General features: G+C 56.1%; 47 protein-coding genes (2 of these 47 cut by a window edge). 22 read left to right on the top strand and 25 right to left on the bottom strand.

Features of this window, described 5'->3' with window-relative positions; genetic code table 11:
• The 5 genes from tgt to FHW74_RS16315 all read left to right on the top strand — a co-directional run.
• A protein-coding gene (gene tgt, locus FHW74_RS16335) for a tRNA guanosine(34) transglycosylase Tgt (protein ID WP_144130074.1) crosses the window boundary here: on the top strand, positions 1-599 show its 3' portion. The gene continues 529 nt to the left of window position 1, outside the view; only the last 599 of its 1128 coding nucleotides appear in the window; its start codon lies beyond the left edge, outside the window; the stop codon is at positions 597-599.
• A gap of 21 nt (positions 600-620) precedes the next feature.
• Positions 621-953, top strand: coding sequence for a preprotein translocase subunit YajC (gene yajC / locus FHW74_RS16330; protein WP_000007630.1), 333 nt, complete (start codon positions 621-623; stop codon positions 951-953).
• Between the two features lie 27 nt (positions 954-980).
• Complete coding sequence (gene secD / locus FHW74_RS16325) at positions 981-2828, top strand: protein translocase subunit SecD (RefSeq protein ID WP_183171430.1); 1848 nt, start codon at positions 981-983, stop codon at positions 2826-2828.
• Between the two features lie 10 nt (positions 2829-2838).
• Positions 2839-3810: a protein translocase subunit SecF gene (gene secF / locus FHW74_RS16320; protein WP_183171429.1), complete on the top strand. Its 972-nt coding sequence runs from the start codon at positions 2839-2841 to the stop codon at positions 3808-3810.
• A 120-nt stretch (positions 3811-3930) separates the two neighbouring features.
• Entirely contained in the window at positions 3931-5328 is a 1398-nt protein-coding gene (locus FHW74_RS16315; RefSeq protein WP_183171428.1) for a Xaa-Pro peptidase family protein, read from the top strand.
• 36 nt (positions 5329-5364) lie between these two features.
• Here the strand turns inward: FHW74_RS16315 and FHW74_RS16310 are convergent, their stop codons facing one another.
• Positions 5365-6249: a nucleoside-specific channel-forming protein Tsx gene (locus FHW74_RS16310; RefSeq protein ID WP_183171427.1), complete on the bottom strand. Its 885-nt coding sequence runs from the start codon at positions 6247-6249 to the stop codon at positions 5365-5367.
• A gap of 277 nt (positions 6250-6526) precedes the next feature.
• Entirely contained in the window at positions 6527-7075 is a 549-nt protein-coding gene (locus tag FHW74_RS16305) for a DUF3251 domain-containing protein (protein WP_183171426.1), read from the bottom strand.
• A 149-nt stretch (positions 7076-7224) separates the two neighbouring features.
• Between FHW74_RS16305 and nrdR the strand changes: the two genes are divergently transcribed.
• The 5 genes from nrdR (at position 7225) to thiL (ending at position 10816) form a co-directional block, all read left to right on the top strand.
• On the top strand, positions 7225-7674 hold the full coding sequence (nrdR, locus tag FHW74_RS16300) for a transcriptional regulator NrdR (protein WP_183171425.1): 450 nt from the start codon (positions 7225-7227) through the stop codon (positions 7672-7674).
• A gap of 5 nt (positions 7675-7679) precedes the next feature.
• A complete protein-coding gene (gene ribD / locus FHW74_RS16295) occupies positions 7680-8783 on the top strand; it encodes a bifunctional diaminohydroxyphosphoribosylaminopyrimidine deaminase/5-amino-6-(5-phosphoribosylamino)uracil reductase RibD (protein ID WP_183171424.1) in 1104 nt (367 codons plus the stop codon).
• A gap of 90 nt (positions 8784-8873) precedes the next feature.
• Positions 8874-9344 carry a 6,7-dimethyl-8-ribityllumazine synthase gene (gene ribE, locus FHW74_RS16290; RefSeq protein ID WP_183171423.1) on the top strand — a complete coding sequence of 157 codons (471 nt, stop codon included), beginning with the start codon at positions 8874-8876 and terminating at the stop codon, positions 9342-9344.
• A gap of 16 nt (positions 9345-9360) precedes the next feature.
• Positions 9361-9780 carry a transcription antitermination factor NusB gene (gene nusB, locus FHW74_RS16285; protein WP_183171422.1) on the top strand — a complete coding sequence of 140 codons (420 nt, stop codon included), beginning with the start codon at positions 9361-9363 and terminating at the stop codon, positions 9778-9780.
• A 58-nt stretch (positions 9781-9838) separates the two neighbouring features.
• Positions 9839-10816, top strand: coding sequence for a thiamine-phosphate kinase (gene thiL, locus FHW74_RS16280; RefSeq protein WP_183171421.1), 978 nt, complete (start codon positions 9839-9841; stop codon positions 10814-10816).
• A gap of 43 nt (positions 10817-10859) precedes the next feature.
• Here the strand turns inward: thiL and FHW74_RS16275 are convergent, their stop codons facing one another.
• From FHW74_RS16275 to xseB, 4 genes are all read right to left on the bottom strand, one after another.
• Positions 10860-11834 (bottom strand): aldo/keto reductase, encoded by a 975-nt coding sequence (locus FHW74_RS16275; RefSeq protein WP_183171420.1) that lies wholly within the window; start codon positions 11832-11834, stop codon positions 10860-10862.
• 75 nt (positions 11835-11909) lie between these two features.
• Complete coding sequence (gene dxs, locus FHW74_RS16270) at positions 11910-13772, bottom strand: 1-deoxy-D-xylulose-5-phosphate synthase (RefSeq protein WP_183171419.1); 1863 nt, start codon at positions 13770-13772, stop codon at positions 11910-11912.
• Between the two features lie 21 nt (positions 13773-13793).
• Positions 13794-14693, bottom strand: a complete 900-nt coding sequence (ispA, locus tag FHW74_RS16265) for a (2E,6E)-farnesyl diphosphate synthase (RefSeq protein ID WP_183171418.1) — start codon at positions 14691-14693, stop codon at positions 13794-13796.
• Positions 14694-14936, bottom strand: coding sequence for an exodeoxyribonuclease VII small subunit (gene xseB, locus FHW74_RS16260; protein WP_125294048.1), 243 nt, complete (start codon positions 14934-14936; stop codon positions 14694-14696).
• Between the two features lie 203 nt (positions 14937-15139).
• On the opposite strand from xseB, the gene thiI reads away from it, so the two are divergent.
• A complete protein-coding gene (gene thiI, locus FHW74_RS16255; protein WP_183171417.1) occupies positions 15140-16588 on the top strand; it encodes a tRNA uracil 4-sulfurtransferase ThiI in 1449 nt (482 codons plus the stop codon).
• Positions 16589-16646: 58 nt separating this feature from the next.
• On the opposite strand, the gene FHW74_RS16250 is transcribed toward thiI, so the two are convergent.
• From FHW74_RS16250 to FHW74_RS16210, 9 genes are all read right to left on the bottom strand, one after another.
• A complete protein-coding gene (locus FHW74_RS16250; RefSeq protein WP_183171416.1) occupies positions 16647-18011 on the bottom strand; it encodes an HlyD family type I secretion periplasmic adaptor subunit in 1365 nt (454 codons plus the stop codon).
• Positions 17998-20181 (bottom strand): type I secretion system permease/ATPase, encoded by a 2184-nt coding sequence (locus FHW74_RS16245; RefSeq protein WP_183171415.1) that lies wholly within the window; start codon positions 20179-20181, stop codon positions 17998-18000. Before FHW74_RS16245 ends, FHW74_RS16250 begins: the two co-directional genes overlap by 14 nt.
• Before the next feature lie 93 nt (positions 20182-20274).
• The gene (locus FHW74_RS16240; protein WP_183171414.1) at positions 20275-21627 is read right to left on the bottom strand and encodes a TolC family outer membrane protein; all 1353 of its coding nucleotides are present in this window, start codon (positions 21625-21627) and stop codon (positions 20275-20277) included.
• A gap of 190 nt (positions 21628-21817) precedes the next feature.
• Entirely contained in the window at positions 21818-27760 is a 5943-nt protein-coding gene (locus FHW74_RS16235) for a hypothetical protein (RefSeq protein ID WP_183171413.1), read from the bottom strand.
• A gap of 320 nt (positions 27761-28080) precedes the next feature.
• Positions 28081-28419 (bottom strand): tryptophan synthase subunit beta, encoded by a 339-nt coding sequence (locus tag FHW74_RS16230; RefSeq protein WP_183171412.1) that lies wholly within the window; start codon positions 28417-28419, stop codon positions 28081-28083.
• A 50-nt stretch (positions 28420-28469) separates the two neighbouring features.
• Positions 28470-30413, bottom strand: coding sequence for a cyclic di-GMP receptor LapD (gene lapD / locus FHW74_RS16225; RefSeq protein WP_183171411.1), 1944 nt, complete (start codon positions 30411-30413; stop codon positions 28470-28472).
• A 9-nt stretch (positions 30414-30422) separates the two neighbouring features.
• Positions 30423-31124, bottom strand: coding sequence for a cysteine protease LapG (gene lapG / locus FHW74_RS16220; protein WP_370528044.1), 702 nt, complete (start codon positions 31122-31124; stop codon positions 30423-30425).
• A gap of 7 nt (positions 31125-31131) precedes the next feature.
• The gene (locus tag FHW74_RS16215) at positions 31132-32793 is read right to left on the bottom strand and encodes a Mur ligase (protein ID WP_183171410.1); all 1662 of its coding nucleotides are present in this window, start codon (positions 32791-32793) and stop codon (positions 31132-31134) included.
• A gap of 114 nt (positions 32794-32907) precedes the next feature.
• Complete coding sequence (locus FHW74_RS16210) at positions 32908-33600, bottom strand: IclR family transcriptional regulator (RefSeq protein WP_183171409.1); 693 nt, start codon at positions 33598-33600, stop codon at positions 32908-32910.
• Positions 33601-33770: 170 nt separating this feature from the next.
• Between FHW74_RS16210 and FHW74_RS16205 the strand changes: the two genes are divergently transcribed.
• From FHW74_RS16205 to FHW74_RS16195, 3 genes are read left to right on the top strand one after another with little or no spacing between them, the layout of a single operon-like run.
• Positions 33771-36104, top strand: a complete 2334-nt coding sequence (locus FHW74_RS16205; RefSeq protein ID WP_183171408.1) for a molybdopterin-dependent oxidoreductase — start codon at positions 33771-33773, stop codon at positions 36102-36104.
• Positions 36105-36106: 2 nt separating this feature from the next.
• A complete protein-coding gene (locus FHW74_RS16200; protein ID WP_183171407.1) occupies positions 36107-36655 on the top strand; it encodes a 4Fe-4S dicluster domain-containing protein in 549 nt (182 codons plus the stop codon).
• 9 nt (positions 36656-36664) lie between these two features.
• Complete coding sequence (locus tag FHW74_RS16195; protein ID WP_183171406.1) at positions 36665-37465, top strand: DmsC/YnfH family molybdoenzyme membrane anchor subunit; 801 nt, start codon at positions 36665-36667, stop codon at positions 37463-37465.
• 12 nt (positions 37466-37477) lie between these two features.
• Here FHW74_RS16195 and yajL read toward each other — a convergent pair whose 3' ends face one another.
• Both yajL and panE read right to left on the bottom strand, forming a co-directional pair.
• Positions 37478-38068 (bottom strand): protein deglycase YajL, encoded by a 591-nt coding sequence (yajL, locus tag FHW74_RS16190; RefSeq protein WP_183171405.1) that lies wholly within the window; start codon positions 38066-38068, stop codon positions 37478-37480.
• Positions 38028-38942 (bottom strand): 2-dehydropantoate 2-reductase, encoded by a 915-nt coding sequence (gene panE / locus FHW74_RS16185; protein ID WP_183171404.1) that lies wholly within the window; start codon positions 38940-38942, stop codon positions 38028-38030. The genes yajL and panE overlap by 41 nt, the downstream gene beginning before the upstream one ends.
• Positions 38943-39057: 115 nt before the next feature.
• Between panE and FHW74_RS16180 the strand changes: the two genes are divergently transcribed.
• Positions 39058-39549 (top strand): YajQ family cyclic di-GMP-binding protein, encoded by a 492-nt coding sequence (locus FHW74_RS16180; RefSeq protein ID WP_183171403.1) that lies wholly within the window; start codon positions 39058-39060, stop codon positions 39547-39549.
• Between the two features lie 25 nt (positions 39550-39574).
• Here the strand turns inward: FHW74_RS16180 and FHW74_RS16175 are convergent, their stop codons facing one another.
• The 8 genes from FHW74_RS16175 to FHW74_RS16140 form a co-directional block, all read right to left on the bottom strand.
• Complete coding sequence (locus tag FHW74_RS16175; protein ID WP_183171402.1) at positions 39575-40942, bottom strand: MFS transporter; 1368 nt, start codon at positions 40940-40942, stop codon at positions 39575-39577.
• A 139-nt stretch (positions 40943-41081) separates the two neighbouring features.
• Complete coding sequence (gene cyoE, locus FHW74_RS16170) at positions 41082-41969, bottom strand: heme o synthase (protein WP_183171401.1); 888 nt, start codon at positions 41967-41969, stop codon at positions 41082-41084.
• Positions 41970-41980: 11 nt separating this feature from the next.
• Complete coding sequence (locus FHW74_RS16165) at positions 41981-42310, bottom strand: cytochrome o ubiquinol oxidase subunit IV (RefSeq protein ID WP_125294066.1); 330 nt, start codon at positions 42308-42310, stop codon at positions 41981-41983.
• Complete coding sequence (locus FHW74_RS16160; protein ID WP_183171400.1) at positions 42310-42930, bottom strand: cytochrome o ubiquinol oxidase subunit III; 621 nt, start codon at positions 42928-42930, stop codon at positions 42310-42312. Before FHW74_RS16160 ends, FHW74_RS16165 begins: the two co-directional genes overlap by 1 nt.
• The gene (gene cyoB, locus FHW74_RS16155; RefSeq protein WP_183171399.1) at positions 42920-44911 is read right to left on the bottom strand and encodes a cytochrome o ubiquinol oxidase subunit I; all 1992 of its coding nucleotides are present in this window, start codon (positions 44909-44911) and stop codon (positions 42920-42922) included. The genes FHW74_RS16160 and cyoB overlap by 11 nt, the downstream gene beginning before the upstream one ends.
• Before the next feature lie 19 nt (positions 44912-44930).
• Positions 44931-45869 (bottom strand): cytochrome o ubiquinol oxidase subunit II, encoded by a 939-nt coding sequence (gene cyoA / locus FHW74_RS16150; RefSeq protein ID WP_183171398.1) that lies wholly within the window; start codon positions 45867-45869, stop codon positions 44931-44933.
• Between the two features lie 491 nt (positions 45870-46360).
• A complete protein-coding gene (ampG, locus tag FHW74_RS16145; protein WP_183171397.1) occupies positions 46361-47836 on the bottom strand; it encodes a muropeptide MFS transporter AmpG in 1476 nt (491 codons plus the stop codon).
• 41 nt (positions 47837-47877) lie between these two features.
• Positions 47878-48456, bottom strand: coding sequence for a lipoprotein (locus FHW74_RS16140; RefSeq protein WP_183171396.1), 579 nt, complete (start codon positions 48454-48456; stop codon positions 47878-47880).
• A gap of 301 nt (positions 48457-48757) precedes the next feature.
• Here FHW74_RS16140 and bolA point away from each other — a divergent pair, with 301 nt between their 5' ends.
• From bolA to ppiD, 7 genes are all read left to right on the top strand, one after another.
• Positions 48758-49075 (top strand): transcriptional regulator BolA, encoded by a 318-nt coding sequence (gene bolA / locus FHW74_RS16135; protein ID WP_183171395.1) that lies wholly within the window; start codon positions 48758-48760, stop codon positions 49073-49075.
• 348 nt (positions 49076-49423) lie between these two features.
• Positions 49424-50722, top strand: coding sequence for a trigger factor (gene tig, locus FHW74_RS16130; RefSeq protein ID WP_183171394.1), 1299 nt, complete (start codon positions 49424-49426; stop codon positions 50720-50722).
• 317 nt (positions 50723-51039) lie between these two features.
• The gene (gene clpP, locus FHW74_RS16125) at positions 51040-51663 is read left to right on the top strand and encodes an ATP-dependent Clp endopeptidase proteolytic subunit ClpP (protein WP_002463767.1); all 624 of its coding nucleotides are present in this window, start codon (positions 51040-51042) and stop codon (positions 51661-51663) included.
• Between the two features lie 132 nt (positions 51664-51795).
• The gene (clpX, locus tag FHW74_RS16120; RefSeq protein ID WP_183171393.1) at positions 51796-53070 is read left to right on the top strand and encodes an ATP-dependent protease ATP-binding subunit ClpX; all 1275 of its coding nucleotides are present in this window, start codon (positions 51796-51798) and stop codon (positions 53068-53070) included.
• A gap of 182 nt (positions 53071-53252) precedes the next feature.
• Entirely contained in the window at positions 53253-55607 is a 2355-nt protein-coding gene (gene lon, locus FHW74_RS16115) for an endopeptidase La (protein WP_183171392.1), read from the top strand.
• Positions 55608-55817: 210 nt separating this feature from the next.
• Complete coding sequence (gene hupB / locus FHW74_RS16110) at positions 55818-56090, top strand: nucleoid-associated protein HU-beta (protein ID WP_125294077.1); 273 nt, start codon at positions 55818-55820, stop codon at positions 56088-56090.
• 200 nt (positions 56091-56290) lie between these two features.
• A protein-coding gene (gene ppiD, locus FHW74_RS16105) for a peptidylprolyl isomerase (protein ID WP_183171391.1) crosses the window boundary here: on the top strand, positions 56291-57671 show its 5' portion. 494 nt of this gene lie beyond the right edge of the window; the window shows 1381 of its 1875 coding nt (coding positions 1-1381); the start codon lies at positions 56291-56293; its stop codon lies beyond the right edge, outside the window.

Genomic DNA, 57671 nt, shown 5'->3' with positions numbered 1-57671 from the left:
GCAATAAAAACGCGCTGTTCGGGATTATCCAGGGCAGTGTTTACGAAGATTTACGTGATATCTCCGTCAAAGGGCTAGTAGAGATTGGCTTTGATGGCTACGCTGTCGGCGGTTTGGCTGTGGGCGAGCCGAAAGAGGACATGCATCGCATCCTCGAGCACGTTTGCCCGCAGATCCCGGCAGATAAACCACGATACCTGATGGGCGTAGGTAAACCGGAAGATCTGGTGGAAGGGGTGCGTCGCGGCATCGATATGTTCGACTGCGTTATGCCTACGCGTAACGCCCGTAACGGTCACCTTTTCGTCACTAATGGCGTCGTGAAGATCCGCAATGCGAAGCACAAAAGCGACACATCGCCGCTGGATGAAGAGTGCGATTGCTACACCTGTCGCAATTATTCACGTGCTTACTTGCATCATCTCGATCGTTGCAACGAAATACTGGGTGCGCGGCTCAATACCATTCATAATCTTCGCTACTATCAGCGCTTAATGGCTGGTTTACGCAAGGCTATCGAAGAGGGTAAATTAGAGCACTTCGTTGCGGATTTTTACCAACGCCAGGATAGACCGGTTCCACCTTTGAATGTTGATTAATTAAATAATGAGGGAATTTTAATGAGCTTTTTCATTTCTGATGCGGTAGCGGCAACAGGTGCTCCGGCGCAGGGTAGCCCGATGTCACTGATTCTGATGCTGGTGGTGTTTGGTCTGATTTTCTATTTCATGATCCTGCGTCCGCAGCAAAAGCGCACCAAAGAGCATAAAAAGCTGATGGACTCCATCGCCAAGGGTGATGAAGTGCTGACTAACGGCGGTCTGGTTGGTCGCGTGACGAAAGTAGCGGAAAGCGGCTACATCGCTATCGCACTGAACGACACCACTGAAGTGGTCATCAAGCGTGACTTCGTCGCAGCCGTCCTGCCGAAAGGCACCATGAAGGCGCTGTAATCTTTCGTTTTCCCAAAGGGAACTGCCGTGTTAAACCGTTATCCTTTGTGGAAGTACATCATGCTGGTCGTCGTTATTGTCGTCGGCCTGCTTTATGCCCTTCCCAACCTGTATGGTGAGGATCCGGCTGTTCAGATCACTGGCGCGCGCGGCGTCGCCGCCAGTGAGCAAACGCTGAATCAGGTCCAGAACACCTTAAATCAACAAAAAATTACCGCGAAGTCTGTAGCGCTGGAGCAAGGCAGTATTCTTGCGCGCTTCGATTCCACGGACACCCAGCTACGCGCGCGTGAAGCGCTGATGGAAGTTCTGGGTGATAACTATGTAGTCGCGCTTAACCTCGCGCCGGCAACCCCGCGCTGGTTAACGTCGATTAATGCTGAGCCGATGAAGCTGGGTCTCGACCTGCGCGGCGGCGTTCACTTCCTGATGGAAGTGGATATGGATACTGCGCTGGGCAAGCTCCAGGAGCAGAACATGGACAGCCTGCGTAGCGACCTGCGTGAAAAAGGCATCGCGTACACCAACGTGCGTAAAGCCGATAATTACGGTTTGAATATCGTCTTTCGCGACAGCAATGCCCGCAATGAAGCGATTTCTTATCTCTCGCCGCGCCATCGCGATCTGGTGATCTCCAGCCAGGGCGATAACGCGCTGCGTGCGGTCATGACCGACGAACGTCTGAAAGAAGCGCGTGAGTACGCGGTACAGCAGAACATCAACATTCTGCGTAACCGTGTAAACCAACTGGGCGTGGCGGAACCGCTGGTTCAACGCCAGGGCGCTGACCGTATCGTGGTCGAGCTGCCGGGTATCCAGGACACGGCGCGCGCTAAAGAGATTCTGGGCGCGACCGCGACGCTGGAATTCCGTCTGGTCAATACCAACGTCGATCCATCCGCTGCGGCGGCTGGCCGCGTTCCGGGCGACTCCGAAGTGAAGCAAACCCGTGAAGGGCAGCCGGTTGTGCTGTTCAAACGCGTGATCTTAACCGGCGACCATATCACCGACTCCACGTCCAGCACCGATGAATACAACCAACCGCAGGTGAACATTTCACTGGATAGCGCGGGCGGTAACATCATGTCGAATTTCACCAAGGACAATATCGGTAAGCCGATGGCGACCCTGTTTGTGGAATATAAAGACAGCGGTAAAAAAGACGCCAACGGTCGTGCGATTCTGGCTAAGCAGGAAGAAGTCATCAACGTGGCGAATATTCAGTCGCGTCTGGGCAACAGCTTCCGCATCACCGGCATCAACAACCCGAACGAAGCGCGCCAGCTGTCGCTGCTGCTGCGTGCCGGTGCGTTGATTGCGCCGATTCAGATTGTTGAAGAACGCACCATCGGCCCAACGCTGGGTATGCAGAATATTACCCAAGGTCTGGAAGCCTGTCTGGCGGGCCTGGCGGTCTCCATTCTGTTTATGATCGTCTTCTATAAGAAGTTTGGTCTGATTGCCACTACGGCGCTGATCGCCAACCTGGTGCTGATTGTCGGGATTATGTCGCTGTTGCCGGGGGCAACGCTCACCATGCCGGGTATTGCGGGGATCGTGTTAACCCTTGCGGTGGCGGTGGACGCCAACGTACTGATCAACGAACGTATCAAAGAAGAGTTGAGCAACGGGCGTTCAGTGCAGCAGGCGATCGACGAAGGCTATAAAGGCGCGTTCAGTTCCATCTTTGATGCCAACGTGACCACGCTGATTAAGGTGCTGATCCTGTACGCAGTGGGTACCGGGGCGATTAAAGGCTTTGCAATTACCACCGGCATTGGCGTGGCGACTTCCATGTTTACCGCGATCGTCGGTACTCGTGCCATCGTGAACCTGCTGTACGGCGGCAAACGCATCAAGAAGCTGTCTATTTGAGGAGTGCGTTGTGGCACAGGATTATACTGTTGAACAATTGAACCATGGCCGTAGAGTCTATGACTTTATGCGCTGGGATTACTGGGCCTTCGGCATCTCAGGTCTGCTGCTTATCGCCTCGATTATTATCATTGGCGTAAAAGGCTTTAACTGGGGTCTCGATTTCACCGGCGGTACGGTCATTGAAATTTCGCTGGAAAAACCAGCGGATATGGATCTGATGCGTGAATCGCTGGTGAAAGCGGGCTTTGAAGATCCGCTGCTGCAAAACTTCGGCAGCAGCCGCGACATTATGGTGCGTATGCCGCCGGCGGAAGGCGCAACCGGTGGCCAGGTTCTGGGTAGCAAAGTGGTGAGCGTGATTAACGACGCCACCAGCCAGAATGCCGTGGTGAAGCGTATTGAGTTCGTCGGCCCGAGCGTGGGCGCGGAACTGGCGCAAACCGGCGCAATGGCGCTGTTGGTGGCGCTGCTCTCCATTCTCGTGTACGTCGGGTTCCGCTTTGAGTGGCGTCTGGCAGCGGGCGTGGTTATCGCGCTGGCGCACGACGTGGTGATCACCATGGGCGTACTGTCGCTGTTCCATATCGAAGTGGACCTGACGATTGTGGCGTCGCTGATGTCGGTTATCGGCTACTCGCTGAACGACAGCATCGTGGTATCTGACCGTATTCGTGAAAACTTCCGCAAGATCCGTCGCGGGACGCCTTACGAAATCTTTAACGTGTCATTGACCCAGACGCTGCACCGTACCTTGATCACCTCCGGTACCACCCTGGTGGTGATCCTGATGCTGTATCTGTTTGGCGGCACCATGCTGCAGGGCTTCTCCCTGACCATGCTGATCGGTGTTTCCATCGGTACCGCGTCGTCGATCTATGTGGCGTCCGCACTGGCGTTGAAACTGGGTATGAAGCGCGAGCATCTTATCCAGCAGAAAGTGGAGAAAGAGGGCGCCGATCAGCCTTCGATTCTGCCTTAATGCGCAAAGCGTAAATACAATCCCGGCCAACTGGCCGGGATTTTTTTTGCCTGTTGGCGGCGCAATGTTTACTGTGGATCGGCCAGGATCATAACACCTGATGACAAGGAGCGATTTGCCATGACTAAACCCCGCCGCATCGTTGTCAAACCTGTTCCCCAGCCGGACTGCTGGCAGGCCGTACCGTCTGTAACCCTGACGGATGCCACGCTGAAAAAACGCAAGGACCGGGTGCTGGAGCGTATGGCGCAACTGTCGCTGGAAACGTTGATTGTCTATGCCGATAAAGAGCACGGAGCGAATTTCGAATACCTGACCGGGTTTATCCCGCGCTTTGAAGAGGCGCTGCTGGTGCTGCATCAGGATGGCGAGGCGGTGCTGGTACTGGGTAATGAAAACCTCAAGCTGGCGGCCCACGCCCGGCTGGAAAACCGCGTGGTGCATGCGCCGTGGTTCTCATTGCCCAATCAGCCGATGACTAACGCGGTTTCGCTGCCGGACACGCTGCGTTTAGCGGGCCTGGCGGGTAAAAAACGCATCGGTGTGGCGGGCTGGAAGCTGTTTACCAGCGAGCATGATGACAATACTCAGCTATTCGATGTGCCGGCGTTTATTCTGGATTCGCTGCGCGCAGCGGTGCCATCCGGTTGCGTGCTGGTTAACGCCACCGGCGTGTTTATCTCCCCGGCCAACGGGGCGCGCATCATCAACAATGCCAATGAGCTGGCGCACTACGAGTACGGCGCAAACCTTGCCTCAACGGCCATCCTTCGGGCGCTCAACGCTATCGAACCGGGTAAAACTGAAAAACAGATCGGGGCGTTGCTGGCGGCGGAAGGGCAGGCTAATAACGTGATTATGATTGCCGCTACCGGCGATCGCTTCGCCAATGCCAACCTTTATCCAGGCGATAAGGTGATTCAGCGCGGGGATAAGTTCTCGTTAACCACCAGCTATAAAGGCGGGCTAAGCAGCCGCGCCGCGTATGTGGTGGCGAATGAAACCGAGCTCAATCCGGCAGTGGCGGATTATCTCGACGTGGTGGCGATCCCTTACTACCGCGCGGTGGTGGGCTGGCTTGAAGAAATGCGCGTCGGGGTCACCGGCGGGGAAATTTACCAGCTGATCGAAACCCTGCTGCCGAAAAACGAGTATCACTGGCACCTGAATCCCGGCCATCTCGTGGCGGATGAAGAGTGGATGTGTTCGCCGATAATGCCTGATTCCGTCATCCCCTTAGCCAGCGGGATGCTGCTGCAAATCGATATCATTCCGTCACGGGCAGGGTATGCCGGAGCCAGCATTGAAGATACCGTGGCGCTTGCCGATGCGGCGCTACGTGAAGCGTTGGCAAGGGATTACCCGGCTATGTGGGCGCGCATTGTCGCACGGCGTGATTATATTCAACGCGAGCTGGGGATTAAGCTTTCTGAGGACGTTTTACCGTTATCCAATACCGTGGGGTATTTGCGCCCGTGGCTGCTGGATCAAAGGCTGGCGTTACGCTGCGTAGAGTGAAAGAAACGCCGGTCATAGCATGACCGGCGTAACAACTTAGAAGTTATAACCTACCACCAGGTAGCCACCCCAGCCGGTGGATTTCACGTTGAACGGACCGTTGCCGAAGTTCAGCTCCGCGTCATCCGCCCACTGGCCGCCGTTGTGCCAGTAACGCGCAACCACCGCATAATGGAAGTGATCGTAGTTCAGCGACAGGATGTGGCTGGAAGCGATCGAGTTGTTGGTACGGGCTTTATTGCCGTTCAGGTCGCGGAAATCTTTGTCGCCCAGTTCGGAACCCCAGTCAAAGTTGGTGAAGCCGATATAGTTCAGGTTGCCGCCCCACAGCGGGGTGATCGGCACAAAGTATTTCACTTTGAAACGGTAGCCGTCCCACTCGTTTTCGTTCGCCGCGCCATAGTTCTGCCACTGGTATTTAGCATACACGTTCATGGACAGGCTCATCGGCAGGCCGGTGTCGATATCGGTGCCCAGACCCATATACCAGGTGCTCTGGCGGCCAGAGGCGTTGCGGCCCATATCGTAGATATAGTTGTTAGCGAAATACCACTCTTTAAACGGACCAAACGCCAGGCTGGTGCCGGTCAGTTTGTCGATAGAGAAGCGCGGCTCGATCTCCATAAACAGCGGAGAGCCGTGGTTCCAGATACCACGCGCATTGCTGTCGCCGCCGAAGAAGCGCGGCGCATCCACGTAGCCGTAGAAATCAAACCAGTCTTTTTTGGCGAAAGCTTCGTATTCGAGATAGGTGTCGTTACGCAGCTGCGGTCCGAAACGGGTGTGGTAGCTGCCCACCACGTTGACGCTCTGGTGCCACCAGTCAGACAGGTATTCAGGTTTATTGGTTTCTTCCGCGCTGGAAGAGAAAGAAGCGGAAAGCGCCAGTGCCGCACCGGCAGCTAAAACAATTTTTTTCATGGTTATTGCCACTTTTAGATGAAATCCCCAACGGGAGATAAGGTAAGTCGTGCTCTCCCAACGGCCTGAACGGGAGGTGTTATTCTGGTCACTATTATAGAAATCATTGCTCACAAAAATATGTGTTGTTTCACATTCTTGCTTTATGCGTAAACGATTGCGTTCACGTTTATACACATTGGGCAATGGATTCTATCCGAACATCGGCTTGATGAATAATAAAAAGCGGTTTTAAATGTGAAAAAAGTAACAAGGCCGGGGCGATCCGGCCCGTGAGTTATTGCATGGCGGGAGCTTGCAGCGGCTGGATGTCGTGAATACGCACAAAGCCCAGTTGATCAGGGGTAATCCCGTTTAGCTTGACGGGAATCGAGACATCGCTCGGTGCCAGGATGCTGGCGGGCGCGCTGAACTGTTGGTTCTGGACGTTAACTTCCTGATAGTTTTCCGTCGTTCCCTGTAACTGGCCCCACTCGATGGTTCCGGTAAACGCCGGGAACGGTGTCGTGGATTCACCCTGGATGCGCAGCGTGGCGAGGGTTCCGTTGGCATCCGCCGCCACATTCGCCAGCGACATTTTCATCATCCCCAACTGGCTATTCAACCGCGCCGGGGTATTGGCGCCGGGTAATAAATAGACGCCGCTTTGCGAACGCGCGTTCAGGGCGTTTTGCTGGGTGATCTTAATGGTCTCCTGCTGCAGTTTGCCCATCTCTTTATTGAGCGTGCTGACGCTGTTATGCATCTGGCGGACTTCACTTTGCGGTGCGCAGGCGGCGAGCAATAACGGCGTAACGAGGAACAAAGATGTGTAAGCGGTTCTCATTGTGACAATCCTGTGTGTTTTTATTGCATTAATGCTAGCGCGCACGCATAAAAATTCCTTCATCCCTTGTCTCAAAAGCGCTTCATCTTTGTAGTACTGCGAGTTCAGGTTACACTAACCCTCAGTTAAATCTTCTGTCAGGACTCGCTATGCATTGCCCATTCTGTTTCGCTGTGGATACCAAAGTCATTGACTCTCGGCTGGTGGGAGAAGGCTCGTCGGTGCGCCGTCGCCGTCAGTGCCTGGTGTGCCATGAACGCTTCACCACCTTTGAAGTGGCGGAACTGGTGATGCCCCGCGTGATAAAAAGCAATGACGTCCGTGAGCCGTTTAACGAAGATAAACTGAGAAGCGGTTTTCAGAAAGCGCTGGAGAAGCGCCCGGTCAGCGCCGACGACGTTGAAATGGCGATTAATCACATCAAATCGCAGTTACGCGCCACCGGGGAGCGTGAAGTCCCCAGCAAAATGATCGGCAACCTGGTCATGGAGCAGCTGAAAAAGCTCGATAAGGTCGCCTACATTCGCTTCGCCTCTGTGTATCGCAGTTTCGAAGACATCCGTGAATTTGGCGAAGAGATCGCCCGCTTGCAGGATTAAGCCCGATGCAGGATGAGATTTTCATGGCGCGGGCGCTGAAACTGGCGCAGCGCGGTCGTTTTACTACTTCCCCTAATCCCAACGTCGGCTGCGTGATTGCGCGCGACGGCGAGGTGGTGGGCGAAGGTTTTCACTATCGCGCCGGGGAACCCCACGCTGAAGTGCATGCGCTGCGCATGGCGGGCGAAAAAGCCCGAGGCGCCACCGCCTATGTCACTCTGGAACCGTGCAGCCATCATGGCCGCACGCCGCCGTGCTGCGAGGCGTTAATCGCTGCGGGCGTGAGCCGCGTGGTCGCCGCGATGCAGGACCCGAATCCGCAGGTTGCCGGGCGCGGGTTGTATCGTCTGAAGCAGGAAGGCATCGAAGTCAGCCACGGCCTGATGATGAATGAAGCCGAAGCCCTGAATAAAGGCTTTTTGAAGCGGATGCGCACCGGCTTCCCGTTTGTGCAGCTTAAGCTCGGCGCGTCGTTAGACGGTCGCACCGCCATGGCCAGCGGCGAAAGCCAGTGGATCACCTCTGCCGAATCGCGTCGCGACGTGCAGCGCTTCCGGTCGCAAAGTAGCGCTATCCTTACCAGTAGCGCCACGGTGCTGGCGGATAACCCCTCGCTCACCGTGCGCTGGAATGAATTAGACGCCGACACCCAGGCGCTGTATCCCGAAGACCAACTGCGGATGCCGACCCGCATCGTGATCGACTCGCAAAACCGGGTGACGCCTGAGCATAAAATTATCCATCAGCCCGGCGAAACCTGGCTGGCGCGCACGCGTCCTGACGATGCGCAATGGCCGCAAGGCGTAACCCAACTGCCGGTGCCGGAGCACAACGGCCATCTGGATCTGGTGGTGTTGATGATGCAGCTAGGCAAACGCCAGGTGAACACCATTTGGGTGGAAGCGGGTGCCGAACTCTCCGGCGCGCTGTTACAGGCGGGCGTGGTGGACGAAATTGTGCTGTATATCGCGCCGAAGCTGTTAGGCAGCGACGCGCGCGGTTTATTTGCTCTGCCTGGCCTTGAAAAGCTGGCGGATGCGCCCGCATTTAAATTCAGCGAGATACGTCCGGTTGGCCCGGATTTGTGTCTCCGGCTGACGCTGCAATAACGCTGAGTTTTAAAACGTAAGCAGCCCATAAAAAAACATGATAGAATCCGCCCCCCTGCGGGGCCACAAATGAACCCGTTAAGGAAGAGTATGAACGTTATCGAAGCTACTGTTGCTACCCCGGACGCTCGCGTCGCCATCACCATCGCGCGTTTTAACAACTTCATCAACGACAGCCTGCTGGAAGGCGCTATCGACGCGCTGAAGCGTATCGGCCAGGTTAAAGATGAAAACATCACCGTGGTTTGGGTTCCTGGCGCTTATGAACTGCCGCTGGCGGCGGGCGCACTGGCGAAAACCGGCAAATACGATGCGGTGATCGCGCTGGGTACGGTGATCCGTGGCGGTACCGCGCACTTCGAATACGTTGCCGGTGGTGCCAGCAACGGCCTGGCGCACGTTGCCCAGGAGAGCGAAATCCCGGTAGCGTTCGGCGTACTCACCACTGAAAGTATTGAACAAGCCATCGAACGCGCTGGCACAAAAGCCGGTAACAAAGGTGCTGAAGCAGCCCTTACCGCGCTTGAAATGATTAATGTATTGAAAGCCATCAAGGCCTGATTTTAAGGGGAATTCCGTGAAACCTGCTGCTCGTCGCCGCGCCCGTGAATGTGCCGTCCAGGCACTTTACTCCTGGCAGTTGTCCCAGAACGACATCGCTGATGTTGAATACCAGTTCCTGGCGGAACAGGACGTCAAAGACGTGGACGTGCTGTACTTTCGTGAACTGCTGGCCGGAGTGGCGACCAACAGCGCGTATCTCGATGGCCTGATGCAACCCTACCTGTCGCGCATGCTCGACGAGCTGGGCCAGGTAGAGAAAGCGGTACTGCGTATCGCGCTGTATGAACTTTCTAAGCGTCAGGATGTGCCTTATAAAGTTGCTATCAACGAAGCGATTGAGCTGGCGAAAACCTTCGGTGCTGAAGATAGTCACAAGTTCGTCAACGGCGTGCTGGACAAAGCCGCTCCGCAAATCCGCCCCAATCGCAAGTAAGCCAATCCTCTGGCCGGACATTTATCCGGCCTTTCTCTTTTTCTGCGAGGCATAACGCATGGCATGCGGCGAGTTTTCCCTTATTGCCCGTTATTTTGATCGCGTGAGAAGCTCTCGACGTGATGTGGAAACCGGTATCGGTGACGATTGCGCACTGCTGACGGTTCCGGAAAAACAAACGCTGGCAATAAGCACCGACACGCTGGTGAGCGGTATCCATTTTCTGCCGGATATCGACCCGCGCGATTTGGGCTACAAAGCGCTGGCGGTCAACCTCAGTGATTTAGCCGCGATGGGCGCCGATCCCGCGTGGTTGACGCTGGCATTAACCCTGCCGGACGTCGACGAAGCGTGGCTGGAAGCCTTTAGCGACAGTCTGTTTGAGCTATTAAATTATTACGATATGCAGCTGATTGGCGGCGACACCACCCGTGGGCCGCTCTCGATGACGCTGGGTATCCACGGCTTTGTGCCGAACGGTCGCGCCCTGAAGCGCTCCGGGGCCAAACCGGGCGACTGGATCTACGTCACCGGTACGCCGGGCGACAGCGCCGCAGGCCTGGCGATGTTGCAGCAGCGCTTAACGGTGAACAATCTTACTCAGGCGAATTATCTGTTACAGCGCCATTTACGCCCCACGCCGCGTATTTTGCAGGGCCAGGCGCTGCGCGATATCGCCAGCAGCGCGATCGATCTCTCCGATGGGTTGATCTCCGATCTGGCGCATATTCTCAAGGCCAGCGACTGCGGCGCGAAAGTGGCGCTGGACGCGCTGCCGTTCTCGGATGCGCTGCGTGAAAACGTCAGCCCCGAACAGGCTGAACTGTTCGCGCTGACCGGTGGTGAAGATTATGAACTGTGCTTTACCGTGCCGGAACTTAACCGTGGCGTGATTGACGTGGCGCTGGGCAGGCTGGGCGTTCCCTTTACCTGCATCGGGCAGATCACGGCGGATGTGGAAGGACTGCACTTCACCCGCGACGGCGAGCCGGTTGAAATCACCGGCAAAGGGCACGACCATTTTATTACGGGTTAAGCCGTAGATCCCCTCTCCTTAACACAAGGAGAGGGACACTGTGTTATTTAAACCCCACTACCGGATGCGGCTGATACGGCGTTTCCAGCTCGGCGATTTCCATATCGCTCAGCGTTAAATCCACCGCGCCCAGCAAATCATCCAGTTGCTCTTCACGGGACGCGCCAATAATCGGCGCAGCAATCGCCGGTTTACTTAGCACCCACGCCAGCGCCACCTGGGCCCGCGACACGCCTTTGTCCTCGGCGATGGCGGCGACGCGCTCGGCGATTTTGGCGTCGTTCTCTTCGGTTTGTTGATACAGCGTTTTGCCGAACTCATCGGAAACCAGCCGCGCGGTGGTTTCGCCCCACGGGCGGGTTAAGCGCCCACGCGCCAGCGGGCTCCAGGGGATCACCGCCACGCCTTCCCGCAGACACAGCGGCAGCATCCCTTGTTCTTCTTCGCGGTTAATCAGGTTGTAGTGATCCTGCATGGTGACGAAGCGCGCCCAGCCATGTTGATCTTGCAATGCCAGCGCCTGAGCGAACTGCTCACTGTGCATGGAGGACGCGCCGATATAGCGCGCCTTACCCGACTTCACCACGTCATTGAGCGCGTCGAGGGTCTCTTCAATCGGGGTGTTGTAATCCCAGCGGTGGATTTGCAGCAGGTCGACGTACTCCATGCCCAGACGTTGCAGGCTGTCGTCAATAGAGCGCAGGATCTGCGCCCTGGAGAGGCCTTCCGGCAGATCGCCGACCTGATGGAATACTTTGGTGGCGACCACGACCTCATCCCGGCGGGCGAAGTCTTTCAGGGCGCGGCCCAGGATCTCTTCGCTGCTGCCGTCAGAATAGCTGTTGGCGGTGTCGAAAAAGTTGATGCCTTGCTCTACGGCGTGCTTGATGATCAGGCGGCTGCTCTCTTCCGGTAGCGTCCAGGCGTGCTTGCCCCGGTCCGGTTCGCCAAACGTCATACAGCCCAGGCAAAGACGGGATACCCTGAGATCGGTTTTTCCTAAATTATTGTATTGCATGCTTCCTCTCCTGCTTGCGGGTAACAAAGGTCATCCTTTAAGCATAGCAGGAGAGGAAAGGGGAGGGTGTGGCGCTTAACCCAGCCAGGCGCGGATTTTCGCTTCCATGCCAGCGGCGTTGAGGCCAATTTCAGCGCGGGCTTCGTCCTGAGTGCCCTGGGGGATAAAGAAGTCCGGCAGGCCGAGATTAAGTACCGGCACCACCTTACGGTGCGCCATCAGCACTTCATTCACGCCGCTGCCCGCGCCGCCCATAATGGCGTTTTCTTCGATGGTCACCAGCGAGTCGTGGCTGGCGGCCAGTTCCAGAATCAGCGCTTCATCCAGCGGTTTTACAAAGCGCATATCCACCAGCGTAGCGTTCAGCGATTCCGCCACGGCGGCGGCGTCCGGCATCAGGGTGCCGAAATTCAGGATCGCGATTTTCTCGCCCTGGCGTTTCACCACGCCTTTGCCAATCGGCAGCATCGCCAGCGGGGTTAACGCTACGCCCACCGCGTTGCCGCGCGGATAACGCACCGCCGTCGGCCCCTCGCTGTAGTGATAGCCGGTATACAGCATCTGGCGGCATTCGTTTTCGTCGCTTGGCGTCATGATCACCATATCCGGGATGCAGCGCAGGAACGACAGATCAAACGCGCCCTGGTGGGTTTGCCCGTCCGCGCCCACGATGCCCGCGCGGTCGATGGCAAACATCACCGGCAGTTTTTGGATCGCCACATCGTGGATCACCTGGTCATAGGCGCGTTGCAGGAAGGTGGAGTAAATCGCCACGATTGGCTTATAGCCGCCAATGGCCAGCCCCGCCGCCAGCGTAACCGCATGCTGCTCGGCGATCGCCACATCGAAATAGCGGTCCGGGAATTTACGTGAGAATTCCACCATGCCAGAGCCTTCGCGCATCGCCGGGGTGATGGCCATTAGCTTGCTGTCTTTGGCGGCGGTTTCACACAGCCAGTCGCCAAAGATTTTGGAATAGCTTGGCAGGCCGCCGCTGCTTTTCGGCAGACAGCCGCTTTGCGGATCGAATTTCGGCACCGCGTGGAAGGTGATCGGATCTTTTTCCGCCGGTTCGTAACCCCGGCCTTTCTTGGTCATGATGTGCAGAAACTGCGGGCCTTTCAGATCGCGCATGTTTTTCAGGGTGTGCACCAGGCCCAGCACATCGTGACCATCCACCGGCCCGATATAGTTAAAGCCCAGCTCTTCAAACAGCGTGCCCGGCACTACCATGCCTTTAATGTGTTCTTCCGTGCGCTTGATCAGCTCTTTGATCGGCGGCACGCCGGACAGCACTTTCTTGCCGCCTTCGCGTAGCGTTGAATAGAGCTTGCCGGAGAGCAGTTGCGCCAGATGGTTATTCAGCGCGCCGACGTTTTCCGAGATCGACATTTCATTGTCGTTGAGGATCACCAGCATGTCGGGTTTGATATCCCCCGCATGGTTCATCGCCTCGAAAGACATGCCGGCGGTGATCGCGCCATCGCCAATCACGCACACGGTGCGGCGGCCTCGGTTCTCCTTGGCGGCGGCCACGGCGATGCCGATCCCGGCGCTAATCGACGTCGACGAATGGCCGACGCTTAACACGTCGTATTCACTCTCGCCGCGCCACGGGAACGGGTGCAGCCCGCCTTTCTGGCGAATGGTGCCGATTTTGTCGCGCCGTCCGGTAAGGATCTTATGCGGATAAGCCTGATGGCCCACGTCCCAGATCAGTCTGTCGAATGGCGTGTTATAGACGTAATGCAGCGCGACCGTTAACTCAACGGCTCCCAGCCCCGAGGCAAAATGCCCGCTGGAGCGGCTCACGCTATCAAGCAAATAACGACGCAGTTCGTCGCACAGCTTCGGCAGATTCTCTTTCGGCAACAGGCGCAACTCTTGGGTCGAGTCCACCAGCGCCAGGGTTGGGTACTTTGAGATATCAAAACTCATCAGAGGCTCGTGGTAATTATGTTATTTGTCACGTTGGATGATGTAAGTCGCTAACGCTTCCAGTGTGCGGGTATCTCTCTGTTTAGACGACAGTTCCCGAAGTGCGGCAAGGGCATCGTCACACAGCGCCTGTGCTTTTTCGCGGGCTTGCTCAAGGCCCAGCAGCGCAGGATAGGTGCTTTTCCCCAGGTGCTGGTCAGCGCCCTGGCGTTTACCCAGCGTGGCAGTATCGCCCACCACATCCAGAATGTCATCCTGAACCTGGAACGCCAGGCCGATACTTTCTGCGTAACGATCAAGAAGTGGCAGCACATCGCGCCCCGGTTCACCGGCGCACAGCGCACCCATACGTACGGCAGCACGAATCAACGCGCCGGTTTTGTGGCGGTGAATGCGCTCCAGCGCCTCCAGCGACACCTGTTTGCCTTCGGCTTCCAGATCCAGCGCCTGGCCGCCGCACATCCCCGCCACGCCGCTGGCCATCGCCAGCTCGGAAACCAGGCTGAGGCGGTCGGCTAAAGCCACGCCGGGCATGGGGGCATCACTCAGTATAGAGAACGCCAGCGTTTGCAGGGCGTCTCCGGCTAAAATAGCGCTCGCTTCGCCATATTTAATGTGGCAGGTCGGCTGGCCGCGACGTAAATCGTCGTCATCCATTGCCGGGAGATCGTCATGCATCAGCGAATAGGCGTGAATACATTCAATAGCCGCGGCGGGCGCGTCCAGCGCCTGCGGAGCGACGCCAAACATCTCGCCGGTGGCATACACCAGAAACGGGCGTAACCGCTTGCCGCCTAATAGTGTGCCGTAGTGCATGGTCTCAACCAGCGGAGTGTTCTGAAACGGCAGCGCGCTAATAAACTGGCGCAATGCGTCGGTGGCCCGTTCCGCCTGGGCCTTCATGGTGGCGTGAAAATCCATTTATTCCGCATCCGGTTTGAAAGGAGAGAGCGGGGCGTCTTCATTTTCTGACAGCAGGATCTGCACCCGCTGTTCCGCCTGTTGCAGTTTGACCTGCCCCTGGCGCGCCAACTGCACGCCCCGTTCGAATTCGTTAAGCGCCTCTTCCAGCGGCAATGCGCCACTTTCCAGACGGCTGACAATCTGCTCAAGCTCCTGCAACGCCGTCTCAAAGCTGGCGGGGAGTTCGTTTTTCTTCGGCATAGTGAATGTCTGACTCTATCGTTATGGAATCATTTCCATGGTAGCGGACTCAAAATGATTAGCAAATAACGCTGAATGGGTTGGTTATGTGCGCAGTCTCACAGCGATGGTGATATACTCTCGCGCTCACGATGCAAGCGCGATTGTTGCCTTGCGGTACTTCTCTCAATGCCCTCGGGGCTTGCCAACGAACCATTGCCGCCATGAAGTTTATCATTAAATTGTTCCCGGAAATCACAATTAAAAGCCAATCTGTGCGTTTGCGCTTTATTAAAATCCTGACCGGAAACATCCGTAACGTACTCAAACATTACGACGAAAACCTCGCCGTTGTCCGCCACTGGGACCATATCGTGGTCCGCGCCAAAGATGAAAACCAGCGTATTGAGATCCGCGGCGCGCTCACCCGCATCCCCGGTATCCACCATATTCTGGAAGTCGAAGACGTGCCGTTCACCAGCCTGCACGATATTTTCGAGCAAACCCTGGCGAACTGGCGCGACCAACTGGAAGGCAAAACGTTTTGCGTGCGCGTAAAACGTCGCGGCAAGCACGAGTTTAGCTCTATTGAAGTGGAGCGCTATGTCGGCGGCGGGCTAAACCAGCATATCGAATCCGCGAAAGTGAAGCTGACGCACCCGGACATCACCGTCAATCTGGAGATCGAAGACGATCGCCTGCTGCTGGTGAAAGGCCGTTACGAAGGCCAGGGCGGTTTCCCCATCGGCACCCAGGAAGACGTGCTGTCCTTAATTTCCGGCGGGTTCGACTCCGGCGTCTCCAGTTATATGCTGATGCGTCGCGGTTGCCGCGTGCACTACTGCTTCTTTAACCTCGGCGGCGCAGCGCATGAAATCGGTGTTCGCCAGGTGGCGCATTATCTGTGGAACCGTTTTGGCAGCTCGCACCGCGTGCGTTTTGTGGCGATCAACTTCGAACCGGTAGTCGGTGAAATTCTCGAAAAAGTCGACGACGGCCAGATGGGCGTGGTGCTCAAGCGCATGATGATCCGTGCGGCCTCCCGTGTGGCGGAGCGTTACGGCGTACAGGCGCTGGTGACCGGCGAAGCGCTGGGCCAGGTCTCCAGCCAGACCCTGACTAACCTGCGTTTGATCGACAACGTCTCTGATACCCTGGTGCTGCGTCCGCTGATCGCCCATGACAAAGAGCACATCATCGATCTGGCGCGCAAAATCGGCACCGAAGACTTTGCCCGCACCATGCCGGAATACTGCGGCGTGATCTCGAAAAGCCCGACTGTGAAAGCGGTGAAAGCGAAGATCGAAGCGGAAGAAGCCAACTTTGACTTTGCGATCCTCGACCAGGTGGTGGAAGCGGCGACCAACGTGGATATCCGCGACATCGCCACCCAAACCCAGCAGGAAGTGGTGGAAGTGGAAACCGTTACCGGGTTTGGCCCGAATGACGTGATCCTGGATATCCGCTCCGTGGACGAGCAGGACGATAAGCCGCTGAAAGTGGAAGGGATCGACGTGGTGTCACTGCCGTTCTACAAACTGAGCACCAAATTCGGCGATCTGGACCAGAACAAAACCTGGCTGCTGTGGTGCGAGCGCGGCGTGATGAGCCGCCTGCAGGCGCTGTATCTGCGCGAGCAGGGCTTTAACAACGTCAAAGTGTACCGCCCGTAATCCCGCCTCAATAATGAATCAATAATGAAAAATGCCGGTCATCACGACCGGCATTTTTTTATCTCTCGCGGAACGCCTCGGCGCGGGCGCGCAGAATCGGCTTCATCAGGTATTCGAGAATCGTTTTCTTACCGGTGATGATATCCACCGACGCCACCATGCCCGGAATAATCAGCAGCGGCTTTTCGTTACTGCCCAGATGGTTTTTATCGGTGCGCAGACGGATCACGTAGAAGCTGTTGCCCTCTTTATCGGTCACCGTATCGGGGCTGATCTGCTCCAGCTTGCCTTTCAGCCCGCCGTAGATGGTGTAGTCATAGGCGGAGAACTTCACCACCGCTTCCTGGCCCGGATGCAAAAATGCGATGTCTTTCGGACGGATTTTGGCTTCCACCAGCAGGCTGTCATCCAGCGGAACGATCTCCACCAGGTCGTTGCCCGGCTGGATCACACCGCCAATGGTGTTCACCAACATCTGCTGGACGATGCCGCGCACCGGCGAGGTCACCAGGGTGCGGTTGACCCGGTCCTCAATCGCCTTGCCCGAGGCCTCCAGCTTGCTGAGATCGGTACGCGCTTCGTTCAGCTGTGCCAGCGCTTCGCTGCGGTAGCGGCCACGGGTTTCCGCCACCTTGCTTTCAATCTCGTTGATTGCCGCCTGGGCGCGTGGAATGGCTAAGGCCACCGAATCCAGTTGCCCGCGAGTTTCCACCTCGGAGCGCCGCAAACGCAACACTTCGACTTTAGAGATCGCCCCTTTAGCCACCAGCGGCTCGGACATATTGATCTCCTGCTGTAACAGGCCAAGGCTGTTGCGGTACTGCACTTTCTTGGCTTCGAAATCCAGCAGTTCCTGCTTCTTCTGAATCAGCTGCTCATCCAGCCCGGTGATTTCGCTCTGGATACGCTTTCTCATGCTGGCAAACAGTTCCAGCTCGCCCTGGGCGATATCCGGCGCGCGTTTTTGAATATCGTCGGAAATCGTCAGGCTTTCGGCATCGTTAAGCTGGGCGGTGAGCCGCTGAATACGCGCCTCCAGCGCCATGCGGTCGGCTTCGGTTTCGCCTGCGTTGGATTTAAAGCGCGTATCGTCGAGACGCAGCAGCGGCGCGCCCGCCTGTACCACTTCGCCTTCCCGGGCATACACTTCCGCCACGATGCCGCCTTCCAGGTTCTGGATTTTTTGCAGGCGCGAGGAGGGGATGGCTTTGCCTTCGCCGCGCGTCACTTCATCAATATCCGCCAGCGACGCCCAGGTAATGGCGGCGATAAAAAACGCCAGTATCGCCCACAGCGTCAGGCGCACCACGCGCGGCGTGTCGTCCAGCAGCGCTTTGTTCACTTCACTGGTGGTGAACTGATTGCTGTTTTTGTCGCCCAGCAGCCAGCGATTCAGGCGGCGTAACCCATCAGCGATTCGCATGGATCTGCCCCTTCTTCAACGCATTCATCACGGTCTCTTTCGGGCCATCGGCAATGATTTTGCCGTTATCGAGAATAATTAACCGGTCCACCAGCGCCAGCATCGAGGCGCGGTGAGTCACCAGCAGCACGGTTTTATCACTGATGATGGGCGCAAGCGCCTTTTTAATCAGATCTTCGCTGGTGTTATCCATGGAACTGGTCGGCTCGTCCATCAGCAACACCGGCGGATCGAGCAGCAGCGAGCGGGCGAGGGTGATCGCCTGGCGCTGGCCGCCGGAGAGATTCATCCCGCGCTCGCCCACCTGCATGTTGTAGCCGGAAGGGTGGCGGCGGGCGAACTCGTGGACGCCGGTGGCTTCGGCCACGCGCAACATGGTTTCATCATCCACGTAGCTGGCGCCGCACAGCAGGTTGTCGCGCAGCGTTCCGTTGAACAGGTGGATGTCCTGGGGCGCATAGCCGATGTTATGGCGTAAATCGTGCACGTCGATCTGGCGCGCGTCGATGCCGTCGATCAGTACGCTGCCTTCATCCGGCTGGTAAAAACCCACCAGTAGCTTGGCCAGCGAACTTTTACCGGAGCCGCTGCGGCCAATAATGCCGATTTTTTCGCCCGGCGTGACGGTCAGGGAAATCGCATTCAGCGACGTCTGCTGGCTACCGGGGTAGCGGAAAGTTACATTGCGAAACTCAATCGCCCCGGTCAGGGTTTCGCGTTTCAGCGGCACTTCTTCCTGCTGTACTTCCTGCTCCAGCTCCATCATGCCGTCGATGGTGTGTTTGGTCATTTTGGCGCGCTGATAACGGGTAATCAGGCTGCACAGCTGGCCGATAGGCAGCATGGCGCGGCGGTTAAGCAGGTAGCAGGCAATCAGCCCGCCCATGCTCAGATGGCCGTTGATAATCAGATACACGCCGCCGACGATCATAATCACGCCGCAGGCCTGTTGCAGCCAGTGGGTGAAGTTCACCGCCACATAGGACAAAGACTTCACCCGCAACTCCAGCTTGCTGAGGCTGCCGATGATCTGTTCCCACTGGTACTGGCGCTCGCTCTGGGCGTTGTTGAGCTTGATGGCGTCCAGCCCGCTCAGGGTTTCTACCAGCATTGCCTGGCGTTCGCTGGATAACTTAAAGGTTTTTTGAATAGTGGCGATCAGCGGACGCTGGATCAGCCAGTTCACCAGCATCGCGACCGGATACGCCAGCAGCGGGATAAACACCAGCGGCCCGCCGATAATCCCCACCACCGCCAGGATCAGCAGGGTAAACGGGAAGTCGATCAGCGCGGTCAGCGTCAGCGACGAGAGAAAATCGCGCAACGACTGGTAGTCCTGGAAATTCTGCGCGAAGCTGCCGACGCGCGGCGGGCGCAGTTTCATCTTCATGCCCAGCAGCCGCTCAAACAGCGCCGCCGAGACGATCAGATCGGTTTTCTTACCGGCGATATCCAGGCAGATGCTGCGCAAGATTTTCAGGATCAGATCGAACACGTAGGCGATGGTGATGCCAATCGCCAGCACCCACAGCGTGGCGGTGGCCTGATTAGGCACCACCCGGTCGTAGACGTTCATCACGAACAGCGGCGAGCATAGGGCGATCAGGTTGATCAGGAAACTCGCGACCACCGCGTCGAGATACAGGAATTTCGACAGCTTCAGGGTATCCTGGAACCAGGCTTTGGTGCGCGGGATCAGCGCCGTCGGCTGGCTGTCGTATTCATGTTTCGGTTGAATAAAAATGGCTTTGCCGGCGTAGAGTTTTTCCAGCTCGGCAATCTCCAGCGTCATCGCGCCGCCGTCGGTTTCGCCGGGCATCAGCCGGGCTTTATCGCCTTCCAGCGCTGTCAGCACCGCGGCCTGGCCGTTGTGCAACACCAGGATCGCGGGGAGCGACAGCGCGGTGATTTTCGTCACCGGGCGTTGGATCACCCGGGCTTTTAACCCGGCACGCTGCGCGGCGCGCGGCACGGTGCTGAGCGTCAGGCAATTGGACTGTAACGGCAGACCGGCGGTCAGCACATTGCGGCTGGTGATAATGCCATGCAATTTGCAGACAACCATCAGGCAATCCAGCAGCGGATCGTCATGATTGAGTCTTGGGTCGTGGCGGAACGTCTCGTCGGACGAGAGATCCTGAATATCAGTAATGTCGTTGATCAGTGCCATAATCTGCCGTACCTGATGACAGGCAAAATAAGAAGCGCTATTTCATCCGAAACAGATGAAATAACGCCTGGTTCAATGGGTTACCGGTTCGTCTTAATGAAGATCGGGTAAGTCCGCCTGGGTGGTTTGTTGTCCGTCCAGCGGCTGCGCGGCAGTCGGCGGTTGAATCGACATGGATTTCAACAGTTCGCCCATCCGCGCATTAATACGGTAGGTCGAAAACATTTCAACAAACTGCAATTCTACATATCGGCGCTGGGCGCTGAAAACTTCATTTTCGCTGTCCAGCATATCCAGCAACGAGCGATCCCCCAGGCTGAACTGCTCCTGGTAAGCGGTACGCACCGTCATACTGCGATCGGCATACTCTTTGGCGATCGGTACCTGTTTTTGCGCATTATTCAGGGCGTTCCATGACAGGCGCAGCTCTTCATTCAACTGGCGCAGCGCATTGCGCTTCACGTCCTGGGCTTCTTTGGTGCGGTACGCGTAAGAGGAGAGGGTGGCTTTATCGCTGCCGCCGTTGAACAGGTTGTAACGCATACGCATCATCGCCTGCCACTCCTGGTTGTGGCCGCGCGTTCCGTCAATGTTGTTATCCATGGTGCGGCCCACTTCGACATTCACTTCCGGGTAAAAACGCGATTTGGCCGCTTCGTACTGCGCCCGGGTGGCTTCGATATCGGAATCCGCCAGTTTCAACAGCGGGCTGTTGTCCAGCGCGATCTTACGGGCTTCTTCCAGCGACCCTGGCACCGCGAATTTTGCCGGCAGGGTCAGGTTTTCCGCTTCCATCCCGGTCACGCTCTGGTAGTTGGCGCGGGCGTCTTCCAGGTTGGTTTGTTCGGTCAGCAGGTTATTGCGCGCCTGGGCCAGACGCGCTTCCGCCTGCTCGTGATCCGCCAGACGGCCTACGCCCTGCTCGGTACGCAGCGTGATCTGATCAAAAATGCGTTCGTGGTTGGTCAGGTTTTGCTGGGCCAGCGCCACCATTTTTTCGCGCATCAGTACGTCGAGATAGCTTTGCACCACCTGTAGCGCGGTGGTTTCGCTGGTGTCCATCACGTTATACGCCCGGGAGTTCACGGTCGCTTTCTGGCGCGCCACTTCGCTGGTGGTGGCGAAACCGTTGAAAATATTCTGGCGCAGGTTAATGCTTGATTCGCTGCGATTAAGGTCGCGCTTGTGATCGCCTAACGCGCGGGTGCTGGCGTTATCGGTTTGCTCCCAGCCGGTGCCGGCTTCAAGATTCAGCGTGGGCATATAACCGCCTTTCGCCGCCTGCAATTCGTGCTCGGCGGAATAACGACTATTGGCGGAAGCGCTAATTTCAGGGTGGGAAGCCAGCGTGTGTTTAATCGCATTTTCAAGGGTGGTGGCGTGAGCCAGACTTAATGTCATCAGAGGCAGCGTGAGCCCTAACATTAAGTTCTTGCGGTAATTCATGTTTCTTCCTTTGTGGTACTTATTCCCTGGTGATTGATTAAGCAACAACAGAGATTTTTTATTTAAAAAGCCCTCTCATGGTGACATCGCTGGCATTAGCGGAGCGAAAGAGGACGTTCTAAATAAGGTTAAAGTTATTAAGGGCAAGACATCCCTCACCGCGTGCCGTGAGGGATGTCCATTTTTATAGTTACGAGACGGTATCCGGTTTGGCGATCAGGCTGTCCATCAGCGACTCATCGCCGCCATGGTAGCTATCCGTCGCAGGATCGGCTGGGGCGATTTCCGCAACCGGCGTGGCGTGGCCCTGGGCCGCGTCGTCCGCGGTCTGGGTGCCGTTGCCTTGCTCCACCACCTTGATCAGCGAGCTCAGATCCTGGCTGTTATCGGTATCGCCCAGCACTTCGCTCATTACGATAGGTTGCGCGCCGCTGCTGGTGTCAGGCGCAGCCGTCGTGCTGGCTTGCGCCGGGGCCGTATCCGCCGTTTCCGCATGCGTCTCCTCCATATCGCCCAACAGATTGCTGAGTGATGTTTCAGATGGCGGCGTCAGCGTTGACGCAGCGGTCTGCGCACTGGCCTGGTCGCTGTCGATGTGGTTGAGGCTGATGTCATCTTCCGCAACCAGCAGCGTCGGCGCTGCGGTAGGGTCATCGGCAGGTGCCGCGGCATCATGCTGCGCGTCGTGTTCCGTCACGCTGTCATGGGTATCGGTATCTGCACCGTCATGGTCCACCAGCATCATCCGGCTGGACATCATCTCAGGCTCAGGCGCGTTAGTTTGCTCGCCGGTTTCGCCATCGAAGGTGAAGTGCGTTTCCGGATGATCGCTGGCGGTGGAGAGCACATCCAGCCGGATCTCATCCAGATGATCGGTACCCTTCGCCAGCTCGACCGTAACGGTGCCTTTAAAGCTGGCGCTATCCAGTTCAAAGGTATAAATCCCGTCCTTATACGCCGCCTGGCTGCCGTCCGAGGCGATAACTTTCGCCCCTTCCGGAATGCCGCTCAGCTTCAGCTCCGTCAAATGATCGGCGCTGTTTTCGCTGATCAAAGCCACGCTCACGTCCAGCGCCACCTGATGCACCGACGGCTGGGTAAAGGAGGTGGTTGTGCCGCCGCCATGGGTTTTGGAGGCGCCGTCGCCGAAGATCACCCCTTCAATCTGGTTGGAGTTTTCGTACAGCCCTTTGCCATTAACGGTTGAGACCTTCAGCCCGTCATAGGTGTTGTCCTGGCTATTGGCGTTATTATTCGATGACGATGTCACCTTATAATTACTGCTGTCGCCTTTGACGAAGATATAGTCTTTGCCGACGCTACCTTCGTTGCCACGCGTACCGGTGAAGCTCTTCACTTCACGGAACTCTTCCCGGCCGTTGGTCCAGTCGCCCTGGCGGTAGTAGCCGCCGGTCTTATCACCGACCACGAAAATATCCGAGTAGTGGCCGGAGTTGGAGTTCACGTTGCCTGACTGATCGTAATACTTAATCTGGTTGGCGGGATCGGCGGCTTTCGGCGCTTCATCCCCGGCGATACCCAGATATTTGCTGCTCTGCGTCAGCCAGACGCGCACGTTAGACCCGATGGCGATAATCTTGCCGTCCTGGACGTCAAAGCCGTTTGGATTGCCGCTGCCGCCGTTGATCTGCATGATTTTACTGCCAACGGCGACATCGCTTTCCGCGACCTGGACCGCTGCTTCCACGCGTGAGGCCACCGCTGGCGTCGCGCCGGTATCGCTATGCGATCCGTTACCAGAATCTGAACCCGTACTGGGGTTGCTTCCGAGTACCGGGGCTGGCGTAGTCGTCCCCGTATCGGTATCCGGCGTTGCGACAGGATCGGTATCGCCCCAGGACTCGCTCAGCACACCCGTTGAGCCATCAAAAGTGAAGTGGGTGTCATGGTGCTCGCTGGCGGTGGAGGCCACCTCCATCTGGATCTCGCCCAGATGATCGACGCCTTTCGCCAGCTCAACCGTGATCGTTCCTTTAAAGGTCGGGCTGCTCAGGTCGATGGTGTAAGTGCCGTCTTTATAGGTCACCGTACTGCCGTCGGATACCACCACTTTCGCGCCTTCCGGGATACCGGTGAGCTTAATTTGCGTCAGCTGTTCGGCGTTGTGATCGCTGGACAGATTGAGGTCAACGTCCAGCGTTACCTGCTGAACTTTGGTTTCCACAACGGTGGTGGTAGTGCCGCCATCGGCTGTTGTTTTGCCGTCACCAAAAATCACGCCTTCGATCTGATTGGAATTGCCATACAGATCTTTACCGCCGCTGGTGGTGACTTTCAGCCCGTCGTAGGTGTTGTCCTGGCTATTGGCGTTATTGTTTGACGACGACGTGACTTTATAGTCGCTGCTGTCGCCTTTAACGAAGATATAGTCTTTGCCAACCTGGCCCGCTTCACCCCGGTTACCGGTGATACCGTTTAACGGCCTGAAATCCTCTTTGCCGCCGGTCCAGTCACTTTGTTTATAGAAGCCGCCAGTCTTATCGCCGACCACAAAGATATCCGAGTATTTACTCGAATCTGAGTTCGCATTGCCGGACTGGTCGTAATACTTAATCTGGTTAGCCGGATCGGCACAGGTTGGCGGGGTATCGCCCACAATGCCGTTATACGGGCTATCAGGCGTTAACCACACGCGAACATTGGAACCGATAGCGACGATCTTGCCGTCCTGAATATCGAAACCATCCGGATTGCCGCTGCCGCCGTTGACCTGAATAATTTTGCTGCCGGTGGTGACTTCGGTTTGAGTGACCTTAACCGAGACGTCGAGTTTGATATTGGCGTCGGAGTCGGCGTCGGAGTCGGCATCGGCATCGGCATCAGCGTCCGCGTCGGCATCCGCATCGGCATCCGCATCTGCGTCTGCATCGGCGTCCGCGTCCGCATCTGCATCTGCATCGGAATCGGCGTCGGCATCCGCGTCGGCGTCTGCATCGGCATCGGCGTCTGCGTCGGCATCAGCATCGGCGTCCGCATCCGCATCCGCATCGGAATCAGCGTCGGCATCGGCATCCGCGTCAGCGTCCGCATCTGCATCAGCATCAGCGTCCGCATCAGCATCGGCATCAGCGTCCGCATCAGCATCGGCGTCAGCGTCTGCATCGGCATCTGCATCTGCATCAGCGTCTGCATCGGAATCCGCGTCTGCATCGGCATCAGCATCTGCGTCGGCGTCGGCGTCGGCGTCCGCATCGGAATCCGCATCAGCGTCTGCGTCCGCGTCCGCATCGGAATCAGCGTCTGCATCAGCATCGGCATCTGCGTCCGCATCCGCATCTGCATCTGCATCAGCGTCTGCGTCGGCATCTGCATCTGCATCAGCGTCCGCGTCTGCATCAGCGTCCGCGTCTGCATCAGCGTCTGCATCTGCATCAGCGTCTGCATCGGAATCCGCGTCTGCATCGGCATCGGCGTCCGCATCGGCGTCTGAGTCAGCATCGGAATCGGCATCCGCATCGGAATCGGCATCCGCATCGGAATCGGCGTCCGCGTCTGCATCCGCGTCGGAATCTGCATCGGAATCGGCATCCGCATCGGCGTCGGCGTCTGAGTCAGCATCTGCGTCTGCGTCTGCGTCTGCGTCTGCATCGGCGTCCGCGTCCGCGTCCGCATCTGCGTCCGCATCGGCATCGGCGTCGGCGTCCGCATCTGCGTCCGCATCGGCATCGGCGTCGGCGTCGGCGTCGGCGTCCGCATCTGCATCTGCATCGGCATCGGCATCGGCATCGGCATCGGCGTCTGCATCCGCATCGGCGTCCGCGTCCGCGTCGGAATCGGCGTCCGCGTCTGCATCCGCGTCGGAATCTGCATCGGCATCGGCGTCTGCATCAGCGTCCGCGTCTGCATCAGCGTCTGCGTCGGCATCAGCGTCCGCATCGGAATCGGCGTCTGCATCGGCGTCCGCGTCTGCGTCGGCATCCGCGTCGGCATCCGCGTCGGCATCCGCGTCAGCGTCCGCATCTGCGTCGGAATCCGCATCGGAATCGGCGTCGGCATCGGAATCCGCGTCTGCATCGGCATCGGCATCGGCATCTGCGTCCGCATCGGCGTCGGCGTCGGCGTCCGCATCAGAATCCGCGTCAGCATCTGCATCTGCATCTGCATCAGCATCTGCATCAGCATCGGCGTCCGCATCGGCGTCTGAGTCAGCATCTGCATCAGCGTCGGCATCAGCATCGGCGTCCGCGTCCGCATCTGCGTCGGAATCCGCGTCGGCATCGGCGTCCGCGTCTGCATCAGCGTCTGCGTCTGCGTCAGAATCGGCGTCTGCATCCGCATCAGCGTCCGCGTCGGAATCGGCGTCTGCATCGGCGTCAGCGTCTGCGTCTGCGTCGGAATCGGCGTCTGCATCGGAATCTGCGTCGGCATCCGCATCGGCGTCTGCATCGGAATCTGCGTCGGCATCCGCATCGGCGTCTGCATCGGAATCTGCGTCGGCATCTGCATCTGCGTCCGCATCGGAATCGGCATCGGCATCTGCATCCGCATCGGCGTCTGCATCGGCGTCTGCGTCGGCATCTGCATCGGCGTCCGCATCCGCATCGGAATCGGCGTCTGCATCTGCATCAGCGTCCGCGTCTGCATCGGCGTCTGCATCGGCGTCCGCATCGGCATCAGCGTCTGCGTCCGCATCAGCGTCTGCGTCGGCATCCGCGTCGGCGTCCGCGTCCGCGTCCGCGTCGGAATCGGCGTCCGCGTCTGCATCCGCGTCGGAATCTGCATCGGCATCGGCATCGGCATCTGCGTCGGCGTCGGCATCCGCGTCAGCGTCCGCATCGGCGTCCGCATCGGCGTCCGCATCGGCATCGGCGTCTGCATCGGCATCTGCGTCAGCGTCAGCGTCTGCGTCGGCATCCGCATCTGCGTCTGCATCGGCGTCAGCGTCTGCATCAGCGTCTGCATCGGAATCCGCGTCTGCATCGGCGTCGGCGTCCGCATCCGCATCTGCGTCCGCATCAGCATCCGCATCGGCATCGGCATCGGCATCGGCATCGGCATCGGCATCCGCGTCAGCGTCCGCATCCGCATCGGAATCGGCGTCGGCATCCGCGTCTGCGTCCGCGTCCGCGTCCGCGTCAGAATCAGCATCGGCGTCTGCGTCTGCGTCAGAATCGGCATCTGAGTCGGCGTCCGCATCGGCATCGGCATCCGCGTCAGTATCAGCATCAGCGTCGGCATCGGCATCAGCATCAGCATCTGCATCTGCATCCGCATCGGCGTCTGCATCAGCATCAGCGTCGGCATCAGCGTCCGCATCAGAATCTGAGTCGGAATCGGCATCCGCATCTGCATCAGAATCCGCGTCAGCATCAGCATCAGCGTCGGCATCAGCGTCCGCATCAGAATCTGAGTCGGAATCGGCATCGGCATCTGCATCAGAATCCGCGTCAGCATCTGCATCTGCATCTGCATCTGCATCTGCATCGGCATCAGCGTCTGCATCGGCATCTGCATCAGCGTCTGCATCGGCATCTGCATCAGCGTCCGCATCGGAATCGGCATCCGCGTCTGCATCAGAATCGGCGTCTGCGTCTGCGTCAGAATCGGCATCTGAGTCGGCATCCGCATCCGCATCCGCATCGGAATCGGCATCCGCGTCTGCGTCAGCATCAGCATCCGCATCCCCATCATCAACATCCAACAACGTAAGCTCTTCTACTGGAGCGTCGTCAGAAAAATCGAGGCCGATGGTTGGGTAACCCGCGTTGGGATCGACGATTTCACCTGTCAGATCCAGTACCACATGCGTATGGGCACCGCCCGCGCCAGGCGTGCCGCCGCCACTTGCGCCGGCTTGCGGGCCTGCTGCGGTTGGGTCGAGGGTTTGTGTTGGGTCCATACCGTCGGCAATGGCTTGTTGCAGCGCGGCGACGTCGGATTGTTCGCTGGCCGCAGGAAGGGTGATGCCATTTGCATCCCATACGGTATCGCGGCCAAGATCGAGAGTTTTACCATCAGCGAGAGACAATGTTACCGCGCCTGCTGCGCCGGTAAGCACTTGCTCGCCTTCAAATATTCTGTCGCCTTCAATTAGCAGGCGCTGGCTTCCATCGGGGGAAACAACAAAAACTTGTCCTATGACGGCCTTTACCAGACCAACTGCTCCACTCATATGAATGTCCTTCGCTATTTTTTATTTTTGTTAGAGGGTCCCTTTATGCTGTGCACGTGGTTGATCTGAAGGGACATCAGCAAGCATTGCTTATGAAAATGACAATAATAATGAAAGATGATTTACGATATTTTAACCTGGATATTAAACCGCTTTTTGGGTGATATATTCAAGGGATAAATGATTTAGGGTAAGGGATAGCAGCAGGAAGGCCCCGATAAATAAGGGCCTGATATGAATGTCTTTTAAGCACCCACCATAATTAGTAGTTTGATGGCGGTTATTAAAAAATAATTAACAGTATATCTACATTTCCTAAATTAAATTAACTGCTCATCGTCATTAATTAACCCTTCCAGACCGCTTAATTGACGACGCGCCTGGGCACGGTTCATTAATTTTGTCTGCGCGGCATGGGGCAGGTCGGTAATACTAATAACGCCTTTACTCATTAAGACTTCAATTAAGTCTTCCAGCACACGCACCATTTCCAGGTCGCTACGCTGCAGTTGTAACAATGTGGCCGTTCGCGCGTCCTGTTTTTTAAGCCATTCGCCGATTTCCGGCGTGGTGTGTTGCTGCTCTTCCGTCATCCCGATGAAAGGCGTCGCCGCCACCCGAATAATCCGTCCTGTGGCATCCCGTTCGATATAGTGCATATTCGCTCCTTTCGTCGAGTGAGCCGGGCAACGCGGGTTGCCCGGGTGGGTTAAGGGCGCAGCGTGCTCGCGTCGCCAAAGAAACGTCCCATCGCGCCATAAAGGCCGATTTTTTCCAGTTCAGCCAGTTCGCCCATGGTTTCAACGCGCTCGGCGATCAGCGGTAAATTGATCTGCCGTGTGGCCCAATATATAGCCTGGATGAATAGTTTCTTGTCTTCTTCTTTATTCAGATTGCGGATATAGCTGCCGTCCACTTTGATCCACGCCAGCCCCCATTGCGGCAGGTTGCCGATGAGATGGAAGCGGCCGCCAAAATGCTGGATCCCCAGATTACAGCCGGCGTCTTTCAGCCTGGACATAATCGCGCTGACGCGCTCCGGGTCGGGCAGTTCATTTTCGTCCAGCTCCAGCGTCAGGCGTGAAGCCAGCTGCGGCGCGCTTTTTAATGGGGCCAGTAGCGCATCAAGGCTGGCGTCGTCGGCGACGCTTTCTCCGCTGATGCTCAGGGCGACGTTTTCCTGCGATTTGGCCATTTCACGCAGCGTCTGTTTCAGCATCACCTGGTCCATGCGTTTGCCCAGCCCGAGACGGTGGATCCACGGCATAAAACGTCCCGCCGGAATGATTTCACCCTTTTCCGTTTTGATGCGCGCCAGAATTTTATGGTGCAACACCACCTGCTGAGAGTTGCACTGGTAAACCGGCTGGGAGTACAGCGCGAAAGATTCCGACTGCATCACCGCCGCCAGACGGTTGTACCAGGTGTGGTGATCGTCGCCGCTGACCACCGTCAGCGCCCGGGACTGGCTGGCGAAATAACTCATCTCGGTTTCCGCCATCGCCAGCAGGTTATCGGCGCGGATCAGCACGGCCTGCGGCGTGTCGCCAGAGTAAAAATCCGCCTGGGCAAAGTGCGCCACCGGGGCGACATCGCTCAGCCCGGTCTCATGCAGGGTCTTGAACTGCGAAGCCAGGGTGCCCATCAGCGTTTCCATCTCCTGCGGGAGGATCGTGGGGGCGACGAGGGCGAACTCCCCGCCACGCACCCGGGCCAGCAGCCCGTCGCCATGGAAAAATCGCTGCTGTACGTTAAGCAGAATTTTCGCCACGGCTTTGAGCAACTCATCGGTTTTGGCTCCGCCCATGCGCTGGTTAAGGCCCATCAGATCCTGCAAGCGGATCAGAATCAGGTGGCCCGAGGCGTTTTCTTCATCGCTGAGGCGCGACTGCAAATGAATATCAAAGGCGCGGCGGTTGCTCAGGCCGGTCAGGCTGTCGTGATAGGCCTCCTGGCGCAGGGCTTCGGTGCGCTGGGCCTGCTCGTTAAACAGCGCTTTTAGTTGAGTCACCATCATATTGATGGTTTCAATCACCCGGCGGAACTCCGGCGTTTTCGGCAGGGCAGGGAGATTAAGAAACTCACGGCGGCTGATGGCGGTGGCCTGTTCGACGATATAATTCAGCGGCCGTAACTGGCGGCGCAGCAGCAACATGGCACCCAGCAGGCCGAGCACACTACAGCTAAGCAGCCAGATCAGGCTGCCGATGGTGTTGTCCCACAACCGGCTCAGCGCGAACATCGGATGGCTGACCACTTCCACGCGCGCCACCTGCTCCCAGCCGCGGGAAACGATGGCGTCGCCCTGGCCCGGGTTAATACGCACCAGATCGGCGAACCAGCCCGGTACGTCGGCGTTTTGCGGTGCATCGTTGCGTTCCTGGATGACCTGACCGGTTTTAATATCGATAACCCGAATGCGGGAAAAATAGCCGCTGTCGAAAATCGAACTTACCATCAGTTCCACCATGGTCGGGTCATCGATATTGGCGGTTAACGAGACGCCCAGCGCGGTGGCGGCATCCTGAGCATGAGCGCTTAACTGGTTTCGGTATTGTTCACGCGAGCTTTCCAGCGAGACGAAGAAATTCCCGCAAAAAATCACCAGCGTGAACAGACAAATGCCGATCAGTAGCTGTTTGTATAAGGACATGGCTACTTCCTATTCATTAATCACAAATCCTTCTGCACGCATTCGGGTCAGAAGATCTTGCCAACGGGAAAGACGCTTGCTGTCACCCACGCGTTTATTGCTGCCCGCCTGCGGCAGCCACATTCCTTCACCGTTGAAGGAATAAACCGGCAGCAGATCGGGGCGCTGGGTGGCGGGTAATATCGCGTCTTTTAAATTATCAAGCACCAACGGAATGGCATTCGGGGTCGGATACCATGTCAGTACCATATGCGCCTGATTTAATTGCAACGCTTTAACGTAGGTGATCCGCAACTGGCTGGCCGGGACCCCCATTTCGCGCAGAGTGAAATATTTGGCGATGGCGTAATCTTCGCAATCGCCGGCTCCTTTACGCAAAAATTCGATGGGCGTCGCCCAGTAATCCTGCTGACGCCACACCACAATATCGTCCTTAAATTCCAGACGTTTATTAAAAAATTGATTTACCCGGCGGAGGGTTTCCCGCACGTCGCCATCCGGCGGGTTTTTCAACAGCGCCGCCCAGTCGTCGATGCGCCGTTGCGCCTGCGGCGTGGCGACGCCGTACAGCCGTTTGGTGCTGTTATCAATCGCGACGAAATCCCAGTCGGCTTCCAGCCCTGGCGACAGCATCAGCAGCAGGGCCAGCCAGCAGGGCAGGCCGTTTCGCCGCCAGCGGGCGCCGTGAAGCGCTGAGAAAATAGCGGTCATCACCGGATTAACCGTTACGTTGCGTCATGGGTTTATGCCGGTATTTGTAGTACGCGACATAACCGGAAAGGTAATGCTCCACGTCATCGATCCGCACCCGGTAGCTGTGATGGCGAATAAAAAAGCTGCCGACGATGCGCGCCGGGTTTTTAAAGAACATCGCCAGTTCCGGCCAGAAAAAGCCGTTCGCCAGGTATCGGGCGCGGGTTTCCAGCGCCAGATTGAATTTATCGAGATCAAATCCCTCCAGCAGGTGGCGATGCCCGGATTCAGCGAGCCGGGTAATCATATGCGACGCCGCCATCATCAGCTCCAGCAGCGTCGGGTAGGTCGTTACCCGGTTAAGCACAAAATCAAGATGGTCGCGCACGTTATCCAGCCCGAACTGGTAATAGCGCTCCAGCGGGCGGTAGCGGGTCAGTTCATTAATGCAGTAGCTCAGCCAGTGGTCATGCGCCTGCCAGTGCTTCTGTTCAATAAAATGATCCACCGCCTTTTCGACGATGTTTAACCACTGCGGATCCTGGGTCAGTTCGTACAGCCGCATCAGGGCGAACGCGGCTTCGCCGTCGTAATAGATAATCCGCTGTTCGGCTTTGAGGGATAAATCCGTCGCATGCAGGACATGAACAAATCCGCCGGTTTCCGGGCGCTGCATAAAGGCGATGCCCTGCGCCAGCCGGGCCATTTGCGCCAGATATCGCCGGTCGCCGGTGAGCTCGGTGTATTTCGCCATCGCCAGGATCGCCACCGCGTTACCGCCGAGTTTGATCTCATCGCCGGTATCCACCAGGAAATCAGCCTCGCCGCCGCCCGGCAGGGGACAGGTTTTTATCAGTTCGCCCGAGAGATCCGCAAGCGCCCGTTTAATGGCGTCGAAATGCGCGGCATCGCGGGTAATTTCCCAGCCTTCCAGCAGCGCGTAGGTCGAGCTGGCGTGGCGCAGGGTGTTATAAGTCGGAATCGCGCGATCGAAACAGGGAAACCAGCCGTAATGGTAGCGGCCCGATTTTTTTACCTGGCGCGCCAGATAATCGGTGGCGCTGTGGATCATCGGCTCCAGCGATTGCTGCCAGCGCAGTAACTGGCGATAGCCGGAATGGCGGCCCTGGGGCGTCAGCGTGTGGCAGTGATGGCCTTCGCAAAAGATCCCCTGGGTGGTAAAGCGCCACAATACCTGCTCATCATGTTGCGGCCAGTCGAGTTTTACGCCGTAGCGGTAGCGGGAATAGTGCGCCAGATTGGTGGCATTCGGCGTAGCGACGCCTTCGGTTCCCTGATACAGCAGCGCATTAGCGTTAATTTCCTGTTCGAGGATGGCGTGGGTAAAGTCGCTGTCAAAACTCAGGCCGAAGCGGAAATAGTTGCGCTTGGTTTTGCTGAGTTTTTCTTTTAATACATCCCAGCGCAGCGCTTCGGTTTTATTCACGGCATCAATGCGTAGCCAGAGGTACTGTCTGTCGTTTTTTTGACGCAGGCGCTGTAACGCCGCCGCGCCATCCAGCCAGGCTTCCGCAAACGTTGCGCCGCGCGCGCAATGAATGTCCGCGCGATCCTTCCCCGTGGAGGCGCTGAAAAACAGGACATAAGCGGGAAACGGCGCAGGCAGGGCGTTGGCGCACGGCTCAATAGCCACGCGCGCCTGTTCCAGTAAATCACTTAATGACACGGTTACTCCTTGTCGCGCCGAAAGTAAGGGGGGATGCGCCGCTGTATTACGGCTCTGTTTTCATTAATTATTGATGGAGGTTATAACACAACGCGGTTTCTTCAAATATGTCCGCTATAAACGAATCTGACTTAATGCGCTTTTTAATTCCTGGGCGACCCGGAAAATCTCGTCGTCATTGTCAAAAAAGCCCATGGTGACGCCGATGGCGACCAGCGTCCCGTGGCTATCGCGGATCGGGCAGGCGATGGACTGCGCGCCGGGAATGCCGTGGGTAGGTTTATAGCGCACCGCGTAGCCTTGCTGGCGTACCCGGTCAATCTGGACGCGCTCCTGTTCGCTGGGCGAGGGATAAACGCCGTAGCTCATAAAAATCAGCCCCGCGGCGCTGGCGTCCAGCGGCACCGGCGTGTTGTCGAGAAAATCGATATCGACGTTTTTAAAACTGCGGTGATAGTGGCGCAGCACCAGGCCTTCTGACGTGGGGATGGCGACGCCGGTGGAGTAATTCATCCGATCGCGGAAATCGCACAGCACCCGGTTCACCAGGGTGATGGCATCCTGATTACCGGGCACCGCATCAGCCAGTTTAATTAATGTTTCGCCCAGGCAGTATTGGCCGTTTTCATCCTGATTTAACATGCCGGTACGCGTCAGTGAAACCAGATATTTATGCAGGCGGCTCTTTGATAAACCGCAGCCGCTGGCGATGGCGCTGGCCCGGGCGCACCCGCGCTGGCTGGCAAGGTATTGAAGAATGGCGACAGCGATATCAACGGAATTCACACCCTGTACATTATCTGTCATATAACGGCCTCTTAATTTTCGCACGTCAGTTTACCATCTTTCTTTTACGGTCAGGCGATTACGATGAAACAGAATGTATGCATACCCTAAAATGAGTATTCGTTGATTATCCTCAAGTACACCATTGGTGTACGGTGGTTAACTTATGGTGAACCACTGGAGGAGTCATCATGGAAGCATTGAGCCAATACCGTTTAAAACGAAGAACCCTTTTAAAAGGGCTGGGTGTGGTTGGGCTTGCCTCGCTCAGCCCCTGTTTCTTTACCTCAGGCAGCGCGCAGGCAGAACCGCTGCGCCGCGTCCCCCTGAAACTGTCTGATTACAAAACCTACCGTTCCACCTGCGCGATGGAGTGTTTGCACTGCAACCTGACGGCTTATGTGTACCAGGACCGTCTGGTAAAGATCGAGGCAAGCAAAGACTTCAACGTGAAATGCTGCCTGCGCGGTATCAGCCGTACCAAATGGGTCTATCACCCGCAGCGCCTGACTCAGCCGCTGTTGCGTACCGGTGAAAAAGGCGAAGGCAAATTCAAGCCGATTAGCTGGGATGAAGCCCTCGACCGCATCGAAAAAGAGATCCGCACCGTCATTGCCGAACAGGGCAACGAAGGGCTGCTGATCACCACCCATGCCGGGAATATGGACTCCATCAAGAACGACATGGGCAAGGCGTTTTTCGACTATCTCGGCGGCTCCACTAAGCAGATTGGCTCGCTGTGCTGCGCGGCGGTCACCGCGTCGATGACGCCGATGCTGGGGCTGCGCTACGCCGACACCCGCGACACCATCCCCGACAGCCGCTTTATCCTGTGCTGGGGCAACAACCCGGCGGTCACCATGCACGCCTACTGGAAAAACTACGCTCAGGCGCAGAAAAACGGCGCGCGGATCGTGGTGATCGACCCGCGCTTCAACGAAACCGCCGCCAAAGCGGACGAGTGGATCCCGATTGTGCCCGGTACCGATATCGCCCTGGCGCTGGGGATGATCAAAATCATCGTCGAGGAGCAGCGCTACGACGCGCCGTTCCTCCGGGCGCATACCGGCGCGGTGTACCTGGTGGATAAAGACCAGAAGCTGATGCGCCAGTCTGCGGAGGATGTCGACAGCTATCTGGTGTTCGATACCCAGAGCAAAACACTGGTGCGCCATGACGCCGAAGGCATTGTTCCGGCGCTGTTCAACGAGGAACTGCCGCCGGACAGCCCGTTCACCACGGTGATGAGCGAGATTTACCAACAGGCGAAGCCCTGGACGCTGGAGAAAGTGAGCGCGGAAACCGAGATCCCCGAGCACACCATTATTCGGTTAACCCGCGACTACGCCAGCACCACGCCGTCGATGATTGTCCAGAACATGTCCGGCGCTCAGCGTACCGAGTTTGGTACTTATGTCGCCGCCAGCCAGTTCTACCTGGCGCTGATCACCGGCAATATCGGCAAACGCGGGGCTGGGGTATGCGATGCCGGCGGTGCGCGCCAGATGGCGAAGTTCTCGCCGATTATTCCGCCGGCCCCGAACGCCAAAAAAATCCCGCCGATCCCGGTGTCGAAGATCGGCGAATGGATTGTTCAGGGCAAGCCCAACCCGATTAAGTTCTGGTGGAACATGACCATGGGGGCCATGACGCAGTTGCCCAACACCAATATGGTGCGCGAAGCGTTCAAGAAAGTGCCGTTTGTGGTGGTGGCCGATAACCTGATGACCTCCTCGGCGCTGTATGCCGATTTGGTGCTGCCGGTGACCACGATTTTCGAAGACGTTAGCCTGATGGCCGGGGTGCGCAGCCACTACGTCCAGTTGATGGAAAAAGCCGTCGAGCCGCCCGGAGAAGCCAAACCGGATTACTGGATTTTCGCCCGTCTGGCGGAGCGCTTCGGATTCGGCGAGGTGTTCAACCAGCCGATTGAGCATTACATCGACGCTTGCCTGAAAGGCTCCGGCATCACCCGCGAAATGCTGGCGAAAGGCCCGGTGCGCCCGGTCGAAGGGGACTGGATCCCGTTCAAGGACGGCGTGTTCCGCACCACCACCAAAAAAGCCCATCTGTTTATCGAAGAGTGGCAGCAGAAGAAATTCTCCCCGGTGGTGACCTGGATGCAGGTCAGCGAATCGGTTAAAGGTTCGCCGGAGCTGGCGCAGAAATACCCGCTGTTTGCGGTACAGCGCAAACTGGCGCGCAGCGTACACTCCAGCCACGGTATGAACCCCTGGATACTGGAAGTTCAGCGCGACAAGCCGAATGTGATGATCCATCCGGAAGACGCCCGTCGCCGGGGCATTCAGCACGGCGAATGGGTAACGGTGTTTAACCACCGCGGCGAACATCGCGCCATTGCCGACGTGACCACCCATATCAAAAAAGGCGTGGTATCGCTGGAAAACGGCTGGTGGGAACAGCAGGGCGGCAGCAGCAGTCATGTGACCAACGATCAGGTGGATTTACTCAGTAACGGGCACTGCTGTAACAGCACGCTGGTCGATGTGAAAAGGGAGGCGTAATCATGGCGAAGCAATACGGATTTCTTATCGACATTAAAAATTGCTACGGCTGCAAGACCTGTAGCATGGCGTGTAAGTCGGAACACGATAACCCGCCTGGCGTACTGTGGCGGCGAGTGCGCGAGTTCACCAGCGACAATCCCAATACCCAGGGATTTATCACCATGTCCTGTAACCACTGCGACGATCCGCAGTGCATGAAAGTGTGCCCGGCGGGCACCTACACCAAGCGCCCGGACGGTATTGTGGTGCAGGATCATGAGCGCTGCATCGGCTGCCGCATGTGCATTATGGCCTGCCCGTACAACGCGCCGGTGTTCGATCCGGCGGAGGGCAAAACCAGCAAATGCAACATGTGCGCCGAGTATATCGATCAGGGGATGAAGCCGCGCTGCGTCGAATCCTGCCCGGGCGGCGTGCTGCGCTTTGGCGAGATCGAGCAACTGCGCGCTGAGCATCAGACCGACTGGGCGCTGGTGGAGAAGCGCTATTACATGCCGGATCACACCATCAGCCACCCCAACGTGGTGATTATTCCGGCGGACGAGTAAGGAGGAGTTATGGAACATTTCGAACTGCCGCTGGTATTTTTCACGGTGCTGACCCAGTGGGGCATCGGCGCGCTGCTGGCCGTGGTGATTGGTCAACAGCGCGTCGTGCCGGTATTCGCGCCGCAGGTGGTAAAGCGAGTCGCCCTGTTTGTCTGGCTGGTGACGGTCATTGGTTCGCTGGCGTCTATCGCGCACCTCGGCGCGCCGATGGGGGCGCCGCGCGCGCTGTATGGCCTGGGGCACTCCTGGCTCAGCCGCGAAGTGGTGGCGTTTTTCCTGCTCAACGTGCTGACGACGCTGTGGCTGCTGATGGTGTGGATAAATTTCACCGCCAGCGTCGTCACGTTGGTGGGGATGATTACGGTGCTGGTCGGGTTCGCGGCGATTCTGGTGAGCTCGCAGGTGTATTACCAGATGGTACTGCATCCGCTGTGGCATAGCCCGGCGACCCAACTGGCGTTTATCGGCTGCGCGCTGCTGCTGGGGTTTGTGTCGATTGCGGTATTCACCAGTCTGTGGGGCAGCGAAGTGGCGCGTCGGTTGCGGATTGGCGTGATGGTCGGCGTGGCGGTGGTGGCCTGCGCGCTGGTCTGGCGCTATCGCGTCGCCGGGGCGGATGCGGCCAGCCTGCTGCTGTGGTGGCAGATGCTGGCGAGTCTTGCCATCGGTGTGGCGCTGTTCGCCACGCTGCGCCACGGTAAGCTTGCCGCGTGGGCTGGCGTACTGGCGATTGCGCTGGTGTTTACCGGTGAGATTGCCGGCAGGATGCTGTTTTACAGCAACGTGATGAGCGGTGCGCCCTGGTTTTAGGGCGCACGGCATTCAGTCGCGGTAGTTATAGATACCCGACGCCAGCACTAACTGAGCCGCCACCTCGGCGGCTTTTTCTTTGCCCATCAGCAGGTCGATGATCTTCAGTGCGAAATCCATTGAGGTGCCTGGTCCCTGGCTGGTCAGCAATTTGACGCGGTCATCGTAATAAGCGCGTTTCTCCATCCATTTCTCTTCCGGGATGGTCTGCTTGAGACCGGGAAAACCGGTCATATTGCCGAGCGGGAACAGATCGTGGGGTATCAATACCGTACCCGGTGAGGCGCACATCGCCGCCACCAGCCGTCCGGATAAATGGAACTGGCGTACGGTTTCCACCAGCAGCGGGCTGTCGCGAAAGCATTCTGCGCCTTTGAGTCCGCCGGGCAGTACAATCACGTCAAAATCACCGTCGGCCACTTCCACCAGCGGCGCATCCGCCAGCAGCTTCACGCCGCGCGAGCAGACAATCGTTAAATTGCCATCGCTGGCGACGCTGGCGGTGGTAACGGATATACCGCCGCGCACCAGCAGATCGATGGTGGTGACCGCTTCGGTCTCTTCAGTGCCAGGGGCGAGGCAGATCAGTGCCGATGCGCTCATATTCACTCTCCTTTCGCTTAACGCGTTCATAAAGACGGCTGTTAACGGGAAGCGCCAGCCCATGGGCACGGGCGCGGCGCAGCAGGTAACCCGTAATGTAATCAATTTCAGTATGGCGCTGCATGCGAATGTCCTGCAGCATCGAGGAAATATTTTCAGCAGTGCTGTCGATGACCTGGTCGGCGAAATAGCGCAGGCTTTCCGGTGAGGTGTGATAGCCCTCGCGCACCATAACCTGCGCCACTTCCTGGCAGATTTCGTCGATATCATCCGGATGATGACGCAGCTCGCCGTTGGGGCAGTCGAGCAGGGCGGTGAGCGGGTTGATAACGCAGTTTACCGCCAGCTTCTTCCAGCATGAGGCGTTGATATCGTCATGCCACGCTACGTCCGGCAGAGCCTGGTGCAACTGTTCCGCCAGCTCGCTGTAATTCTTGCCCTGCGGATTGGCCGGGCCGATATGGGTAATGCCGTTGGCGACATGGGTGATCACGCTGCCGTCGCGCCGGGCGGCGTGGGTGGTGGCACCCATTAACAGCGGCTGTTCGACCCGGCTTAACTCTTCACGCGTCCCCATGCCGTTGTGAATTAACAGAATCGGGCTGGAGGCGGGAAGTATTTTCGCCAGCGGGGCTACCGCATCCGACACCTGCCACGCTTTGAGCGTCACTAACAGCAAATCGCTTTGCGCCAGAAAGTCGGGATCGTTGGCAATAATCGACTCGTTATAGATGGTTCCGTCGGTATCTTGCAGATCTATACTGCAAAAGGGTTGGGGAATGCGCAGCCATCCCTGAAGCTCATGACCCTGTCGTAACAGCGCGATCAGCCAGAGTTGCCCCAATGCACCACATCCCAGTACGGTAATTTTCATGATTTGCTCCTCACCGGCCAACAAGCCTGGTGTTTTGTCCTGGGGTTTGATACGAGTTGTTTTATGTAACGTTGCGGGTATTATGCAACGCACACAGAGAGAGGGAGAACAAAACATGCCATCTTTTGACATCGTATCTGAAGTCGATCTTCAGGAAGTTCGCAACGCCGTGGACAATGCGACCCGCGAAGTCGAGTCACGTTTCGATTTTCGCGGCGTGACGGCGGAATTCGAACTGAACGATAAAAACCAGACCATAAAGGTGCTGAGCGAGTCCGATTTCCAGGTCAATCAGCTGATCGATATTCTGCGCGCCAAGCTGCTGAAACGCGGCATTGAAGGCAGTTCTATCGAAGTGCCGGAAGAGTTCGTGCACAGCGGTAAAAACTGGAGCGTGGATGCCAAACTGAAGCAGGGCATCGAATCCACCGTTGCCAAGAAAATCGTTAAGCTGATTAAAGACAGCAAGCTGAAAGTACAGGCGCAGATCCAGGGTGAAGAGATTCGCGTCACCGGTAAGTCGCGCGATGACCTGCAGGCCGTGATGGCGCTGGTGCGCGGCGGCGATTTAGGCCAGCCGTTCCAGTTTAAAAACTTCCGAGATTGATAAAAGGCCGGGTAACCGGCCTTTTTTATGCCAGCCCTTTCACCACTTGTTCGATCTCAAAGCGGTTAGTCACTTTGCTGTCGATTTTGACGTAGGCGCTGTGCTCCTGCGCCACCACTACCGCTTCGCTGACCCCCGCTTTAGCTAACAGCCGCGCCTTGAGCGCGTCATCAGCCGGTACGTCTTCCGGCAGCTCAACGCGAATGCTGCTGACGTAGGGCGGTTCGTCCATGGTAAAGCCGATCATCAGCCACAGCGCGGCCAGCAGCGCGCCCGCTAAAAACACCGTTTGAGTATCGAAATACTGCGCCAGCCAGCCGCCGAGCGAGCCGCCAATCGCCACGCCTAAAAACTGGCTGGTGGAGTAAACGCCCATCGCCGTGCCTTTATAGCCCGCCGGAGACTCTTTACTGATAAGCGACGGCAGCAGCGCTTCCATTAAGTTAAACGCCACAAAGAACAGCTGGATGCCGAGGATTTGCTGCCACAGCAGCGGGCCCGCGCCCCACAGCACCACTTCGGCAATGGCGATCACCATAATGCAGAACACAAAGACCCGCTTCATGCGGCGCTTTACTTCGGCGTAAATAATAAACGGCACCACCGACACAAAGGCGATCAGCATGGTGACCAGATAAATTTTCCAGTGCTCCGCCGCCGGATAGCCTGCCGCTTCCAGCTGGTGGGGGAGGGCGACGAAGGTCGACATCAGCAGAATATGCAGGCACATAATGCCGATATTCAGCTTGAGCAATTTTTTGTTGGCCAGCACCTTGCTGAAGCAGCCTTTCACCATGCCCGATTCGCGATTAAGCACGTGGTTTTCGCTGTTGGGGACGACCCACAGCGTCAGCAAAATACCCAGCGCCGCCAGAATGGCGATCATCCAGAACAGCGCGTGCAGGCCCAGCGCATGGGTGACAATAGGGCCAATCACCATGGCGATAGCAAAGGTGACGCCGAAACTGACGCCGATAAACGCCATCGCTTTGGTGCGGTTTTGCTCGCGGGTTAAATCAGACAGCAGGGCCATTACCGCCGCGGCAATCGCGCCGGAACCCTGTAGCGCGCGGCCTAAAATCACGCCCCAGATCGAGTCGGTCATCGCCGCAATCACGCTACCCAGCACAAAAATCGCCAGCCCGCCGACGATCAGCGGCTTACGGCCAATGCGATCGGAGAGCAGGCCGAAAGGAATTTGAAACACCGCCTGCGCCAGGCCATAGATGCCAATCGCCAGCCCGATTAAAGCTTCGCTGGCACCCTGAAGCGCCATGCCATACGTGGTGAGCACCGGCAACACCATAAACATGCCCAACATTCGGAGCGAAAAAACGGTTCCCAGGCCCCACGTTGCGCGTCGCTCAAGCGGGGTCATTTTATTGTCGTTCATTACCACCTCAGATGAAAAACCGGCACTAATTATATAGGTGAGAGGGGGAGGGTAAATTACCGGTTGGTGAGCGAATATTACAGGGATTAAGCGAGGAAGGCGTTATGAAAAAAGGGTGCCGTAGCACCCTTTTTGGAAATTACCAGACGTAAGTCAAAAGATTATGCGAGTCCGGCACCATAAAGTCGATGGACATCATAAAGCTCAACGAGGTAATCGCGACGATGGAGAACACGAACAGCTTACGCGCCCACACTCTGTCGTCTTCCACTTTGTAGCCCTTCAGCGCCATGCCCAGCCACCAGACGCTCACTGCCGCAGCCACCACCAGATATTTATATCCGGCATAACCGCCCAGCGAGAGCATCAGCGTCGCCACGGCGAAAGCGATGATATACAGCGTAATATGGTTTTTCGCGACCGAAATCCCTTTTACCACCGGCAGAACCGGGATGTTCGCCGCCTGGTAATCTTTGAAACGGAAGATGGCAATCGCATAGGAGTGCGGCATCTGCCAGAGACTAAAGATAGCCAGCAGGATAGCTGCGCCGGTATCAAACTCGTTGGTGACCGCGCAGTAGCCAATCACCGGCGGCGCAGCGCCCGAAAGGCTGCCAATCAGCGTGCCGTAAACGGAGTTGCGCTTCATGTACAGGCTGTAAACGCCGACATAAACCACAAAGCCCATCACGGCCAGCCACATGGCGAGCGGATTCGCGCCAAACCACAGCAGCATGAAGCCAGCAATACCCAACAAGGTGGCGTAAACCAGCGTTACGTTCGGCGAAATCAGGCCTTTAACCAGCACCCGGTTTTTCGTCCTTTCCATCTTGCGGTCAATATCACGGTCAATGACGTTGTTGTAAACACAACCCGAAGCCACTACCAGCGATACGCCGACCAGCGTGTAAATGAACAGGGGATAATCAATACTGCCCTTCGAGGCCAGCAAAAATCCCCCAATGACAGAAATTAAATTGCCGAAAATAATTCCTGGTTTCGTGACTTGCAGGTATTGCTTAATCATACGTGCCGCTCTTAGTGAACCATCATGTTCTCGTTAAGGCTCCACATGATCCAGATAGAACCTACCACTACGATTGCGATAATCAGCAACGTAAAGACAAAGGCCACCAGGTTCCAGCGCTCCTCGGAGGAGGCGTTCATGTGCAGGAAGCACACCAGGTGAACCAGAATCTGTACCACGGCTGTTGCCACAACCACACCGAGAAGCGTGCCCTGTGAGGCGGTGCCGCTCATCACCATCCAGAACGGGATCACGGTCAGAATAACTGACAGGATGAACCCGATAAGGTAGGTTTTGACGCCGCCGTGATGAGCGCCAGCGTGATCGGTAGAATGACTCATTACATCGCCCCCATCAGATAGACTACAGAGAATACGCAAATCCAGACCACGTCCAGGAAGTGCCAGAACATGCTCAGGCACATCAGGCGGGCGCGGTTGTTATGGGTCAGGCCGCGACGGGAGACGTGAATCATCATCACTGCCATCCAGATCAGACCGGAGGTCACGTGCAGACCGTGGGTACCCACCAGCGCGAAGAAGCCGGACAGGAAGCCGCTGCGATCCGGCCCGAAGCCTTCCGCGATCAGGTGATGGAATTCATAGATTTCCATCCCAACGAAGCCCGCGCCGAACAGGAAGGTCAGGGCAAGCCAGGACATCACCTGGCCCTGGTTGTTTTTGTTCATGGCGATCATCGCCATGCCATACGTGATGGAGGAGAACAGCAGCAGGAAAGTTTCAACCAGCACAAACGGCAGTTCGAAAATGTCCTTACCGGTCGGTCCCCCGGCAGTGCCGTTCACCAGAACGGCATAGGTAGCGAACAGACATGCAAAGAGAATGCAGTCGCTCATCAGGTAGATCCAGAAGCCAAATACCTTATTGGCTCCTGCATCGTGGTGGTGCCCATGTTCATGGTTGCCATGGGCCAGCGCGTCATTAATCGTCTCAGTTGACATTTTTCAGCCCTGCTTTGGTAATTTCGTCGAAATGCTGGTTTTCCAGTTTTTCGATGGTGGCAACGGGTACGTAGTAATCCACGTCTTCATCAAAGCTCTTCGCAATCCAGGTGATCACGATACCGGCGAAGCCGATAATCGCCAGCCACCAGATATGCCAGATCATGGCAAAACCGAAGATGGTGCTGAACAGGCCGATGTAGATACCCGCAGCGCTGTTTTTCGGCATATGAATTTCTTCATAGTGCGCAGGCTGTTTGTAGGCTTCACCTTTCTCTTTCATTTCCCAGAACGCGTCGCGCTCGTGAACTTCCGGCAGTACCGCAAAGTTATAGAACGGCGGCGGAGAAGCAATTGCCCACTCCAGGGTACGCGCGCCCCACGGGTCACCGGTCAGATCGCGGTTTTTGTTGCGGTCGCGGACGCTGACGAAAATCTGCATCACGATGCACAGAATACCGCAGGCAATCAGCAACGCGCCGATTTCAGCAACCACCATCAGCGGCATAAACAGCGGGTCGATGTCCTGGCTTACGCGACGGGTCATACCCATGAAGCCCATGGCGTATAGCGGCATAAAGGTCACGAAGAAGCCGATGATCCAGAACCAGAATGCGCGTTTGCCCCAGGTTTCGTTCATGGTGTAACCGAAGGCTTTCGGCCACCAGTAGGTCATACCGGCAAAGCAACCGAAAACCACACCGCCGATGATGACGTTATGGAAGTGCGCAATCAGGAACAGGCTGTTGTGCAGAACGAAGTCCGCGCCCGGTACTGCCAGCAGTACTCCGGTCATCCCACCGATGGAGAAGGTGATGATGAAGCCGATAGTCCACAGCATGGCGGAGTGGAACTGGATACGACCCTGGTACATGGTGAACAGCCAGTTGAAGATCTTCACCCCGGTCGGGATGGCGATAATCATCGTGGTGATACCAAAGAAGGCGTTAACGTTCGCGCCGCTACCCATGGTGAAGAAGTGGTGCAGCCAAACGATGAACGACAGAACCGTAATCGCGATAGTCGCCCATACCAGCGAGGTATAACCAAACAGACGTTTTCTGGAGAAGGTCGAGGTGACTTCAGAGAACACGCCGAACACTGGCAGCACAAGGATGTACACTTCCGGATGGCCCCAGGCCCAGATCAGGTTCACGTACATCATCATGTTGCCGCCCATATCATTGGTAAAGAAATGGGTGCCCAGATAGCGGTCCAGGGTCAGCAACGCAATGGTGACGGTTAAAATCGGGAACGAGACAATAATCAGTACGTTAGTACACAGTGCCGCCCAGGTGAAGACCGGCATTTTGAACATGGTCATGCCCGGGGTACGCATCTTCAGAATCGTCACGAAGAAGTTAATACCCGTTAGCGTCGTACCGATACCGGATAGCTGGAGACTCCAGATCCAGTAATCGACCCCCACGCCGGGACTGTACTCTATGCCCGATAGCGGCGGATACGCCACCCAGCCGGTCTGGGCGAATTCGCCGACCCCCAGGGAAACGTTCACCAGGATTACCCCAACCACCGTGAACCAGAAGCTCAGGTTGTTCAGGAACGGGTAGGCCACGTCGCGCGCGCCGATCTGCAAAGGAACGACTATGTTCATCAGACCGATAACGAACGGCATCGCCACGAAGAAGATCATGATTACGCCGTGGGCGGTAAAGATCTGATCGTAGTGGTGCGGCGGCAGGAAGCCCGGTTCGCCCGCGGACACCAGCAGTTGCTGGGTACGCATCATAATGGCGTCGGCGAAACCACGGACCAGCATCACAATCGCCACCAGGATATACATGATACCCAGACGTTTGTGGTCTACTGACGTAAGCCACTCATTCCATAAATATGACCACTTACCGAAGTAAGTGATAGCTGCCAGTAACGCCGCGCCTCCGACGATAATTGCAGCCACCGTAACCATGATAATCGGCTCATGGTACGGAATTGCATCCAGTGTAAGTTTTCCGAACATCGTATTATTCCTCGGCCCCTTAGTGAGAGGTTTCCCCGTGATTCATGTCCATGCCTTCGTGGGCGTTGTGCTCCCCTTCCGACTGAGTCACGTCCAGGCTTTTCCCGTGTCCCATGAATTTGTTGATCACATCGACAAACAGATTCGGTTTAACACTGGAGAAGTATTCAACTTTGTTAAATTCGCTTGGGGCTGCCAGCTTCTCGTAGGTCGCCATATCGTTCATGACGGTTGGAGATTGTTTGGCTTTAGCCACCCACTGGTTGAAGGTTTCCATATCCGGCGTCGCGATAGCGTTGAACTTCATACCGGAGAAACCCGCACCACTGTAGTTAGCGGAAATGCCGTTATAGGTGCCAGGCTCGTTGGCGATCAGATGCAGTTTGGTCTGCATGCCCGCCATCGCATAAATCTGGCTGCCCAGGCGCGGAATAAAGAAGGAGTTCATCACCGAGTTAGAGGTGATTTTGAATTCCACCGGGGTGTTGGCCGGGAAAGCGATTTCATTCACCGTCGCGATGCCTTGCTCCGGATAGATGAAGAACCATTTCCAGTCCATCGCGATCACTTCAATGGTTACCGGCTTCGCGTCGTGCACCAGCGGTTTGCTGGGCTCAAGCGAGTGCGTGGTTTTCCAGGTCAGTACGGCGAGGAAGATAATGATAAGGATAGGAATGGTCCAGACAACCGCTTCCACCTTGTTAGAGTGGGACCAGTTGGGGCTGTATTTAGCATCCTTGTTGGTCGCCCGATATTTCCAGGCAAAGCCGATCGCCATCACAATGGCAGGGATAACGACGATCAACATCAGCCCGAGGGCGGTCAGTATCAACGAACGTTGCTCGAGTCCAATCTGTCCTTTTGGGTTGAGAAGCGCAGAATCACAGCCACTGAGTAATACAGTACCCGCGATTAATGACAACAATCCCAAACTTTTATTGTATTTCCTGAGTCTCATTTAACGACCTCAATTCAGGGGGGATTCTGGTGGCGGTTAAAGTGTGCCGGCATTTTACGGGAAGGTTACAACACTGTAAACATTAATGGCATTGTGTCAGCGCAGTGTTACCGGGTTCTGCCATACCTATCACAGATGTTGCAACTTATTTCAAATATACAGGAAAAATGCGGGTTGTAGGCCGTTATAACAAATCAGGATTGTTAAATTTTTTATGCCGGATAATTGGTATAACCAATTCAAATGATATACAAAAACTTAACAAAAATATATCAAATATGGGACAATTAATTTACGCAAAATTAATCTTGCCATGGCTGAATCGATAAAGGGAAATTATTGCGCTTTTTTAGCTTTATAAATTCCAGAAATTTAAGGGCACAAAAAAACAATTTTTTGCCGCGACTTTGCCGCCGGTGAACGTTATTTTCATTACCCTGCGTGATTACCACGGAAAATAACCAAAAATAACGTTCATTATTTAAGCAAAATTAGCGCTTTGCTGTTTTTTTCAGCGCCAGAAAATCCAACACCGCGCCGGCCAGAATCCCGCCCAGCGCCAGCGCAACCCCCAGTTCAAACAGCGCCGTTTCGATGGGTAACCGGGTGAGCTGCAACGCATTGGCGATCAGCACGCCCAGCCACGCCAGCAAGATAACCCCGCTGACCATCAGCACCTTTAGCGCCACCCGGTACGCGCCCGCATATACCGTGCGCGGCATAAAGGTTTCGGTCTGTTGGGTAAACTCCAGCGTCCTGCGGCAAACCAGCAGCAGCAGGATGCCCGGCACCGCGGCGATCACCGAGAACAGGTAAAACGTCGGCCAGCCGTGGGCTTCTACAAACCAGCCTGCCACCGGCCCGACATAAACGCGCCCTACCGCCGACAGCGCAGAGAGCAGGGCGAACTGAGTCGCCGAGAACGATTTATTACACAGCGTCATCAGCAGGGCGACAAACGCCGCCGTTCCCATGCCGCCGCACAGGTTCTCGAAAAACACCGCGCTGGCCATGGTCACCATATGCTTGTCGGTAATCGACAACAGCCAGTAACCGGCGTTAGAGGCCCCCTGTAAAATGCCGAAGATCAGCAGCGCGCGGAACAGCGTCAGGCGCTGCATCAGCACCCCGCCGTACAGCGCGCCGATAATGGTGGCGAGCAGGCCAAGTGATTTATTCACTACGCCGACTTCGCCGGCATCAAACCCCACGCCGCGTATTAAAAACGTGGTGGTCAGGCTCATGGCGAAGGCGTCGCCCAGCTTGTACAGCACGATCAGCAGTAAAATCAGCCACGCGTTGTTGCGGCCAAAAAAGTCATGCAGCGGTTCCACCACCGCTTGCTGGAGCGTTTTGGGCACTGGGATCGCGTCGCTGGGTTCAGGGGCCAGCAGCGTCGCAATAATGCACGGGATCAGTAGCGCGGCCATCAACCAATAGGTGGCCTGCCAGCCGAGCCAGCGATCCGCCAGCCACAGGGCCAGCCCGCCGGAAACCAGCATCGCCAGACGATAGCCGAGCACGCTGATCGCCGCGCCCGCGCCGCGTTCTTCCGCCGACAGTACGTCCGTTTTCCAGGCGTCGAAAACAATATCCTGAGACGCGGAGCAGAAGGCGATAATCACCGCCAGCGCCGCCATCCAGCGCAACTGTGTGGAAGGCTCAAGAAAGCCCATCGCCGCAATCGCGATCAGCAACAGGATTTGGGTAATAACCAGCCAGCCGCGGCGGCGTCCAAGCAGCGGCGGGGTATAGCGGTCCATCGCTGGCGACCACAGAAACTTAAACACATAGGCCTGGCCGACCAGCGAGAAAAAACCGATGGTTTTGAGATCGATATTTTCGACCGTCATCCACGCCTGAAGCGTACCGGACGTCAGGGCGAGGGGCAGGCCGGAAGCAAAGCCCAGCATCAGCAAAACGGCTGATTTAGGCTGCTGGAATATACGCAGATAGTGATTGGGCATCGGGAAAATACAAGGCCCGGCAAGCCGGGCCTCTCAGTCAATTAGCGGGCGTTTTGCTTGATGAACTCATGAACGCTGGTGTCCTGCGCCATATCGGCGATGGTATCGGTCAGGACGGAGTTAACGGCGTTAGCGATGTTTTTATTCGTCGCCTGGAACGCGCCTTCAACGTTGTAGCTCGCACGATAGTTTTTGGTCATCTTGTTGCCGTTGGTGGCAACCGCGACGATAGAAATATCGGCTTTGGTGGCGATGTTGTAACGCACGTTGCCCTGAGACACGTCGGCGTACAGCTGGTTAACAATGATCTGCAACTGAACCGCGCCGCTCGGGCCAATCATGTAACCGCGTGCGGTCATCTGTTTCTCTAACACTTCCTGCAACAGGAAACGCAGATCGCGGGAGGCCGTCAGGGTAACGATTTGATTATCGCGGGTCACTTTAGACAGCGCCTGGTCCGGACGCTGGTCAGCGCCGTTAATGCTGATCGTCACGCCCATCAGGCTCGGATCCTGCTGGGGCAGGGCGATATTCGGGGAGACGTCAATGGTGGTCGGCGGTGTCGCGCATCCAGCTAACATAAACAGCGCCATCAGCGGCAAAAATAATTTTTTTAACATTTCAGGGTCTCAACGTACATGTAGGCAAATTGAAGAAAATTCCCGCCATCATAGCATCGCCATCAGCGAGGGGAAGTGGCAACACAGGTAAATTCATCGCGTTGTGTTTTTTATGACCTTTCGCCAGGTTTTCTTTGCATTACAACCTTTGTATGGGCCTTGTGACAGTCTGATTCACCCGTTACGATGAGAAAATGGGATAAAAGCTAAATATTTGTTGATAATCTGTTATGGAGCCAGTAAAGGCGACTAACATTTAAAGTGATGGATAGCATCGCAGCGTTGTCGGAGGAGTGAAATCATGATGATACGTGAGCAAATAGAAACAAAACTCAGGGCAGCGTTTGATCCCGTATTCCTCGAAGTTGTGGATGAAAGCTATCGCCATAATGTTCCGGCCGGCTCGGAAAGTCATTTCAAAGTCGTTCTGGTAAGCGATCGTTTTGTAGGGGAACGTTTTCTGAATCGCCACCGCCTGATCTACGGCACGTTGACGGAGGAATTGTCGACCACAGTGCATGCTTTAGCTCTGCATACTTACAGTACCAAAGAGTGGGAAAGCCTGCAGGACACTATTTTTGCGTCACCGCCATGTCGAGGTGCAGGAACGATAGCCTGAACATTGAATTTGCAACAGCAGGACTTTTTCCAGTATGTTGCGCCAGACAGAGTTTCTAAGAAACGGCCTGCGGGCCGTTTTGTTTTGTCTGAAAACCAGGCGAAACGGCAGATTTCAGGCGAAGCTCCGCCGGGAATTGTGAAAAAAGCCACAGAGTCGCGTGGTTGCTTTTCTCGACTCACCATAGTGATGCCGCTATAATGCTGCGTCTTATTTTTCGGAATGTCTTCGGGATGATTCTGACGACAGGGAATGTGATTCTGATTCAGAAAGCATCCTGGTTCTGCGAAGCGAATAATCAACGGCTTCCAGAGTTGACCGAGCACTGTGATTTTTTGAGGTAACAAGATGCAAGTTTCAGTTGAAACCACTCAGGGCCTTGGGCGCCGTGTAACGATTACAATCGCTGCTGACAGCATCGAAAACGCTGTGAAAAGCGAGCTGGTCAACGTGGCGAAGAAAGTGCGCATTGACGGCTTTCGTAAGGGCAAAGTACCGATGAACGTCGTTGCTCAGCGTTATGGCGCTTCCGTGCGCCAGGATGTGCTGGGCGATCTGATGAGCCGTCATTTCGTTGACGCTATCATTAAAGAAAAAATCAATCCGGCTGGCGCACCGAACTATGTTCCGGGCGAATACAAACTGGGCGAAGACTTCACCTACGCGGTTGAATTCGAAGTTTACCCGGAAGTCGAACTGAAAGATCTGGAATCCATCGAAGTCGTTAAGCCGGTTGTTGAAGTGACCGACGAAGACGTTGACGGCATGCTGGACACCCTGCGCAAGCAGCAGGCGACCTGGACCGAAACCACTGAAGCCGCTGGCGACGAAGATCGCGTGACCATTGACTTCACCGGTTCTGTTGACGGCGAAGAGTTCGAAGGCGGCAAAGCGTCTGACTTCGTACTGGCAATGGGCCAGGGCCGTATGATCCCAGGCTTCGAAGAAGGCATTAAAGGCCACAAAGCCGGCGACGAGTTCACCATCGACGTGACCTTCCCGGAAGAGTACCACGCTGAAAACCTGAAAGGGAAAGCAGCGAAGTTCGTGATCAACCTGAAAAAAGTTGAGCAGCGCGAACTGCCGGAACTGACCGAAGAGTTCATCAAACGCTTTGGCGTTGAAGACGGTTCTGTTGCCGGTCTGCGTACCGAAGTCCGTAAAAACATGGATCGCGAGCTGAAAGGCGCGGTGCGTAACCGCATCAAGTCTCAGGCTATCGAAGGTCTGGTGAAAGCGAATGACATCGACGTTCCTGCTGCGCTGATCGACGGCGAAATCGACGTACTGCGCCGTCAGGCTGCACAGCGTTTCGGCGGCAACGAGAAACAAGCGCTGGAACTGCCGCGTGAACTGTTCGAAGAGCAGGCAAAACGCCGCGTTGTGGTTGGCCTGCTGCTGGGCGAAGTGATTCGCACCAACGAGCTGAAAGCCGACGAAGACCGCGTTAAAGCGCTGATCGAAGAGATGGCTTCTGCATACGAAGATCCGAGCGAAGTTATCGAGTTCTACAGCAAAAACAAAGAGCTGATGGACAACATGCGCAACGTCGCTCTGGAAGAGCAGGCGGTTGAAGCGGTGCTGGCGAAAGCGAAAGTGACCGAGCAAGCGACCACCTTCAACGAGCTGATGAATCAGCAGGCGTAAGTCACGCCTCACGTTGTATCAGGCCCGTCCTACCACGACGGGCTTTTTTTTCGTCCGCAGTTAGCGCAAGGACGGATAAACCGCAGTTTCAATATTCGCGTAACATGAAAAGGTTGTTATGCTTGAAACTGAGGGCGATAAACCCCATAAACAAAGATATATCCGCATCAACAAACAGAAAATTTGATCTATTGTGGATAGGGACTCTGGCTGATAATCCGTCCTGAAGGGTGACAAGACCCGGTAGCGTGGTCATTCGTCACGGTCTCAAGTAAAATCAGTGCGACAGGTTACTTAATTTTTTCCAGGAGACGGAAATGTCATACAGCGGCGAACGAGAAGTCATGGCACCCCATATGGCCCTGGTGCCAATGGTTGTGGAGCAAACCTCACGTGGTGAGCGTTCTTACGATATTTTTTCCCGCCTGCTCAAGGAACGCGTTATCTTTTTGACCGGTCAGGTTGAAGATCACATGGCTAACCTGATTGTGGCGCAGATGCTGTTTCTGGAAGCAGAAAACCCGGAAAAAGATATTTACCTGTACATTAACTCGCCGGGCGGCGTCATTACTGCGGGCATGTCGATTTACGACACCATGCAGTTTATCAAACCGGATGTCAGCACCATTTGTATGGGCCAGGCGGCCTCAATGGGCGCGTTCCTGTTAACCGCCGGGGCGAAAGGCAAGCGTTTCTGCCTGCCGAACTCACGCGTGATGATCCACCAGCCGCTGGGCGGCTATCAGGGTCAGGCGACGGATATTGAAATCCATGCGCGTGAAATTTTGAAAGTGAAAGCGCGTATGAATGAACTTATGGCGCAGCACACGGGTCAACCGCTGGAGCAGATCGAAAGAGATACCGAGCGCGACCGTTTCCTCTCAGCGGATCAGGCTGTAGAGTATGGATTGGTTGACTCCATTTTAACTCACCGTCAGTGATACCTGCGGCAATGGGCCGCTATACTATAGGGTGTCAGTAGGCGGCTCATTGTGCGCAAACTTCGGTTTGCGCCTGAGAATGGCATTGCGTCGTCGTGTGCGGCACAAAGAACAGAAAAGAGGTTTTGACTCATGACAGATAAGCGCAAAGACGGCTCAGGCAAACTGCTGTACTGCTCTTTTTGCGGCAAGAGCCAGCACGAAGTGCGTAAACTGATTGCTGGCCCGTCAGTGTATATCTGCGACGAGTGTGTCGATTTATGCAACGACATTATTCGCGAAGAGATTAAAGAAGTGGCGCCGCACCGCGAACGTAGCGCGCTGCCGACGCCACATGAAATCCGCAACCATCTGGACGATTACGTTATCGGCCAGGAACAGGCGAAAAAAGTTCTGGCGGTGGCGGTATACAACCACTACAAACGTCTGCGTAACGGCGACAATTCCAACGGCGTAGAACTGGGTAAAAGTAACATTCTGCTGATCGGCCCGACCGGTAGCGGTAAAACCCTGCTGGCCGAAACGCTGGCGCGCCTGCTGGACGTTCCGTTTACCATGGCGGATGCCACCACCCTGACCGAAGCCGGTTATGTGGGCGAAGACGTTGAAAACATCATCCAGAAACTGCTGCAAAAATGCGATTATGACGTGCAGAAAGCCCAGCGCGGCATTGTGTACATCGATGAAATCGATAAGATTTCCCGCAAGTCTGATAACCCGTCCATCACCCGTGATGTATCCGGTGAAGGCGTGCAGCAGGCATTGCTGAAACTGATTGAAGGCACCGTGGCTGCCGTTCCGCCGCAGGGCGGCCGTAAGCACCCGCAGCAGGAATTTTTGCAGGTGGATACCTCGAAAATTCTGTTTATCTGCGGCGGGGCATTTGCCGGTCTGGATAAAGTGATCGCTAACCGCGTTGAGACTGGCTCCGGCATCGGTTTTGGCGCGACGGTGAAAGGTAAATCCCAGAAAGCGACGGAAGGCGAACTGCTGACTCAGGTTGAACCGGAAGATTTGATCAAATTCGGTCTGATCCCTGAATTCATTGGCCGTCTGCCAGTGGTTGCTACGCTGAGCGAACTGAGCGAAGAAGCGCTGATCCAGATCCTCAAAGAGCCGAAGAACGCCCTGACCAAGCAGTACCAGGCGCTGTTTAATCTGGAAGGCGTCGAGCTGGAATTCCGTGACGAAGCGCTGGAAGCTATCGCGAAGAAAGCCATGTCCCGTAAAACCGGCGCGCGTGGCCTGCGTTCCATCGTGGAAGGCGCGCTGCTCGACACCATGTACGATCTGCCGTCCATGGAAGACGTCGAGAAAGTGGTTATTGACGAGTCCGTGATTGGCGGGCAGTCAGAACCGCTGTTAATTTACGGCAAGCCAGAAGCACAGCAGGCATCAGGCGAATAATTCGCCTGTCCTGACAATCAGTTATAAAATTTAAGGGGGATTTTGTCCCCCTTTTATTTTTCCTGCAATCCTGACATTGAATGTCCGGGAAACATCCCCATATACTGTTCTACTTGTTGGTGATGCCGTGAATTTCACGTGCGCCCCATCGCCTGGCGGAAACTAAACTAAGAGAGAGCTCTATGAATCCTGAGCGTTCTGAACGCATTGAAATCCCCGTGTTGCCGTTGCGCGACGTGGTGGTTTATCCGCACATGGTTATCCCTTTGTTCGTGGGACGGGAGAAATCTATCCGCTGCCTGGAAGCCGCAATGGATCATGACAAAAAGGTCATGCTGGTTGCCCAGAAAGAAGCGTCGACGGATGAGCCGGGTGTGAATGATTTGTTTACCGTGGGAACCGTAGCGTCAATTTTACAGATGCTGAAACTGCCGGACGGCACGGTAAAAGTACTGGTTGAAGGTTTACAGCGTGCGCGCATTACCGCGCTCTCTGACGATGGCGAACACTTCTCTGCACGGGCCGAATATCTGGAATCCCCGGCCATTGATGAGCGCGAGCAGGAAGTGCTGGTCCGCACCGCTATCAGCCAGTTTGAAGGCTACATCAAACTCAATAAAAAGATCCCGCCTGAAGTGCTGACGTCATTGAACAGCATTGACGATCCCGCACGTCTGGCCGACACCATCGGCGCGCATATGCCGTTGAAACTGGCCGATAAACAGTCGGTGCTGGAGATGTCAGACGTTAATGAGCGTCTGGAATATCTGATGGCGATGATGGAGTCAGAAATCGATCTGCTGCAGGTTGAGAAACGCATTCGCAACCGCGTGAAAAAGCAGATGGAGAAGAGCCAGCGCGAGTACTATCTGAATGAGCAAATGAAAGCCATCCAGAAAGAACTGGGCGAAATGGACGATGCGCCGGATGAAAACGAAGCCTTAAAACGCAAAATCGACGCGGCCAAAATGCCGAAAGAGGCCAAAGAAAAAGCCGACGCCGAGTTGATGAAGCTGAAAATGATGTCGCCGATGTCTGCGGAAGCGACCGTGGTACGCAGCTATATCGACTGGATGGTGCAGGTTCCGTGGAACGCGCGCAGCAAAGTGAAAAAAGACCTGCGCCAGGCCCAGGAAATCCTCGATACCGATCACTACGGCTTAGGCCGTGTGAAAGACCGCATCCTTGAATACCTTGCGGTGCAGAGTCGCGTTAATAAAATCAAAGGCCCGATCCTGTGCCTGGTCGGGCCGCCGGGGGTAGGTAAAACCTCGCTGGGTCAGTCCATTGCCCGGGCGACCGGACGTAAATACGTGCGTATGGCCCTGGGTGGGGTACGCGATGAAGCGGAAATCCGCGGTCACCGCCGTACCTACATTGGCTCCATGCCGGGCAAACTGATCCAGAAAATGGCGAAAGTGGGGGTAAGAAACCCGCTGTTCCTGCTGGATGAGATCGACAAAATGTCGTCGGATATGCGTGGCGATCCGGCGTCGGCACTGCTTGAGGTATTGGATCCGGAACAGAACGTGGCGTTTAACGACCACTATCTGGAAGTGGATTACGATCTCAGCGACGTAATGTTTGTGGCGACCTCTAACTCCATGAACATTCCGGCCCCGCTGCTGGACCGTATGGAAGTGATTCGCCTGTCGGGTTATACCGAAGATGAAAAACTGAACATTGCCAAACGCCACCTGCTGCCGAAGCAGATTGAACGTAACGCCCTGAAAAAAGGCGAAATCACGGTGGATGACAGCGCGATTATCGGCATCATCCGTTACTACACCCGTGAAGCCGGGGTGCGTGGGCTGGAGCGTGAAATTTCGAAACTGTGCCGTAAAGCGGTTAAACAATTGCTGCTGGAGAAAGAGCTCAAGCACATCGAAATTAACGGCGATAATCTGAAAGATTACCTCGGCGTTCAGCGCTTCGACTACGGTCGTGCCGACAACGAAAACCGCGTTGGACAGGTGACTGGCTTGGCCTGGACCGAAGTGGGCGGCGATCTGCTGACCATCGAAACCGCCTGCGTACCGGGTAAAGGCAAACTGACCTATACCGGCTCGCTGGGCGAAGTAATGCAGGAATCCATTCAGGCTGCGCTGACCGTGGTGCGTGCGCGCGCGGAAAAATTGGGTATTAATTCTGATTTTTACGAAAAACGCGACATCCACGTTCACGTTCCGGAAGGGGCGACGCCGAAAGATGGCCCAAGCGCGGGTATCGCCATGTGTACCGCGCTGGTCTCCTGTCTGACAGGCAACCCGGTTCGCGCCGACGTCGCCATGACCGGCGAGATCACGCTGCGCGGGCAGGTCCTGCCGATCGGCGGCCTTAAGGAAAAACTGCTGGCAGCGCACCGCGGCGGGATTAAAACGGTGTTAATTCCTTACGAAAATAAACGCGACCTGGAAGAGATTCCGGATAACGTTATTGCCGATCTGGAGATCCATCCGGTGAAGCGTATCGAAGAGGTGTTAACCCTGGCGCTGCAGAACGAACCCTCGGGAATGCAGGTTGTCACGGCAAAATAGTGACCTAACGCATACTGCATAGATAAAATCAGAGCTGGTAAGCCATTTGGTGCTTGCCAGCTTTTTTTTGTATCGCTAATTTAGATGGCTGACTGTATATGTCATCAACTAATGCTGTTGTAAGGGCATGACAGGCCTGATATAACTGCTGCGCGGTCGCCCCATGAAGGATTCAGGGGCGATATAAATAATAATGAGAGGAAGAGAAGCGTGAATAAATCTCAACTGATAGACAAAATTGCCGCCGATGCTGATATTTCTAAAGCCGCGGCTGGACGTGCGTTAGATGCTCTGATTGGCTCTGTTACCGAATCTCTGAAATCCGGAGATGACGTGGCGTTAGTTGGCTTTGGTACTTTCTCTGTCCGCGAGCGCGCTGCCCGTACTGGCCGCAACCCGCAAACTGGCAAAGAGATCACCATTGCGGCAGCAAAAGTACCGGGTTTCCGTGCAGGTAAAGCACTGAAAGACGCGGTAAACTGATTTTTCCCTCTACGGTTTCGATGGTAAAGGGCAAAGGGCGCATCGCGAGATGTGCCTTTTTTATTATCTGGATGACTTTTTAGTCCTGTGGGCTGACAACCGCCCCGGTTTCTTGTCACAATACGCCTTTGCGCGAAGCGGCACCCCAGGGTGAACGCCAGCAGGATTTACTGTCATCTACAGCGGAGCGTTGTTACACCATGATGGACAACTTACGTACGGCCGCGAACAGCGTCGTACTCAAGATTATTTTCGGTATCATTATCGTGTCGTTCATTCTGACCGGCGTGAGTGGTTACCTGATTGGCGGTAACAATAATTACGCCGCGAAAGTGAACGGCCAGGAAATTGGTCGCGCCCAGTTTGAAAATGCGGTCGCCAGCGAGCGCAATCGTCAACAGCAACAGTTGGGCGATCAGTTTTCTGAACTGGCTGCTAATGAAAACTACATGAAAGCCATGCGCCAGCAGGTGCTGTCGCGCATGATTGATGAAGTGTTGCTCGATCAATACGCCAAAAAACTCGGTCTTGGCATCAGCGACGATCAAATCAAACAGGCGATCTTTAAAGAACCCGCTTTCCAGAGCAATGGCAAATTTGATAACGCCCGTTATACCGCCGTCATCAACAACATTGGCATGACGCCGGACCAGTACGCTCAATCATTGCGTAACCAGCTGATGACCCAACAGCTGATCAACGCCGTTGTCGGTACTGATTTCATGCTGGCGAACGAAACCGATGAGCTGGCGGCGCTGGTCGCTCAGCAGCGCGTCGTGCGCGAAGCCACGATCGACGTCGCCGCGCTGGCCGCGAAACAAACCGTGACTGACGCGGAGGTCAATGGCTTCTACGAGCAGAATAAAAACCGTTTTATCGCGCCGGAACAGTTCCGTGTCAGCTACATCAAACTGGATGCCGCTGCCATGAACGAAAGCGTCAGCGATGAAGAGATCCAGGCCTGGTACGACCAGCATCAGGATCAGTATGGTCAGCCGCAGCGTAACCGCTACAGCGTCATCCAGACCAAAACGGAAGAAGAAGCGCAAGCGGTGCTGGATGCCCTGAAAGCCGGTTCTGACTTCGCGACCCTGGCGAAAGAGAAATCCTCCGACATTATCTCTGCCCGCAACGGCGGCGATATGGGTTGGCTGGAAGACGCCACCACCCCGGATGAGCTGAAAAACGCCGGCCTGAAAGAGAAAGGCCAGATTTCCGGCGTCATCAAATCCTCGGTTGGCTTCCTGGTGGCGCGTCTTGATGACGTTCAACCGGCGAAGGTTAAGCCGCTGTCTGAAGTGCGTGACGCCATTGCCGAGAAAGTGAAGCAGGAGAAAGGCGTGACCGCATTCTTCGCCCTGCAACAGAAAGTCAGCGATGCGGCGAGCAATGATAACGAATCGCTGGCGGGCGCAGAGCAGGTTGCCGGTGTGAAAGCGGTGGAAACCGGCTGGTTCAGCCGCGATTCCCTGCCGGAAGAGCTGAACTTCAAACCGGTGGCTGACGCTATCTTTAACGGCGGCCTGGTCGGCGAAAACGGCACGCCGGGCAGCAACTCCGACATCATTACCGTGGAAGGCG

Origin of the sequence: Atlantibacter sp. RC6, from assembly GCF_014193285.1 — a bacterium.
Classification (GTDB): Bacteria; Pseudomonadota; Gammaproteobacteria; order Enterobacterales; family Enterobacteriaceae; genus Atlantibacter.
The sequence above is the reverse complement of the archived record's forward strand: the minus strand, read 5'-3'. Positions and strand labels throughout refer to the sequence as shown.

Excerpts from the sequence above, each read along its gene's own strand:
- yajC (WP_000007630.1), top strand. The coding sequence starts at position 621 with ATGAGCTTTTTCATTTCTGATGCGGTAGCGGCAACAGGTGCTCCGGCG.
- FHW74_RS16315 (WP_183171428.1), top strand. The coding sequence starts at position 3,931 with ATGACTAAACCCCGCCGCATCGTTGTCAAACCTGTTCCCCAGCCGGAC.
- FHW74_RS16310 (WP_183171427.1), bottom strand. The coding sequence starts at position 6,249 with ATGAAAAAAATTGTTTTAGCTGCCGGTGCGGCACTGGCGCTTTCCGCT.
- FHW74_RS16305 (WP_183171426.1), bottom strand. The coding sequence starts at position 7,075 with ATGAGAACCGCTTACACATCTTTGTTCCTCGTTACGCCGTTATTGCTC.
- nrdR (WP_183171425.1), top strand. The coding sequence starts at position 7,225 with ATGCATTGCCCATTCTGTTTCGCTGTGGATACCAAAGTCATTGACTCT.
- ribD (WP_183171424.1), top strand. The coding sequence starts at position 7,680 with ATGCAGGATGAGATTTTCATGGCGCGGGCGCTGAAACTGGCGCAGCGC.
- ribE (WP_183171423.1), top strand. The coding sequence starts at position 8,874 with ATGAACGTTATCGAAGCTACTGTTGCTACCCCGGACGCTCGCGTCGCC.
- thiL (WP_183171421.1), top strand. The coding sequence starts at position 9,839 with ATGGCATGCGGCGAGTTTTCCCTTATTGCCCGTTATTTTGATCGCGTG.
- FHW74_RS16275 (WP_183171420.1), bottom strand. The coding sequence starts at position 11,834 with ATGCAATACAATAATTTAGGAAAAACCGATCTCAGGGTATCCCGTCTT.
- dxs (WP_183171419.1), bottom strand. The coding sequence starts at position 13,772 with ATGAGTTTTGATATCTCAAAGTACCCAACCCTGGCGCTGGTGGACTCG.
- ispA (WP_183171418.1), bottom strand. The coding sequence starts at position 14,693 with ATGGATTTTCACGCCACCATGAAGGCCCAGGCGGAACGGGCCACCGAC.
- xseB (WP_125294048.1), bottom strand. The coding sequence starts at position 14,936 with ATGCCGAAGAAAAACGAACTCCCCGCCAGCTTTGAGACGGCGTTGCAG.
- thiI (WP_183171417.1), top strand. The coding sequence starts at position 15,140 with ATGAAGTTTATCATTAAATTGTTCCCGGAAATCACAATTAAAAGCCAA.
- FHW74_RS16250 (WP_183171416.1), bottom strand. The coding sequence starts at position 18,011 with ATGCGAATCGCTGATGGGTTACGCCGCCTGAATCGCTGGCTGCTGGGC.
- FHW74_RS16245 (WP_183171415.1), bottom strand. The coding sequence starts at position 20,181 with ATGGCACTGATCAACGACATTACTGATATTCAGGATCTCTCGTCCGAC.
- FHW74_RS16240 (WP_183171414.1), bottom strand. The coding sequence starts at position 21,627 with ATGAATTACCGCAAGAACTTAATGTTAGGGCTCACGCTGCCTCTGATG.
- FHW74_RS16235 (WP_183171413.1), bottom strand. The coding sequence starts at position 27,760 with ATGAGTGGAGCAGTTGGTCTGGTAAAGGCCGTCATAGGACAAGTTTTT.
- FHW74_RS16230 (WP_183171412.1), bottom strand. The coding sequence starts at position 28,419 with ATGCACTATATCGAACGGGATGCCACAGGACGGATTATTCGGGTGGCG.
- lapD (WP_183171411.1), bottom strand. The coding sequence starts at position 30,413 with ATGTCCTTATACAAACAGCTACTGATCGGCATTTGTCTGTTCACGCTG.
- lapG (WP_370528044.1), bottom strand. The coding sequence starts at position 31,124 with ATGACCGCTATTTTCTCAGCGCTTCACGGCGCCCGCTGGCGGCGAAAC.
- FHW74_RS16210 (WP_183171409.1), bottom strand. The coding sequence starts at position 33,600 with ATGACAGATAATGTACAGGGTGTGAATTCCGTTGATATCGCTGTCGCC.
- FHW74_RS16205 (WP_183171408.1), top strand. The coding sequence starts at position 33,771 with ATGGAAGCATTGAGCCAATACCGTTTAAAACGAAGAACCCTTTTAAAA.
- FHW74_RS16200 (WP_183171407.1), top strand. The coding sequence starts at position 36,107 with ATGGCGAAGCAATACGGATTTCTTATCGACATTAAAAATTGCTACGGC.
- FHW74_RS16195 (WP_183171406.1), top strand. The coding sequence starts at position 36,665 with ATGGAACATTTCGAACTGCCGCTGGTATTTTTCACGGTGCTGACCCAG.
- yajL (WP_183171405.1), bottom strand. The coding sequence starts at position 38,068 with ATGAGCGCATCGGCACTGATCTGCCTCGCCCCTGGCACTGAAGAGACC.
- panE (WP_183171404.1), bottom strand. The coding sequence starts at position 38,942 with ATGAAAATTACCGTACTGGGATGTGGTGCATTGGGGCAACTCTGGCTG.
- FHW74_RS16180 (WP_183171403.1), top strand. The coding sequence starts at position 39,058 with ATGCCATCTTTTGACATCGTATCTGAAGTCGATCTTCAGGAAGTTCGC.
- FHW74_RS16175 (WP_183171402.1), bottom strand. The coding sequence starts at position 40,942 with ATGAACGACAATAAAATGACCCCGCTTGAGCGACGCGCAACGTGGGGC.
- cyoE (WP_183171401.1), bottom strand. The coding sequence starts at position 41,969 with ATGATTAAGCAATACCTGCAAGTCACGAAACCAGGAATTATTTTCGGC.
- FHW74_RS16165 (WP_125294066.1), bottom strand. The coding sequence starts at position 42,310 with ATGAGTCATTCTACCGATCACGCTGGCGCTCATCACGGCGGCGTCAAA.
- FHW74_RS16160 (WP_183171400.1), bottom strand. The coding sequence starts at position 42,930 with ATGTCAACTGAGACGATTAATGACGCGCTGGCCCATGGCAACCATGAA.
- cyoB (WP_183171399.1), bottom strand. The coding sequence starts at position 44,911 with ATGTTCGGAAAACTTACACTGGATGCAATTCCGTACCATGAGCCGATT.
- cyoA (WP_183171398.1), bottom strand. The coding sequence starts at position 45,869 with ATGAGACTCAGGAAATACAATAAAAGTTTGGGATTGTTGTCATTAATC.
- ampG (WP_183171397.1), bottom strand. The coding sequence starts at position 47,836 with ATGCCCAATCACTATCTGCGTATATTCCAGCAGCCTAAATCAGCCGTT.
- FHW74_RS16140 (WP_183171396.1), bottom strand. The coding sequence starts at position 48,456 with ATGTTAAAAAAATTATTTTTGCCGCTGATGGCGCTGTTTATGTTAGCT.
- bolA (WP_183171395.1), top strand. The coding sequence starts at position 48,758 with ATGATGATACGTGAGCAAATAGAAACAAAACTCAGGGCAGCGTTTGAT.
- tig (WP_183171394.1), top strand. The coding sequence starts at position 49,424 with ATGCAAGTTTCAGTTGAAACCACTCAGGGCCTTGGGCGCCGTGTAACG.
- clpP (WP_002463767.1), top strand. The coding sequence starts at position 51,040 with ATGTCATACAGCGGCGAACGAGAAGTCATGGCACCCCATATGGCCCTG.
- clpX (WP_183171393.1), top strand. The coding sequence starts at position 51,796 with ATGACAGATAAGCGCAAAGACGGCTCAGGCAAACTGCTGTACTGCTCT.
- lon (WP_183171392.1), top strand. The coding sequence starts at position 53,253 with ATGAATCCTGAGCGTTCTGAACGCATTGAAATCCCCGTGTTGCCGTTG.